We start from the raw sequence: 56789 nt of genomic DNA, 5'->3' as shown, positions 1-56789 counted from the left end.
GAATCGGACGAGGCGCTGCTGCGGCGGGCCGCGCTCACCGCGCTCCCGTGGACGGCCCGGCCCCAGGACGTGCTCGCCGCCCTGCTCGCCCGCGCGAGCGGCGACGACGCGCACGTGGCGGTGTACGCGGCGGCGCGGGCGGCCCGCTTCACCCCGCCCGCCGAGCTGGCGGCCGCCCTGGAGCCGGTGCTCGCCGGGGGCAAGGTCACCGCGCGCAAGGAAGCCGTCCGGCTCCTCGCCCGCCACCGCGCCCCCGGCGCCATCGGGACCCTGCGGGACCTCTGGCACGCCGACGGGCAGCACAAGGACGTCCGCGTGGCCATCGTCTCAGCCGCCCTCGGCCTCCTCCCCGCCCCGGAAGCCTGGCCCCTCCTACGCGAAGCCGTAGGCGCCCCGGCCGGCTCCCCGGCGAGCGACCCCTCGCCCTCCCCCGCGGACCGCGCGACGAACGGCGGCCCGGCCTCCCCGGACGGCGGTGTGGTGGGTGACGGTGCGGCGGGGGATGTGGCGGCTCCGGTGCTCGGGGTGCATCCGCTGGCGGTGCCTGAGCGGTGGCGGGTCGCGTACGGGGGGCTGGTGGTGGCCGCGACGCGGGCGCGGGACCGGCGGACGCGGCTGATCGCCGTCGAGACGCTGCCCCGCTGGGCCGCGTACGCGCCGGAGGCCGTGGAGCGGCTGGCCGGGCTTCTCTCCGGGCTGGACGAGACCGCCGGCTGGAGGGCCGCCGCGCGGGGGCTGGTCAGCGCGGCGTGCTCCGGGCACGGGACGGCCGAGCTGCGCGGGGCCGTACGGACGCTGGCCGCCGCGCCGGCCGAGCCCGACGCGGGCGCCGACCGCGACCGTCCGGCCGCCCAGCGGCTGGCCGCCGTCGTGTCGGACCTGTGCGAGGCGCACCGGGCCGACCGCGAGCCGGCGGCGGCGGTGGTCGCGGAGGTGGCCGCCGAGCTGCCCGCCCACCTCGCCGCCGAGCTCCTGGCCGCCACCGTCGACTGGGACGACCCGCACGCCGTGCTGGACCGGCTGACCCGGACGGTCCCGGGCGTCCTGGCCGCCGTCACGACGGCCCACGCCCTCGCCCGGTCGGCGGACGACGTCCCCGCCGACCGGGTCCTCCCCCACGCCCAGCGCCTCGCCGCCCTTCAGCCCCCGGACCTGGGGACGGATGAGGTGACGGCCGAGGTGGCGGCGTTGCTGGCGGTGGGTCTGGCGGCGGAGTGCGGGCCGCGGGCGGGCTGGCCGGAGCCGTGGCGGGCGCTGCTGCGCCAGGTGCGCGCCGACGGCCCCCGCGAGGCCGCCTACCAGGCGTCCCAGGTCATCACCGCAGACGAGTGACGACAGGCCGCATGACGGCGAGCCCGCGCAGGCGTCCACGCGGGCATCCACGCGGGCGTCAGGTCCAGGGGTCGTAGTCGGACTCCAGGGGCTCCTGCGGGGGCCGCCGGTCCTCCGGCACGTTCTGCAGGTTGACGCGGATCCGGTACCACACGCTGCTACGTCCGCGCATGCCGTCGACGAGCACGTCGGCGGGCTCCAGGAGGGCGGCCACGTCGGGGTGGCGGGCCTTCCAGCGCTCCAGCCCGGCCAGCGCCTCGTCCTTGTGCTGGGCCTTGGCGATCTCGATGACGGGCCGGGTCTGCACGCGGCGCCCGCTGCCCTTGGGCGGCTTGGGCGGCGGGCCCAGATCCTCGGCCAGCTCCAGCAGGCCGTCGAGGGAGCCGGGGTGGGTGTCCATGTCGGCCCACGGGTCGCCGAGCTCGGCCAGCCGCCCGGGCACGGTGGCGACCGTGTAGGCGGCCGGGTCGCAGCCGGGCACCTCGTCCCAGGTGAGCGGGGTGGAGACGCGGGCGTCGGGCACGGCGCGCACGGAGTAGGCGGAGGCGACGGTGCGGTCGTAGGCGTTCTGGTTGAAGTCGACGAACACGCCGTGGCGCTCCTCCTTCCACCACCGGCTGGTGGCCAGGCCGGGGGCGCGCCGCTCGACCTCGCGGGCGACGGTCTCGGCCGCCTTGCGCACCTGGGCGAACGGCCAGCGCCGCTCGATGCGGGCGTAGACGTGGAAGCCGCGCGAGCCGGACGTCTTGGGCCAGGCGGTCAGCCCGTGGTCGGCCAGCACCTCGCGGGCGACCTGGGCGGTGGCCAGCACGTCGGCCCAGCCGACGCCCGGCACCGGGTCGAGGTCGATGCGCAGCTCGTCCGGGCTGGCCAGGTCGTCGGCGCGGACCGGGTGCGGGTTGAGGTCGACGCAGCCCAGGTTGACCACCCACAGGAGCTGCGCCAGGTCGGTGCAGACGACCTCCTCGGCGCTGAGCCCCGAGCGGTAGCGCAGCTCGGCCACCTCGATCCAGGCGGGCCGCTTGGCCGGGGCCCGCTTCTGGAAGAACGGCTCCTCCTCGATGCCTTTGACGAACCGCTTGAGCACCATCGGCCGGCCGTGGACGCCGCGCAGCGCCGCCTCGCCGACCCGCTCGTAATAGCGGACCAGGTCGAGCTTGGTGATCCCGGCCTGCGGGAACACCACCTTGTCGGGGCTCGTCACGCGTACCTCGCGGCCGGCGACCTCGATGTCGGGCATGAGATCACGATACGCGCGCGGCCCGACATTCCCCGGGGCGGCGTGCGCGGGATCAGGGCCCTTCGGGGTCGACGGCGTCGCGGTCGGCCCAGAACGGTTCGACCAGTTCGCGCAGCCGCTCGGCGCCGACCCGTTCGAGCAGCGCGAGCGCGCCGACGTTGTCGGTGAGCTGCCGCATGCGGGTGACGCCGAACAGCACGGTGCAGATGGCCGGGTGGGTGAGCGTGAACGCGACGCAGAGCTGCGCCGGGGTGGCGTCCAGGTCGGCGGCGACCTCGGCGAGCCCCTTGGCGGCGGCCATGATCTGGTCGCGGATCCCGCCGGGGTCGCGGCCGATCTCGCGGGTCGGCGTCGCCCGGCCCGCCAGGATGCCGCCCTCCATGACGTCGGACGCCTGCAGCGAGATGCCCTCGGCGAACAGCGCGGCGAACGGCTCGCCGTCGGGGATGGAGCGGCGGCACGGGCTGTACTTGAGCTGGGCGAGCTGCGGCCCCGGCGAGCCCGCCTCCAGGGCGTGGTCGCGCAGCGTGCGGACCGAGGTGGCCGACCAGTTGTTGACGCCCCAGCAGCCGACGAGCCCGGCGGCCTCCAGGTCGGCCAGGTCGGCGGCGAGCCGCCGCAGGTCGAGGTCGGCGCGCCGGATGTCGCCCAGGACGACCAGGTCGGCCCGGTCGGCGCCGACGCGGAACAGGGCGCGTTCGAGCTGGTCGCGCAGCGGCTGCTCGGGGTAGCCCTCCAGCCAGAGCTTCTCCGACAGCAGGTAGTCGTCGCGGGCGATCCCGGCGGCGCGCACGATCGCCGAGAACAGCACGTCGGTGAAGACCGGCGGGTGCCCGGGGAAGCCGTAGACGCCGACGTCGAACAGGTTGATCCCCAGGTCGACGGCACGGCGCACGAGGGCGACCGCGTCGGCGAAATCCATCCGGTCGTAGGTGTGCCACGATCCCAGGGACAGGACGGAGGCTTCGGGGCCGCAGGTTCCGATCCTGCGGCGCGGCACGGTGGACATCTGTCTCCTCGTAGGTATGGGGGGTTCGTCAGGGCAGCCACGGGTGGATGACGGCCTTGACCTGGTCGAGCCGCGCCATCGACGCCAGGGCGGCGCTCGCCCCGCCGAGCCCGACCGGCTCGCTGAACAACTCGTCCCAGGCGAAGCGCGTACGGAAGGCGCGCAGGAACTCGACGGCCCGGTAGTAGTCGCCGACGTCGCCGTTGAGCGAGCCGAGCACGGTCAGCTCCTTGCCCATGATCGTGCCGAGCGGGATCGGGTCGGGGCGCGGGCCGGTGCTGCCGACGACGACGAACCGGCCGCCCCAGGCCGCCATGTCGACGGCCTCGGCCCCGACGCCGGGCGCGCCGGCCAGGTCGAGGACGAGGTCGGCGCCCCGGCCGCCGGTGGCGTCCAGGACGGCGGCGACCCGGCTCGCCGCGTCGCCGTCGAGCCCGACGACCACGTCGGCGCCGAACCGGCGGGCCAGCTCCAGCCGGCTGCCGGGCGCGCCGACGGTGATGACGGTGCCCGCCCCGGCGGTGCGGGCGACGGCGGTGGCGATGATCCCGAGCGCGCCGGCGCCCTGCACCAGCACGCTCGATCCGGGCCGTACGCTCCCGGCCCGCTCGAAGGCGTGCAGGACGGTCTTGACGGCGCAGCCGGCCGCGGCGGCCCAGGTGTCGGCGACGTCGTCGGGCAGCACGACCTTGAGCGCGCCGGGGGTGACGTAGGCGTGCCCGGCCAGCCCCGCCGTGGCGTACGGCCAGCGGTCGGCCCGCTGGCGGAACCCGTAGCCGCGGTCCGCGCAGGCGACGGGGGCGCGCAGCACGGTGCAGCCGTAGCAGCGGCCGCAGACGGACTCCGACCAGCCGATCCGGTCGCCCGCCTTGACGGGGCGGCCGAGGGCGTCGACGGTGCCGGGACCGGCGGCCTCGACGGTGCCGGTCATCTCGTGGCCCAGCACCATCGGCAGCATGCCGGGCCAGGACATGGCGCCGCTCCACAGGTGCACGTCGGTGGCGCACAGGGTCGCGCAGGTGATCCGGACGATCGCGGCGCCCGGCTCGACCTCGCCGGGCAGCGGCAGCTCCTCGATCACCAGCGGCTCGCCGTGCGCGCGCAGCACGGCGGCACGGGTGGAGGCGGGAACGGTCATGCTCTGCTCTCCTCTTGGGTCATCTGCTGTGGGCGGTGTCCCAGACCTCGTGCCGGCTGCGCCACCACAGCAGCACCACGATCACGAGGAACGGGACGACGCCCCGGTACTGCTGGATCGCGCTCAGCGACGCCGACAGGCCCTCCAGGCAGCCGAGGACGAGGCCGCCGGCGAGCGTGAGCGGCAGGCTGCGGAAGGCGCCGACCATGGCGACGGCGAAGGCGGTGGCGATGAGGTTGCCCAGCGTGGAGAAGTCGCCGCCGAGCCTCGGCGCCACCAGGAGGATCACCAGCGTGGTGACGGCGCCGATCGCCGCCCACACGCCGACGGCGAGCCTGGGCGCCGGGATGCCGACGACCTCGGCCGTGGCGGGCCGTTCGGACAGCGCCTGCAGCCGCAGGCCGACGAGCGTGCGGTTGAGCAGCAGCCCGACGCCCACCGTGATGAGCACCGCGAACGCCAGCGACACCAGCACCGACTGGGGCACCACGACGCCGCCGACGGTGAACGCGGGCGTGTCGAACGGCGCGGGGAACCGGCGCGCTCCCGTCGTCGTGCCGCCGAACAGCCGCAGGCCGATCGCCATGACGGCCACGTACACGGCGACGGTGACGGCGGCCTTGGTGCGCTCGTCGTGGTCGCCGAACCAGCGGACGAGCACGGCGCCCAGCAGCGCCGACAGCGCCGCCCCCGCCGCGACGCCGAGCGGCAGCGCCAGCCACACGCCCAGCCCGGCGTCCATGAGCGACACCATGACGAAGGCGCCCATCGCGCCGACGGCCGCCATCGTGAAGTTGACCACGGCGACCAGCCGGTAGGTCAGCACGACGCACAGCCCCAGCAGCGCGTACACGCCGCCGCTGGTCAGCCCGGCGACCACGGAATTCAGCATCGAGCACCTCCTGGGCGGGCCTGGCCGGTCACTTCCGGCCCGGGACGATGAAGTCCTCCGGCAGCACCTGCCACTTGCGGTCCTGCACCTTGACGAACCGGCTGCCCTCGATCGGGTTGTGCGCCTCGCCGGGGCCGAAGACGTACGGGGTGCCGACCATCGGGTAGTCGATCGGCCGCATGGTCTTGAACGCCTCCGTCACCGACGCCCGGGTGATCGGGCCCTTGACCGTCTTGAGCACCTGGACGAACACGTCCGCCGCCATCACCGCGCCCTGGCTGAACGCCGTCTTCTGGATCTTGCTCCCGTCGACGACCCTGGCCCAGCGGTCGTTGCCCGGCAGCGTCTCGTCCGTGTACGGCTGCCACTCCGTCCCGGCGTAGGCGTTCATGCCCTCCGGGATGACCTCCGCGTTGGCGTCGGTGTAGCTGTTGGCGCCCATGATGAAGTCCACGTCCTGCATGCCCTGCGTCTTGGCCTGCGCGAACCACGGGCCCACCTGCGCGTTGTAGAGCACCGCCTGGCAGCCCGCGCCCTTGGCCTTGACCAGGTAGGGCGTCGGGTCGCCCTGGCCCACCGAGGTGTCCTTGACCGTGAGCGTCTTGCCGGTGAGGTCGCTCCACTCCTTGATCGCGGCGTCGATGCCGCCGCCGCTGCCGGGCAGCGTCGTGTAGAACATGCAGACCTTGTCGTGCTTGAGCGTCTCGGAGGCGTAGTAGAGCATCGCCGTCAGCAGCTTGAACGGGCCCGGGTTCACCGGGGCGATGTTCGGGCTGGTGAAGCAGGCCGGGTCGACGCCGATCGCCGGGACGGACACGATGCCGGCGTTGCTGTAGGTCGCCCGGTTGAGACCGCAGTCGACCGCGCTCGACGAGCCGACGAGCGCCACCACCTCCTCCGACTCGATGAGCTCGATCGCCGCCTCCGTCGAACGCTGCGGGTTCATCGCGTCGTCCTTGCTGATGAGCTCCAGCTTCCGGCCCCCGATGCCGCCCGCGGCGTTGACCTCGTCGAAGACCGCCTTGACCGCCTGCGGGACCTCCGGCGTCTGGAACAGGCCGGTGATGCCGTTGATCGAACCCACCTTGATCGGGCCGTCGGCCCCGCCGCCCTCCCCCGAGCAGGCGGCGGAGGCGAGAACCAGGACGGCGGCGGCCGCCGCGGCCAGATGCGAACGCTTCATGTGAGGCACATCCTTCGTCTGGAGGGGTGGGGGGTTCAGGGCACCGGCACGTCCGCGGCGCCGAGGTAGGCGGCCATCACGGCCGCATCCTCGAGGACGTCACCGGTGGGCCCCGAGGCGATGACGTGCCCGAAGTCGAGCACCGTCACCTCCTGACAAGCGGCCCGGACGAGCTCCATGTCGTGCTCGACCAGGAGGATCGACACCCCGAAGCGTCTCGGCGCCTCCACCAGGCACGCGCCGAGCTTCAGGGACTCCGCCGCCGACTGCCCGGCGGCGGGCTCGTCGAGCAGCGCCACCCTCGGCCGCGCCGCGACCGCCGCGGCCACGTCCAGCAGGCGCCGGGTCCCGACGTCCACGATCGACACCGGCACCTCGCCCGGCGGGCAGCCGAAGAACTCCAGCAGCTCGTCCGCCTCCCGCCTGGGCAGTCTCCGGCCGGCGCCGATCGTCAGATACTCGTACTGGGTGAGCTCGGGGGCGATCACCGTCGTCTGGAACGTGCGGCGCAGCCCCCGGCGGGCCCGCGCCGCCGGGGCCAGCCGGTCGATCGGCTGCCCGGCCAGCGTCACCGTGCCCTCGTAACCGGCGACGAAGCCGGTCACGGCGGCGATGAACGTCGACTTGCCCGCCCCGTTCGGCCCGATCAGCCCCACCACGGCGCCGTCGGGCACGGTCAGGTCGACCCCGTCGAGCGCCACCACCTCCCCGAACCGCACCCGCAACCCCCGCACCGCCAACCCCGCGTGGCGGGCGCCAGGGGAACTCCCGGCCTGCGCGGCGTCCCCCGCCGCTGCGGCACCCCCCTGCGCCGTGGGCACGGCCTCGCCCCCGCCTGCGGCGATCACACGAGCCTCCGGCACGGGCTCCCGGACGTGCTCCGTACGGGCGACGTCGTCCGGGAGGCCATCGCCGGTCGCCGAGCCTGCGGCGGCTGAGGCGGACCCGCCACCGACGGCACCCGCAGCGCCGGAGGCGGCACCCCCGCCTCCCCCGGCCCCGCCAGCAGCGACGGGCGCAGGCGCCGGAGCGGGACCGTCGGTAGCGGGATCCCCGAGGCGAGGGGCCGCCTCGGATCCGCCTCCGCCCACTGCGGCGGAGACGGACCCGCCGCTGGCACCCGCAGCGCCGGAGGCGGCATCCGCGGCGCGGGGGGTCGCCTCCGCCCCGCCCGGTGCGGCGTCCGGGCGGGCCGCCGGCGCGGGCTCCTGCACGTGTTCCGTACGGGGGGTGTCCTTCACGAGGTCGCCGGAAGGGGCGCTCGCGGTGATGGGGGCGGTGTCCGGAGCGGAGGGTTCCTTGGAGGCGAGGAGTTTGCGGGCGGCGGCTTCGCGTCTGCGGCCGCGGGTCAGGTCGGTCTGGCTGACGCCGCCGCGTAACGCCAGGATGGCGAAGAGGCCGAAGAGCATCCCGCCGAGGTCCTGGGGCAGCTTGAGCTTCTCCATGACGGTCGCCATGGCCGCGCCGAAGACGCCGCCCATGACGGCCCCTTCGGCGTGGTGCGGCCCGATGAGGATCGCCACGGCGAACAGCGCCAGCGACTGGCCCATGGCGAAGTTGCTGGAGACGACGAGCCCGAGCTGTCCGGCCATCAGCCCGCCCCCGATGCCGGCGATGAAGGAGCTGATCGCGAACGCGGTGAGCTTGCTGCGGGCGACCGAGATGCCGTGGGAGGCGGCGGCGCGTTCGGAGTGGCGCAGTTCGAGCAGCGACCGGCCGAGCCGGGTCCGGTTGAACAGGGCCAGCCCGACGGCCAGCAGGGTGAAGACGAGGACGGCGAGGACGAAGTAGGCGCCGTTGGTGGCGAACAGGGAGGGCCTGGTGAGCGTCTTCAGCTCGGTGGTGCCGGGGAACTGGTTGGCGTTGAGCACGATGTCGGCCGAGACGGCGAAGCCGAAGGTGACGATGGCCAGGTTGACGCCGCGGATGCGGAGGGCGGGCAGCCCGATGGCGACGCCGACGGGGACGGCGGCGAGTCCGCCGAGCAGCAGCCAGAGCAAGAAGCCGCCGGGCGCGTCGGCGAGGTTGAGCCGGAGCACGACCCACGCGCCGATGGCGGCGAACGACATCTGGCACAGGGACATGACGCCGGCCCGTCCGACGATCACGCCGTAGCTCTGCATGATCACGGCGCTGACCACGGCGGTGATCGCGAGGTAGATCCAGTAGGGCGGCAGCAGCGCGGGCACCGCGAGGCAGGCCACCAGGGCGGCGCCGAGGCCGAGGCCGAGTGCGCGCCTGTCGACGAGGGTCATCGCGTCTCGCTCTCCGCCGCGGCGGCGACCGGCGCCGGCGGCAGGCCGAAGTAGAACTCGTGCAGCCGTTCGCTCCGGCCGCGCAGCTCGGCGCAGGGCCCGTCGTGCACCACGCGGCCCTTGCGCAGCACATAGGCGTGGGTGCCGATGTCCAGGGCGAGGTTGGCGAACTGCTCGATGAGGAGGACGGCGATGCCGAGGCCGACCAGGTCGCCGACGGCGTCCATGAGGCGGCGCACGACGACGGGGGCGAGGCCGAGGGACATCTCGTCGATGAGGACGACTTTCGGGCCGGAGACGAGGGTGCGGCCGAGCGCCAGCATCTGCTGCTCGCCCCCGGACAGGTGCCCGGCCTGCAGGCCGCGGCGGTTGCCCAGTTCGGGGAAGAGGTCGTACACCTTGCCGAGGTCGCCCCCGGCGACGAGCAGGTTCTGTTCGACGGTGAGGGTGCGGAAGACGGTGCGGGCCTGCTCGACGTAGCCGAGGCCGGCCTGGGCGCGCCGGTAGGTGGGCAGCTTGCCGATGGGCCAGCCGTCGAGTTGGACCGTTCCGGAGGTCACCGGGGCCAGCCCGGCGATGCCGTCCATGAGCGTGGTCTTGCCGGCGCCGTTGGCGCCGAGGACGACCGTGACGGCGCCGGGGGCGACGTCGAGCGAGACGTCGTGGACGACGGGGACCTCGCGGCGGTTGACGCCGACGCCGCGGAGGCTGAGGACGGGGGCGGTCATCAGAGCGCCCGCAGGGCGGCGATCACCCGGGCGTGCGCGTCGCGCGAGTCGGTCAGCTCGGTGGCGAGCAGGCCGAAGAAGCCGTGGATCAGCCCGTCGTAGCGGACGAGCTCGACGTCGACGCCGGCGTCGGCGAGGCGGCGGGCGTACTCCTCGCCCTCGTCGCGCAGCACGTCGCACTCGGCGCCCAGGACGAGGGCGCGGGGCAGCCGGGACAGGTCGGCGGCGCGCAGCGGCAGCAGGTAGGGGTCGTCGAGGTCCTTGACGTCGCGCGGGTAGGTGGTGAAGAACCACTCCATGCTGGCCCTGGACAGGAAGTAGCCGTCGGCGTAGGCGTCGTAGGAGGCGTAGCCGTCGCCGGGGTGGCCGACCACGGGCGAGACGAGGACCTGCAGGCGGATCGGGGGGCCGCCGAGGTCGCGGGCCTTGAGCGCGACGACGGCGGCCAGGTTGCCGCCGGCGCTCTCCCCGCCGACGGCCAGGCGCGCCGGGTCGGCGGCGAGGCGCTCGCCGTGCTCGTGGACCCAGCGCACGGCGGCGTAGCAGTCGTCGGCGGCGGCCGGATAGGGGTTTTCGGGGGCAAGGCGGTAGTCGACGGAGACGACGACGGCCTCCGCGCCGGCGCAGACGGCCCGGCAGGCGACCTCGTTCTCGTCGAGGCTGCCGATGGTCCAGCCGCCGCCGTGGAACCAGACGAGCGCGGGGAAGGGCCCGTCGCCCTCGGGGGTGTAGACGCGGACGGGGAGGTCGCCGGCCGGGCCCGGGATCACGGTGTCGGCGACGGCGCCCACGGGCTGCAGCCGCTCGGGCATCCGCCAGGCGCTCCGGAACCCCTCGCGCATGGCCTGAGCGTCGAACGCGACGACCGGGCCCTGGTCAGCGACGCTCATGCGGTCGATGATGGACTGCGCCTCGGGATGCAGCGGCATCGTTACCTCCGATCGCCCGGGTGCCTCGCTCAGGCACTCGAAAATCGTATCCGATTCCGTGTACGTTATTCGGAGCCGATCGGCGATGTCTAGAGCGAAGAGGAAGATGTTGCGCAACGAATCCCAGGACGAGGCCGACCTGGTGCTGACCGGGGGTCAGGTCCACACCGTCGACGCCGCCGACCGGGTCGCCGAGGCGATCGCGGTCCGGGGCGGCGCGATCGCCCGTGTCGGCACGGCCGGGGAGGTGGCCCCGCTGATCGGCCGCCGCACCCGCGTCGTCCCGCTGCGCGGCGCGTCGGTGCTGCCCGGCATCAACGACTCCCATCTGCACGGCGTGTGGCTCGGCACGATGTGGCCGTCCCTGCTCATGGACCAGCTCACCGGAGGCGGTCACGGCGACCCCCCGGCGGCGCCCGCGCGCTTGGAGACGAGCGCCGACCGGCGGGCCGCGATCCTGCGCACCGGCGCCCTGCTCGCGACGCTCGGGATCACCAGCTACACCGAGCCCGGCCTGGGCCCCGGCGAGGACGACGGGCCGAGCGGCTGCTTCGGCTCGGCGGCCCTGCGCGACTACGCGGACCTGGCCGCCGAGGGCCTGCTGACGGCGCGCGTCACCGCGTTGACGCTGTTCGGCGAGCTCGACGGCGCGAGCTCGCCCGCCGCCCTGCTGGAGGGCCTGCGCGGCTTCGCGCCGCCCGCCGCCGTGCCCGGCTGGTTCCGGGTGGCGGGGGTGAAGGTCTTCGCCGACGGCATCCCGCCGATGCGCACCGCCTGGACGGACGAGCCGTACGAGGACGGCACGTACGGGAGTCTGCTGGTCGACGGCGGCACCGACGACGAACGCGAGGCCGGGCTGGTCGCGATGATCGACGCGGCGCACGCGGCCGGGCACCAGATCGGCGTGCACGCGACGGGCAGCCGGGCGACGCGGGTCGTCACGCGCGCCCTGGCCGCCGCCCTGGCGCGCGACGGCCGGGACGCCCGCCACTATCTGATCCACGGCGACCTGCTGCACCCGGCGACGCTGAAGGCGATGGCGGCCGTCGGGATCGGGCTCAACACCCAGGCGGGCATCCCGGTCGCCACCGAGGACCTGCTGGTGGCCGCGCTGGGCCGCGAGGCGGCGGCGTACGCCTGGCCGGTGGGTGACGCGCTGGCCACCGGGGTGCCGCTCTGCCTCAGCTCGGACGCGCCCGTGCTGACGCCGGACTGGCGGGCGGGCATCGCGGCGGCGGTCACCCGGCAGGGCCCCGACGGGCGGGTGCGCGGGGCGGCGCAGCGGGTGGCGCTCGCGCGGGCGCTGCGCGCGTACACGATCACGCCGGCGTGGCAGGACGGCGCGGAGGCGTGGAAGGGGTCGCTGGAGCCCGGCAAGGTCGCCGACCTGTGCGTGCTGGACGGCGACCTGCTGCGGACCGAGCCCGGGGTGTTGCCGCAGGTCCCGGTCCGCATGACGGTGGTGGACGGCCGCGTCGTCCACGAGGTGTAGGAGCGCCGCCGCGACGCCGCCTGCCACGCCCTCGCGCCCGGCCGCCGCCCGCTCAGCGGACGTCGGCGCCCCAGGCGGCCTCCGGGTGCACGGCGTCGCGGTCGATCCAGAGCCCGGCCACGGCGGCGCGCAGCTCGTCGCCGTGCCGCTCCAGCAGGGCGAGCGCGCCGAGGTTGTCGTCGAGCTGGGCCCGCCCGCTGACCCCGACCAGCACGCTGGCCGCCGCCGGGTGGGCCAGGCAGAACGCGATGGCGAGCTGCGCGGGCGTGGCCCCGAAGGACTCGGCGACCCGGCGCAGCTCGGGGTAGGCGGCGCGAATCCGGTCGCGGATGCCGCCCGGGTCGGCGCCGATCTTGCGTTCGGGATGGAGCTTGCCGGCCAGGATGCCGCCCTCGAAGACGTCGGAGGCCTGCAGCCCGAGCCCGTCGGCGAACAGCCGCCCGTAAGGCTCGCCGTCGGGCACCGAGCGCCGGGCCACGCTGTACTTGAGCTGCGCGAACGCGGGCGGCGTCAGCCCTTCGGCCAGCGCGAAGTCTCGGGCGAGTCGCAGGTCGCGGGCCGACCAGTTGTTGACCCCCCAGCAGCCGAACCGCCCGGCCCGCACCAGCTCGGACACGTCCGTCACCACGGCGCGCAGGTCGAGCTCGCCGGCGAAGTCACCGAGGACGACGAGGTCGGCATGGTCGGTGCCGATGCGGTCGAGCGCGACCTCCGCCTGCCCGGCGAAGGAGAGCACCGGGTAGTCCCACAGCCAGAGCTTGCCGCACAGCAGGTAGTCCTCCCGGGCGACGCCCGCCTCTCTGACGGCCTGGCCGAAGATCACGTCGGTGACGGCGTTCTCGGCATGCGGGCCGAAGTCGTAATGGGCCACGTCGAACAGGTTGACGCCGCGCCCGACGGCCGTGCCGATCAGCTCGGCCACCTGCTCGCGCGGCATGCGGTCCCAGGTGTTCCACGAGCCGAGGCCGAGGACCGGGACCTCCGGGCCGCCGTCGCCGAGCCTGCGCCGGGGCACCTGACCTGAGAATTCCACGCCTGCCTCCCTTGGGGGTGGGTGCGGCCCCTGGCCGCCGTCCGCTGAATCGTATAGCATTCCCCATATCCTTCTGCCGTACAAGGAGTGCACCCCCCATGTCATCTCTCAACGGCCCCGAGCGGATCGTGCAGGTGGCCACCGGCTACATGGCCGCCAAGCAGCTCTTCGCGGCGAGCGAGGCGGGCCTGTTCCGCGCCCTGGCCGCAGGGCCCGCGTCCGTCGCCGAGCTCTCGGCCGCGACCGGCCTGCCCGAGCGCACCGCCCGCGTCCTGGCCGACGCGATGGCGGGCCTCGGCCTGCTGGAGCGCGACCACGGCCGCTACTCCAACGGCCCCGCCGCCGCCCGCTACCTCGCCGGGTCGGGCGACGACGTCGACCTGGGCCCGTGGCTGACGTTCCTCGACACGATCAGCTACGGGCACTGGCTCGGCTTCGGCGAGAGCGCCCGCACCGCCAAGCCCGCCCAGCTCGACCTGGGCGGCGACCGGATGCGCGTGTTCCTGTCGGGCGTGATGACCTACAACGCGCTGCACGCCAGGATGCTCGCCGGGCACTACGACTTCTCCCGGCACGAGCGGGTGATCGACTTCGGCGGGCTGTCCGGGTCGTTCCTGGCCGAGGCGCTGCGCGCGGCCCCGGGGCTGCGGGGCGTGTTCTTCTCCGGCGGCGACCTGGCCGTGCACGCCGGCAACACGCTGGTCGCCGCCGGGGTGGGCGACCGGGCCGAGGTCGTCGACGGCGACCCGCTCGACGGCGACGTGCCCGAGGGGTTCGACCTGGTGCTGCTGGAGCACGTCGCGCACCGCTACGACGCCGCCCAGAACCTGCGCATCGCCGAGCGGGCCCGCCGGGCCGCCACGCCGGGGGCGACGCTCCTGCTGCTCGACTTCTTCCTCGACTCCGACGACCGGCAGCGGCCGCTCGACGCGCTGCACGCCGCCGAATACCTGGTCATCGACGGCACCGTCGTCTACCCGGACGACGAGGTGCGGGGCTGGCTGCGGGCTGCCGGCTGGGAGCCGGTCGAGACGCGGACCCTGCCGGGCAGCCCGCGCGTCATCGTGGCGGAGGCCCGATGAACGGCGCAGGCCCGGGGAGTGGCGCAGGTGGGGGGCGGGTGGTCGTCGTCACCGGGGCGGCCAGTGGCATCGGCCGGGCCGTCGCCGGGGCGTTCGCCGAGGCCGGGGAGCGGGTCGTGATCGCCGACGCCGACGGGGTGGCCGCCAAGGCGGCGGCCGGCGAGCTGGGCGCGCTCGCCGTGACGATGGACGTCACCGACGCCGCGTCGGTCGCCGACGGCCTGGCCGTGGTGGCCGAGCGGCTCGGCCCGGTCGAGGTGCTCGTGAACAACGCGGGCGTGGTCGCGGGCGGCGGCCCGCTCACGGACCTGCCGCTGGAGGTGTTCGACCGGGTCGTGGCCGTCAACCTACGCGGCACGTTCACCGTCACGCAGACCGCCGCCCGCCAGATGATCGCGGCCGGCCGGGGCGGCTGCGTCGTCAACATCAGCTCGATCGGCGCCCGCCAGCCCACGGCGGGCCTGGGCCACTACGAGGCCACCAAGGCCGGCGTCGACGCGCTGACCAGGACCGGCGCGCTGGAGCTGGCCGGGCACGGCATCCGGGTCAACGGCGTGGCCCCGGGCCCGGTGCACACGCCGATGACGGCCGGGCTGATGGCCGACCCGCAGGCCCGCGCGGCCTGGGAGGCGCGCATCCCGCTGGGCCGCATCGCCGAGACGGGCGACGTGACGCCGCTCGTGGTGTTCCTCGCCTCGCCCGCCGCCCGGCACATCACGGGCGTGGTGGTGCAGGTCGACGGCGGGCAGCTCCTGGTCTGAGAACACGCGTGCGGCGCACCGGGCCACGCGGGCCGGTGCGCCGTACGAGCGGTCAAGGTCGCACGCCGGTCAGGGCCGCCCGGGCGGGTCAGAGGGACTGCGGCGACAGGTGCGCGTTGTGCAGCGCGTCGGCGGTCGCGATCTTGTGCGCGCACGCCACCCGTTCGATCTCGGCCCCGGGCGCGCCCGCGGCGATCAGGTCGAGCAGGTGCTCGTGCTCCTCGACCGAGCGGCGGGCCCGCCCCGGCACGTGGCCGAAGGACGAGCGACGCATGTGGTCGAGCCGCGCCCACTCCGCCTCCAGCAGCGCCCGCAGGTGCTCGTCGGGGCAGTGCTGGTAGATCGAGAAGTGGAACTCGCGGTTGAGCGCGGTGAACGACGGCGGGTCGAACTCCTCCAGCGCCGCCACCATCCGCGCGTTGATCTCGCGTGACTGCTTGAGATGGGACGCCTTCATGCGCGGCGCGGAGATCGCGGTGGCGTAGCCCTCCAGCCGCGCCAGGACCTGCAGCGAGTGCTCCACCTGGGCGGAGTCGAACATGGCGACCCGCGCGCCGATGTTGCGCACGATCTCGACCAGCCCGTCGGACTGCAGCCGCCGCACGGCCTCGCGCAGCGGGATGGTGCTGACCCCGGTCTCGCGGGCGAGCTGGTCCATGACGAGCCGGTAGCCCGGCCCGTACGTGCCGTCGATGATGCGCGAGCGGAGCAGCTCATAGCTCAGCTCGGCCTTGGAGGCCCTGGCCCGCGCGGACCCCTTCGCGGAACTCACCGATGTCCCCTCACTCTCGGCCGGACGCTGGGCCACCACGGACGACCGGCGGCAGGCGGCCGGACGCCGGCGCCTGCTCCGCCGGTCGTTCTCTGCTTGATCACTGTAGGAGCACCCTCAGGACGGCGTCGCGGAACCCGGCGCCGGCGAGGGCCTGGAAGTGGTCGCCGGGAACCGTGACCGGCTCCGTGGCGCCGGCCAACTCGACGATACGCCCGATCCCGTCGCTCATCACGTCGTCTTTTCCCACCACGAACACCGGCGGGCGCTCGCCGCCCCACGCGCGGGGCTCGAACGGGGTGTCGCGCAGCCCTTCGACGCAGAGCGCCAGCCCGGCGGCGCGTTCGCCGGCGGCGCGCGCCAGGCCGGCGATCGCCGAGGTGAGCGGGTCGGCGGGCTCGCCCTCACCGGCGACGGCCCGGCGCAGGGCGGCCACGTCGACGGCCGCGAACGGCTCCACGGGGCTGAGCCCGCCGAGCACGGCGCGGCGCACGCGGCCCGGGGCCACCTCGGGCAGCTCCCAGGCGAGCCGCGCCCCCAGCGAGTAGCCGACCACGTCGAACGCGTCGAACGCGCCCCCGGCCGGAGCCGGAACTCCGGCCAGGGCCTGGTCGAGGGCGGTCACCAGGGCCGCGGCGACGGCCTTGGCGCCGGCGCCGGCGGGCGAGGCGGGGGCCGGGCTGTCACCGTGGCCGGGCAGGTCGGGCGCCACCACGACGCGCCCGGCGGCGGTCAGCGCGCCGGCGATGCCCGTCTCGGCCCAGTCGCGCCCGCCGTCGGAGCCGAAGCCGTGCACGAGCAGCACGGGCGGCGCGTCCGCGGCCCGATCGGGAGTGAACACCCGCACGGCCAGGCCGGCACGGTCCCCCATCGCTTCACACCTTTCCCCGCCAACTTTCGCATACGATATCGGATCGTAGCTTAACGGTCTCAGTTCACGATTTCGGGCACCGGGAAGTCGACCACGACCTGACCGGTGCCGCTGCTGCCGAAGTACGGGCACAGCTGCTCGCCCTTGCCCGTGTAGCGGTCCCAGCCGAGCAGGCCGAAGAGCATCGCGGTGTCGGCCATCGCGCCCTCCCCCGTGCAGCGCTCGTTGTAGTCGGGCAGCATCCTGAGGAACTCGGCGATCCTGCCCTCGGTCCACATGTCGAGCACCGACAGGTCGACCTTCCGGTTGATCTCGCTGCTCACGTCGTTGAGCAGCGACTCGGCGATCTCGTTGGGCGGGAAGGCGTGCGAAAGTGAGCCGCTGGCCAGGAAGGCCACCTTGCGGTCGCTGCGCCGCACGGCACGGGCCAGGGCCTCGCCGATGCGGCGGTTCTCCTCGATCGAGGAGTAGATGTTGCAGCCGATCGGCAGCACGCGGACGGCCGGGTCGCCGTTCATGAAGTACATCGGCACCAGCGTCGCGTACTCCAGGCCGAGGTCCTTGTAGGTGTGGACGCGGGCCTTCTGGCCGCCGGCGACGATCTCCTCGCGGATCAGCTCGGCCAGCTCGGGGTCGCCGGGATAGTCGTACTCCAGGTCGTGGATGAAGTGCGGCAGCTCGTGGCTGACGTAGGAGGCGCGGTGGCGCTCCTTGCCGTTGAGGTGGAAGCCGATGCTGTTCATCCAGTGGGTGTCGGCGACGAGGAAGGTGTCGGCGCCGCGCTCGCGGGCCCGCTCGCCGACCTCGGTCAGCGCCAGCTCGGCGGGCCTGCGGATGCCGAAGTGCTCACCCGGCTGGATGGACAGCCAGATCGACGGCACATGTGTGATCTTCGCCGCCAGGACGATCTCTCCCATCACGCCCCTCCAGGTGGTACGGGTCCCGTCTCCCGGCCCAGGTGGCGGCCTCGTGGCCACTCCGGGGCCCTGCCGGGCATGGCCAATCATGTACGAATTCAAATATCTTTGTCTATAGCTCTCCCTTGATCCCTCGGATATCATTCACGATGTCCTATATGATTTGGGAGCTGATGTGGCACACCCGCTCGGCCTGACGCCATCCAAGATCATCGCGGTCCACCTCAACTACCGCAGCCGCGCGGCCGAACGTGGGCGCATCCCGGCCGTCCCCTCCTACTTTCTCAAGCCGCCGTCCTCGCTGTCCTGGTCCGGCCGGCCCGTCGTCCGGCCCGCCGGGTGCGACCTGCTCGCCTTCGAGGGCGAGATCGCGCTCGTCATCGGCGAGCGCGCCCACCGCGTCCCCCGCGAGCGGGCGCTCGGCTGCGTGGCGGGCTACACCGCGGCCAACGACTTCGGCGTCTACGACTTCAAGCACGCCGACCAGGGCTCCAACCTGCGGGCGAAGGGGCAGGACGGCTACACGCCGGTCGGCCCCGCGATCCTCACCGGCGCCGACCCCGCCGCGCTGCGGCTGCGCACGTACGTGAACGGCGAGCTCGTCCAGGACGCCGGCACGGACGAGCTGCTGTTCGGCTTCGACCTGCTGATCGCCGACCTGTCGCGGCTCATGACACTGGAGCCCGGCGACCTCGTCCTGACCGGCACCCCGGCCGGCTCCACGGTCGTGCGGCCCGGCGACGTGGTGGAGGTGGAGCTGGAGGGCGCGGGCCGGCTGCGCAACGAGATCGTCGCCGACCCGGAGCCGCTGCCCGCCTGGGGCGCGCAGCCCCGCGCCACCGGCGAGACCCGCGCCGCCGCCTTCGGATCCGCCGCGGCTGCCCGTACGGAAGCCCTCGACGAGGAGACCGCGGCGGCGCTGCGGTCGGTGTCGACCGCCACGCTGTCGTCGCAGCTGCGCAGGCGCGGCATCGACCACCACTTCGTCGAGGGCGTCCGCCCCACCCGGCCCGACCTGCGCATGGTCGGCGTGGCGCGGACGCTGCGGTACGTGCCGTTGCGCGAGGACGTGTTCGCCGAGATCGGCGGCGGCATGAACGCCCAGAAGCGCACCGTGGAGGAGATCCGCCCCGGCGAGGTCCTGGTGATCGAGGCGCGCGGCGACCACGGCGCGGGCACGCTGGGCGACATCCTCGCCCTGCGGGCGCTGCGCCGGGGGGCGGCCGGGGTGGTGACCGACGGCGGGCTGCGCGACAGCCCGTCGTTCGGGGCGCTGGACCTGCCCGCCTACTACGCCGTGCCGCACGCCGCGGTGCTGGGCCGCCGGCACGTGCCGATGGACTCGCAGGTCCCGGTGGCCTGCGGCGGCGTGCTGGTCATGCCCGGCGACGTGCTCGTGGGCGACGCCGAGGGCGTGGTCGTCATCCCGCCCGGCCTGGCGGCCGAGGTGGCGCGCGACGCCGCCCGGCAGGAGGACGAGGAGCGCTTCATCTACGAACGGGTGGCCGCGGGCGCGTCCGTCGACGGGCTCTACCCGATGAACCAAGCCTCGCGGGAGGCGTACCAGGCGTGGCGTGACGCCCGGTGACGACCGCGCGCAGGTCTGATCGTGCAGCAAGGAGTGATCACATGAAGTTCCGTTCGGATCCGGCGACCATCCGCGGGTCCATCGCCCCGGTGGTGACCCCGTTCACCGAGGACGGCGAGCTCGACGTCGACTCGCTGCAGGCGCTGGTGCGCTGGCAGTTCGACCGGGGCTCGCACGGCATCTCCACCGGCGGCTCCACCGGAGAGCCCGGGGCGCAGAGCGTCGAGGAGCGGATCGCCGCGATGACGGCGGTGGCCGAGGAGACCGCCGACCGCGTGCCGTTCCTGCCGGGCACCGGCTCGGCCAAGCTGGACGAGACGCTGCGCCTCACCGCCGAGGCCGAGCGGCTGGGCGCCGACGCGGCGCTCGTCATCACCCCCTACTACGCGCGCCCGACGCAGGAGGCGCTGTTCCGCTGGTACGCGACGGTGGCGGCGGAGTTCCCCGGGCTGCCGATCGTCATCTACAACGTGCCCTCGCGCACGGCGGTGGACATCGCGCCCGAGACCGTCGCCCGGCTGCGGCGCGCCCACGACAACATCGTGGGCATCAAGGAGACCACCAAGGACTTCGAGCACTTCTCCCAGGTGCTGCACCGGTGCGGGCGCGACTTCCTGATGTGGTCGGGCATCGAGCTGCTGTGCCTGCCGCTGCTGGCGATCGGCGGCGCCGGCTTCGTCAGCGCCGCGGCCAACCTCGCCCCGGCGGCCGTGGCCCGCATGTACACCGCCTACACCGAGGGCGACCACCGCACCGCCCTGGACCTGCACTACGCCCTGCACCCCCTGGTGGAGCTGCTGTTCGTGGAGACGAACCCGGCCCCGGCCAAGTGGGTGCTGGAGCGGCGCGGGCTGATCGCCTCCGGGCACGTCCGGCCGCCCCTGATCACGCCGACCGAGGCGGGCGCCGCCCGGATCGAGGAACTGCTGGCACAGAGCGAGGAAGTCGTCCGATGAACCTTGAGCACTACATCGACGGCGCGCACGTGCCGAGCGTGTCCGGCGCGACCTTCACCGCGCTGGAGCCGGCCACGAACCGGCCCTACCTGACGGTCGCCGCCGGCGGTCCCGAGGACGTGAGCGCCGCCGTGTCGGCCGCGCGCAAGGCGTTCACCGACGGGCCGTGGCCCCGGATGACGGGCGAGGAGCGGGCCGCCGTGCTGCGCGCGATCGCCGCCGCGATCGAGACCCGCGACGAGAGCATCGCCGCGCTGGAGTGCCGCGACACCGGCCTGCCGATCGCGCAGGCACGCGGCCAGGCCCGCCGGGCCGCGCAGAACTTCCGCTTCTTCGCCGACGTGATCACCACGCTCGGCGAGGACGTCTACCGGGTCGGCTCGGCCCAGCTCAACTACGTGGTGCGCAAGCCCGTCGGGGTGGCCGGGCTGATCACGCCGTGGAACACCCCGTTCATGCTGGAGACCTGGAAGCTCGCGCCCGCGCTCGCGGCAGGCTGCCCGGTCGTGCTCAAGCCCGCCGAGTGGTCCCCGCTGTCGGCCGGCCTGCTGCCGGAGATCATGGAGGAGGCCGGGCTGCCCACCGGGGTCTTCAACCTGGTGCACGGCATCGGCGAGGAGGCCGGCGCGGCGCTGGTCGCGCACCCCGACGTGCCGGTGATCTCCTTCACCGGCGAGACCGGGACCGGCCGCACCATCATGCGCGCGGCCGCCGACGGGCTGAAGACGCTGTCGATGGAGCTCGGCGGCAAGTCGCCGCTGGTGGTGTTCGACGACGCCGACCTGGAGCGGGCGCTCGACGCCGCGGTCTTCGGCGTGTTCTCGCTCAACGGCGAGCGCTGTACGGCCAGCTCGCGCGTCCTGGTGCAGGACACGGTGTACGAGGAGTTCGTGACGCGGCTGGCGGCGCGGGCCACCCGCGTCCGGGTCGGATCGCCGGACGACCCCGCCACGGAGCTGGGCGCGCTCATCCACCCCGAGCACCACGCCCGGGTGATGGAGTACGTGCGGACCGGCGTGGAGGAGGGCGCCCGGCTCGTGGCGGGCGGCTCGCGGCCCGAAGCGCTGCCCGACGGCAACTTCCTGGCCGCCACGGTGTTCGCCGACGTGACCCCCGGCATGCGGATCTTCCAGGAGGAGATCTTCGGGCCGGTGGTGTGCGTCACCCCGTTCGCCACCGAGACCGAGGCGCTGGAGCTGGCCAACGCCACCCGCTACGGGCTGGCCGCGTACCTGTGGACCAACGACCTGCGCCGCACGCACCGGCTCGCGCAGGGCATCGAGGCGGGGATGCTCTGGGTCAACTCGCAGAACGTGCGCGACCTGCGTACCCCGTTCGGCGGGGTGAAGGCCAGCGGGCTGGGCCGGGAGGGCGGGCGGCACAGCATCGACGTCTACACCGAGTCGCACATCGTGCACCTGGCGACCGAGGACCTGCCCATCCCCCGCTTCGGGATCGCGGAGCCGGCCTGAGCATCCTTCGGCCGGCGGGGAAGCGGTGCGGGCGGTGACGAGCGCCGTCCGGGTGAGGAGGGGGCGGGCTGGTCGCCCGCCCCCTCCCTGGCTTTCGACCGCGCTACGCCCGCACGTCCAGCCGGACCAGCGCACCGATCTCGACGAGCTGGTCCGGCAGGGCGAGGTCGGCCACCCCCAGGACCGTGCTCGTCGGACGGTGCTCGCCGACGTACTCGGCGTGCAGCCGCGCGGTCGTGTCGAAGTTCTCCCGCAGGTTCCTGACCAGCACGGTCGTCTCCACGATCTGGCCGCGGGTGGCGCCGAAATGCGCCAGCACCAGGTCGAGGTTGGCCAGCGTGGTCTTCATCTGCAGCTCGAAGTCACCGGCGCCGACGAACTCGCCGGCGGCGTCGTGCGAGAGCTGCCCCGAGACGTACAGCGTGTCGCCGGCCTGCAGCGCCTGGCTGTAGCCGTACGCGTCCTCCCACGGCACACCGAAGCGGAACGTTCTGGGCTTGACGGTCACGACGTACCCCCTGCCTACCGTGTGATCCGCACCCGGGGCGGGAGCACCGGAGACGCTGCGATGATCATCACGTGCCGCTGAACGCCGCCACCTCCCGGCGCATTCCTTCCGCCACGCCTTGGACCCTATGAATTGCCGTCACGTTACGTGTTCATCATGTAACAATGAGCTTCATGCCGTCCCCTCCACATGACGCGCTCGTCTCCATGTTCCGCGACCGGCCGCAACTGGCGGTGGAGATCCTGCGCGACCTCATCGGGAAACAGCTCCCCGAGACTCCTCTCGTGCGGGTGGAGCCCAACACGTTCAACACGCGGCCCTCCGACGACTTCGACGCCGACCTCGTCCTCTCCATGGGCCCGCCGCAGTCCCCGGCCCACGCCATCGTCGTCGAGATCCAGCAGGACACCTCCAAGGACCCCAGGAAGCTGGCCCGCTACGCGGCCTCGCTGTGGCTGATGATGCACTGCGACGCCACCGTCCTGGTCGTCTGCCCCAACCGGGCCACCGCCGCCCACTACATGCGTCCCGTCGACTCCGGGCTGACCGGCTACCGCCTGCACCCCTGCGTCCTCGGCCCCGACTCCATCCCCGCCATCACCGACGCCAAAGAAGCCACCGCCCACCTCGACCTCGCCACGATGTCCGTCATGGTCCACGGCCGCAACCGCAAGGTCATCGAAGCCTTCGCCACAGCCCTGACCGACACCGCCGACGATCACGCTCCGCAGTACTATGAATACGCCTACAGCATGTCCGCGCCGGAGATTCGCCAGCTCCTGGAGGAGATCATGACGTCCACCACCTGGCCCGTCTACAGCCCCTTCGCCCGCGAACACTTCGGCCGCGGCAAGGAGGAAGGCAAGGAGGAGGAAGCCGCCAAGCTGGTCATCCTCGTACTGACCGCCCGAGGCTTCACCCTCCCCGACCAAACGCACACCCAGATCACCACCTGCAAAGACCTCAACCAGCTGGAAACCTGGGCCACCAGAGCAGCCACCATCCAAACTCTCGACGACCTGTTCGCCTGAGGTCAGAAGTGGCCGAAGTCCCCGTGCCGCCCGGCCCCGGCCCGGAATCGGGCCGCGCCTCCGGCCACACCTGGCAGGGAGACGAGCCCGCGGCGTACCTCGTTGCGCATCGCCTCCGCCGGGGGCAGCCCGTGCTGCTCCAGCACTGACATCCGGTCCCCCCGCAGGCATTCCTGCGGGAACCGGGCGATCTCTCCCGCCAGTTCCTCGGCGTGCCGCCGTGCGGTCCCGCCCGGCACCAACCGGTTGACCAGCCCCATCTCGTACGCCTCCCGCGCCGGGACGGGGCGGCCGGTGAGGATCAGGTCCATCGCCCGGCTCTGCCCGATGAGACGCGGCAGCCGTACGGTGCCGCCGTCGATGAGCGGCACGCCCCAGCGGCGGCAGAACACGCCGAACACCGCGTCCTCCTCCGCCACCCGCAGGTCGCACCAGAGGGCCAGCTCCAGCCCGCCGGCGACGGCGTGCCCGGCGACGGCGGCGATCACCGGCTTCGTCAGCCGCAGCCGCGTCGGCCCCATCGGCCCGTCGCCGTCCTCCCCGACGTGGTTGTCCAGCGCCTTGAGATCGGCGCCCGAGCAGAACGTGCCGCCCTCCCCCCACAGCACGGCCACGGCGGCGTCGGACGCGTCGAACTCCCGGAACGCGTCGGCCAGCGCGGCGGCGGTCTTGCCGTCGACGGCGTTGCGTACGCCGGGCCTGCTGAGCACGACGGTGGTGACGGGGCCGTCGCGCTCCACTCGTACGGTCATGGGTGCCTCCCTGGATCCCTCGCCACGCCTCACGCTACGGCGGAAGCCGACGCCATACCAGGCCGATTCGTCCCTACAGAAGGGCACCCAGTTGCCGAATCACGTGGCCGTGGCCGATCAGGCGGGCTTGTCCAGCAGGATTGGCTTGAGCTGGCGGAAGAATTCGGTCGCATCCGCCAGGGAGTCGCGGCCCGGCGCACTCGTATAAATGTTGACGCTGAGTAAACGCTTATAGTCGGGTGTCCATCCGTAGACGAAGGAGATGGTTTCGTTCTGGGCGTTCTTCCGCCGCGCCGCGAATCCCGGGCCCAGCGCGTCTGGCAGGTCGTTCCCCTTGGTGGTCAGTTTGGTGTGCTCCAGGGCCTCCGCGTCGTGCGGGGAAGGGTCCAAGACTTCGATGACAAGCCCCAGCTTGCCCTCCGGAGTCAAGTCCTCGGCTACTGAACAGGACGCGAACCGTCCCTTGTCCATCTTCGTGCGCACGGCTGTGAAGTCTTTGAAACCGGTGGCGATCTCAATGGCGTTCGCAGAGATGAGTTCGCATTCTTGCGGGGCGGCGGCGATGTCACCCAGCGGCCGTGTGTCCGGTGGCACGGCTGGAGGAGGCGAGCATGCAGCTGCGAGAGTGAGGATCGCGACAACGGGAGCTGTACGCAGTTGGATTCTCATTTCCCAGGTCCGCTGTAGCTGCTTATGGCTTCCTTGAACCCGAGCGCGATGGACTCGTCCGGGCGGCCGAAGACGCGGCCTGTCTCGTTCAGTCTCAGCCATTCGTCGTAGGCGTCGCGCTGATCGGCATTCATTTCGGCCCAGGGTTTGATTTCGCCGTCCACCATGAAGTGGCCTTTGGACCCCGGGGAGAAGTCCTCGTGACGGTAGGGATGCGTCTTGGCCGGCACGGACCCGTCTCCGAACAGGCCGTGGCGCATCATGACGGACGCCGTGAGGTCGGTGAACATGTGCTCGGCCGCTCCCATGGCGCTGTCCGCGTCCTGGCGGGCCCGGTCCTCGTTGTTGGACTTGATGTTTCCGAAGATCGCACTCTTGGCCTCGTCCACCAGAAGTCCGACGAACTTCCCTTGCGGCCCCGGAGCCAGCCCCACGACCTTCTCCGTCATTTCCTTGAAGGCCGCGACGCGGGCATCGCTCTCCTTCGCTGCGCCGATCTTGGAGATGTTGGCCGCATCGGTGATCACCCAGGTGGTCATGCTGAGCCCGCGTGCCGCCCGGGCGAACTCCTCGCCCCCGCTACGGCTCATGCGCTCTTCGAGTATGTCCTGACGCGCTGCGTCGAGTTGTTGCTGTGTGGCTTCCGGGTGCTGCTGCCGCCATTTCGTGAAGTCGGCCTCGACCTCCTTCGCGGTCTTGGCAGCCAGTTCGTCCAGCATTTTGGCGGCGTACAAGCCGTGTGCGGCGGTCACGGCCTGAAAAGCGCCCTCGTCGGCGAACGCCCACGTCGTCGCCTGTTTGAGCTCCGTCGCAGTGAATTTGGCTCCGTACGGCCCGGTGCCCTGCAGGTTCTTGTCCGCATCCTGGTCCGTCACCACGCCGGGCATCTTGGTGGTGAAGGACTGTGTGTCGCGGTGTACGTCACCGATGTACTGGGCCAGGACGTTGCCGAGGTGGGTGCGGGTGTCGGGCAGGTTCGCCTGGACCTTGGGGTCCTTCCAGAAGTGGACCGCCCAGGAGGCGATGAGCGCGGACTTGTAGCCGCGCGAGCTGCCGGGAGGCAGGTCGTGATCGCGGAACTCGGTGCTGGCCGACTGGATGGCCCAGCCGAGTTCCGCGTTCGCGTCGCCGTCCCAGTGGTGTTTCCGCATCAGGTACGCCAGCGGTCTGCGCTGCGGGTCGGTGAAGAAGTCCTGGGCGACGGCGGGATGGTGTGCCAGCGCCACCAGGGCGGTGCCCATGGGGCTGAGGTCGCCGGGTGAGATGTCCTTGGGGCCCGGCATGGTCCAGACATCTCGCGGAAGGCTTGGGTCAGGCGGGTGGGCCACGTCCTTGTCGTACAGTTTCTGGACCACCGAGAGCAGGAATCCGTGGTCGAATTCGCCGTCCTGGAGCAGTCTTTTGACGGCGAACGCGTCCTGAGGGCTTTCGATGCCGTCGACCAGTTGGTCGGCGTAGTTGTCGGGGAGCTTCATCTGGCCGACCCCGCGTGAGGCCGTGCCCAGGATCTTGCTGAGCATGGTGGCGAGCCTGTCCTGGGTCGCGACGTCGCGCTGGGAGGGGCGTCCCGAGGGCGGGAGTTCTGCCCCGTACGCCCTGTTGATCAGGGCTTTGAGCTCGCGGGGCGGGATCTCCTTGGCGAAGGCCACGGCGAAGTACGGATCGTTCTTGTGCCGTTCGAGCTCCGCCACCGTCTTGGCGTCGAGGGAGTGGCTCTTGATCTGGTCACGAAGCTTCGTGGCCAGGGTCTTGGCCGAGGCCGCGCCCTCGGCGGGCGACTTGGACAGCCAGGCCGATTCGTTGGCCCAGAGGACGCCGCCCTTGCCGGACTTCCGGTCCGGCTCGGCGAGGATCAGGTCGAGGCGGCCCTGGAGCGAGGGGATCTGGTCGCTCAGCTGACGGCCGATGGCCTGCAGGGGGCCCGGTCCCCACAAGGGGATGTCCAGGGAGGTCAGGGCGCGTTCTACCTGGCGGCCGACGTCTGGCAGGGTGTCGCCGGCCCGCTTCATGCCGTTGATGAGCTGGGTCATCAACGTGGGGTTGATGCCGACCATGGGACTCATCTGGCAGGCGCTCCCCTGGTCGGATCGGACGGCTGGACGGAGTCGAGCAACGCCAGAGCCTTGGCGAAAAGGTCCTTGAACGCCCGGTCCCAGCCGCGCAGGTCGGTGATGAGCCGGTCCCCGGCTTCGCCTTTGAGCGCGCCGCCGTCGACCAGGCGAACCAGCGCGATCAGGTCATTGGCATGCTCTTCGCGTAGTCGCTCGATGTGCCGTCGAGCGGCTTCGATCTCTTCCTTCGTCGCCATTGCCGCCCGATCTCGGGAGATAACGGGGTCGAGGACATGGTAGCCGTCGGCACGGTGAGGATGAAGCGAAATACTGTGAGCCCGACGCTATTGCTATGGCCGTCCCTATAAGGGGGATGACATTCACACATTTTGCGGGCGCTTCTTTGGGAAGTCCTGAAATCAGGTTTATGCACTGAGCCGAAGCAGTCCGGGTCACCTTCCATCACCGGCGTCATCCGAGGCGGTACTTTCGCTTGATCGAGGCGGCCTCCTCCTCGGTCACCTCGGTGGGCGTCCGGCTCAGGACCTGGCGCAGTTCGTCCATGATGGCCTGCCCTGAGCTGCGGGCCCGGGAGCTGAACTGGGCGAGCTGGGCGTCGAACTGCTTGGCGGCCGGCCCGGTCCACACCTTGCCCGTGCGGAACATCCGGGTGGGACGGTCGACGTCCGCGTCGATCTGTTCGAGCATCGGGCCGATCGTGCGGACGGCCTGCTGGAGCGCCTCGTGCAGCGGGTTGCGCACCATGGCGGCCATCGGTCAGTCCTTGGCCTGCTCGGGAGTGGGGGTCGCGTCGAGGATCAGTTTCGGGGCGATGAGTTTCATCATCGCGACCACGTCGGCGGCGTTGTCCCGGCCTTTGACGCCGTGGATCAGCTCCACGATGACCCGGTCGTAGCCGTGCACCAGCATCGCGGCTGCCTGCGTGTTGCCGGCACTGCCGTTCTGACTGTAATAGCCGACCGCTCCAGAAACGATCTCCGGCAGTCGCCGGGCACCCTGGCTGATTTCCCAGTCAACTTCACGCTCCCCGCCGGCAGGCGAGAGGATGATCTGCAGCACCTTCGACTTGTTCCCGCTCGGCTGGTAGGCGCGACATGAGCCCGTGCCGTATTCCAGCCCGTCCACCATTTTCCCCACTGCCATATTGAAGCGACCCTCGATGATCGGATTCTGTATGCCTGTCATCAGACGGATGGCGTCAAGCGGAACGAATTCACACACGTAGGGTGGGGCGGCGACCGATGGGAGCGGCGCCTTGTTCACCGGCGGCGGGCTCTCTTGCTGCCGGCAGGAGACGAGTAGAGCAACCGCTCCCAGAACCACGACGAGCCCGCTGCGAAAGGCTTTCCTCATCATTTGTACTCCGGCCTGCCTTCCCCGAAGCCTGAGCGCGACTCGTCGCGAGCCACCTTCCATGCGTCCCCCGCCAGGCCGTCGTAGAGCCATCTGTGATAGGCATCGAGTCGAGGTTGGGTGTCTCCCTTGTACGGGGCCATCTCCTGCTGCGTCATCAGAGAATTGCCGTCCTCCTTCAGGAAATTGTGCGGGGACTTGCGGGGGTCCTCGCCTTTCCCGAGTTCTTGCAGGGAGCCCCATGGGTGTGTGGACGCGGCCGGGTCGCTCTTGCCGAACAATCCGTGCCTGAGCATCGCGTCGGCAATCAGCTGATCATGGAGATAGAGCGCCTCTCCATCGCCGATGTTCGCCTCGTAGGTGGCACGAGCCTTGTTCACGTCGGTCTTCGCAGCGTCCTCGATCAGGCTCGTCCATGATCCCAGAGTGGTTGCGGTAATCGCCCAAGCAGCGGTTTGCGGTATGCCGAGCCCCGTGTTGACCGCCGCCATGAATATCTTCACACTGCGCTCCTGCTCTTCGTCCAGTTTGACCCCCTGCTGGATCTTGGCAAGGCCACTGGCGTCGACTATCAGTCCGAATCCAGCTCCGGTCTCCCGGATGTTGGCCAGGAGCGGCTGAATACTGTGTCCGGCAGCTACCTGCGCGGTCCCATAGTCGATCACGCTTCTCGACCATGCGGTTTGAGCCGCGGTAATGGTCGCCAGCGCCTTCGCATCATGCGTGAACAGGCTCTCCATGATCTTGTGCAGGGCATTCCTGTCGAACTGCGCACCCCACAACTGGTCACTCGGCAGCAGATGGTCGCGAAGGCCGCCGTAAACGCCGGACTGGCCGCCGGACATCGGAACTTCAGCAATGCGATTGACGTCGTTGATGTACGCGCTGATGATGCGCGCCGTGGTTCCGGTGGTGGCGAAGGAGGGGCCTTCGGTTCCCGCGAGAATGCGCTTGGCCTCCCAGTGGATGAAGTCCGAGGCGAGCTTGGCGGAGATGTAGCCCGGCGAGGGCTGTTGTGGCGTGCCGTCGCGGTCTCGGTAGGTCATGGTGGCCGCTTCCAGGGCCTGCCCGAATGCCTTTCCGTCGTCGTACATCGGCCGTTCGGTGACGTAGCGCTTCATCACCTCCGGATCGCCCGCGAAGAAGTCCTGAGCCGCCTTGGGGTGGTTGGCGAGCGCCTTCATGACGCCGATCATCGGATCGTGCGGACTGCCGCTCGCCACGGGGTCGTTCCAGGTTTTCCGGTCGAGTCCCTCCAGCGTTCTGGCCACGGCCACCAGGAAGTCGCGGTCGAATGTGCCGTGCGGAAGGAGTTCGGCGAGTGCGTGCTGGTCCACCGGGACGCGCAGGCCGCCGAGCATTTCCTTGCGCCAGGATTCGCTCATTCTCGGGCCGGCCGTGCCGAGTGCCTTGCCCAGGGCGGACTGGAGGCGCTGTTTGCGCTCGTCCTTGTGATAGATCAGCGCCGCCATGAGGTGACGGAACTTCTCCGTGCCGAGCGCGTACAGCAGTGACGTGGCGAATCCGGCGTCGCCCGCGCGTTTCTCCAGGCCGGCGACGGTCTTCTCGTCCAGTTCGTCGTTACGGCCGAGCTTGCCGAGTTCGAGCGCGGCAGCGTACACGTCGGCCTTTCCGGAGGCGGCGGTGTACAGGCTTTCGTCGAACGGTGTCATCCCGCCGCCGACTGCCGGACCCCAGTCGGCTTTCACCGCCTGGATGGCCTCGTTGCGCTGACGCAGTTCCGGGCGTTTGGCGGCGATCCAGTGGCCGAGTTCGCGCAGCGCGGTCAGGCGGGAGGTGTCCAGGCCGAGGTCTTCGAGGGTGCGGCGGATGCGGGGTTCGTGGCGGGTGAGGGTGGTTTCGGCTTGGCCGAGGTCGCGTTCGAAGTCGTGCATCAGCGCCGGGTCGATCCCGGAGTAGCCCCAGTCGGGGGGCTGGGTGATGGCCGGTGGGGTGCGGGAGGGCTGTGCCGGGGTCGTGTCGGCGCGGGCCGGGGGACGGTCCGGCGGGCGCTCGGGTGACGGCTGGGGATTCGGCGACGGGGTCGTCATCTCGGGTCTCCGGCACGGTCGAGAACAGCCGGATTATCCCCTGGCGCAGGGCTCCTCACGGGGGACGCATAACGTAACAGCATGGACTTTCCCGGCTTCGCGACGCGCGGACGCCAGGTTGTACGCATCGGGCTGCCCCCCGGGTTCAGTCAGTCGGGCGGTGCTGCCGCGATCAGGCAGCGTTCGACCGTGTGGGCGAGTGCGCAGAGTCTGGGGTTGTCGCGGGCGCTGCGCTGGATCCAGCGCAGCACGGCCAGGTCGTCGCCGGTCATCTCGGCGAGCGGGAGGCGCAGGATCGGCTTGATCCGGGGCGAACGGGTCACCCGGGCGTAGCGCGCCAACGTACGGTCGAGGGTCAGGACGGGGGCGAGCGCGCCCAGCTCAGAGGCAGTGTGGGAGGCCAGGTGGGGAGCCAGGGTCAGCACGTCGAGGAGGGGCAGGGCGAGCAGGTAGTCGCGCAGCCGGGGCCAGTCGCGCCACGCGGCCAGGGTCTGGGCGACGAAGAGCCGGTCCTCCTCGCGCTCGTGGCCGATGATCGCCGGCAGGTCGAGGCCGCGCAGCGGGCGTAATGCCCGGCGCAGGGGTTCGCGCAGGGGTTCGTGGCGGTAGCAGGCGGCCAGCTTCTCGACGTCCAGGCGGTTGAGCCGGCCGGACAGCAGGTTGAGGAAGGCGTGACCGCGCAGGGCGGGCATGCGCTCGATCCGGGTGCGCAGCGGCCTCGGCAGCCGGGGTGAGAGCAGGGCGAACGCCAGCAGTTCGTGCGCGGCCGGGTCGACGATCGCGTCCAGCGTGTGCTCGGTGAGCGGGGTGCCTCGTGCCTGGAGGTGGTCGAGCAGGGCGTCGCCGGGGTCGGTCAGCCACAGCCGCCAGCCGTAGGCGCTCGCCTCGGGATCGAGGTCATGGGGGTTGCCGAGAAGTTCGGGCCAGGTCCGGCCGCTGGACAGCGCCTGGGCCCACAGTGCCGTGAGCTCCTCCCCGCCCGCGTTGCGGCAGCGCCGCTCGGCCAGGGCCACGGTGCCGGGGACCCGGCTGCGCAGGGCCGCCTGGACGACATCGGGCGGCACCGCGGGGAGAACCTCGTGCGGCGTGGTCCAGGAGAGGAAGCTGCACAGGTACGCGTCGTCGCGCTCGGCGAGACGGCGCAGGAACCACTCCTCAAGCTCCAGCGCCCTCAGGTGGCGGGCGACCCGGAGCACCTTTCCGTCGGTGCCGGGGTCCTGGGTGAGGTGGGTGCCGTCGGGGTCGAGGTCCAGGTAGCCGTCGCGGTCCCCCACGGCCAGCAGGACGCGGGCGCGCAGCGCGGGGTCGGCGGGGAGCAGGCCGTGATCGGTCAGCTCGCGCAGCCACTCGGCGGCCTCCTCGTCCGGACGGCTCCAGCTCTCCCGGTACACCCTGTCGATCTCCGCCGGACGCCCCCGCGCGACGACGGTCCGCAACGCGATGGCGCGCACCCCGTCGAGGCGGGCGAACACCGCCTGGACCAGTTCGTCCCCGGTGAGGGCGTCGGTGGCGCCCAGCCGGCCGGTGCGTTCCAGCAGTCCCCACAGGATCGGGTCACCGCGCCGGCGCCAGCCCCGCCACAGCGCCCGGATCGCGGTCCGGTTGCCGCGCCGGACCTGCCAGGAGATCCACCGGCGGGCCGCCCGGGCCCGGAGGCCGCTGCCGCAGGCCCGCGTGACGATGTCGTCGATCATTCAGCGGGGCGTCCCCTCGCTCGGCCGGTCGATCCCGCCTTGATGATGATCCGAAATGCCGGGCCGGGCAACGGGCGGGCGTCACCAACCGGGGTAGCGGGTCAGCCAGGTGGGATCCTTCGGCCGCCCGTACGCGCCTCCGGACGGGCTCTCGGTCAGCTGGGCCACCAGGTCCCGGGCGAGCGTGTCCATGATGGCCCCCAGCTCCAGCCTGCCGAGCAGCCCGTCCGGCCACACGCCGGCGCCGTGCAGCGCCCCGAGCAGCGCGCCGGTGACGGCGGCGACGGACTGCCCGTCGGGCGCCGTCGCCGCGAACGCCAGCGCGTCCACCGCGTCCGCCGGGTCCACCGCCTCGCCAGGACCGGGCCATGACGCCGCGACGTACAGGCCGCCGGACAGCGCCGACCGCGCGGTGGCGTCGGGCGCGATTACCGCCAGCCGCGCCCGGTCCCGGGGCGCCTGCCGGGCCGCCGCGCACACCGTACGGGCCTCGTCCAGGATCTCCGACACCTCCGGCAGCCGGGGCAGTCGGAGCCCGGACGCCACCGCGTCCGCGAGGGAGCCCGCGGTCAGGCAGCGGCCTGTCAGGATCGCCGCCGCCGCCGTCGTCCGGTACGCCAGCGGGTCGCCGTGGGTCAGCGCGGCCACGTCCTGGGCGAGCTCGGCCAGCGCGTCGGGGGCGACATTTCCGGACAGTACGGCCAGCGGGAGGGAACGGGTGAGAGCATGGCAGCCCCGGCTCTGAGTGGACGGCCGCTCGATGCCGCCCTGCTCGGGCCGGTTCAGCGCCCGTACGATGGCGGGCGCCGAGCCGCGCCGCTCCCGCAGCTCCGGCACGCCGGCGAGCCGGCCGTCCGGCCAGCGCGCCGTGCCCGCCGCCCAGCGCCGGTGCCGCTCGTGCGTCTCGATGCCCTGCAGGGCGGCCCATCGGCAGTACGCGTGCCAGATCACCGACGGCGGATGGCAGATGCCCCTGTGCTCGCCCCGGACCCAGGCGCGGATGACGCCCTCGATCGTGAAGGCGGCGAGCTGCGTGCTGACCCCGGCCAGGAGCGGCCCGGCAGGCGGAACGGCCCCGCGGCCGACGCTGTCACCCAGCGCCAGCCCCAGCACCAGCCCGCGCACCCGCCCCACTCAGGCGTCATCGCCCCCGCTCATGCCGACCGGTGCGCCCACGAGCCGAAGAGCGTCAGCACCAGGCCGCTCCGGAAATCCGGCGCGGGCACCCGAACCGACCGGACCAGCGGCCCGTCGCCGGGGACGGGCTCACAGCAGCCCTTCCCCGGCGCGTACCGCCTGACGGTCTCCTCCCAGCAGTCGAAGAACGCCCACTCCCCCGCCGTGGAGACGTAGCAGAGGACGCGCAGGCCGACGACGAGACCGGGCGGGCCGAAGGCCGCTTCGACCTCGTCACGGCGTACGTCCCGCTGCCCGGACCAGGTCCGCGCCTCGTCGATCAGCGCGGCCCACTCGCTCTCACCGAGCGTCCCGCCGACCTCCAGGTAGCCCAGGCGGTGGAACTGCTCGGCGTACACCGACGCGACCTCTTCCACGCACCTGCTGCCGGAGCCGAACACCTGGGCGAACGCCCCGGGCACGCCGCACGCGCCGTAGCGGTCGCCGAGCGTCTGGCGGATGGCGGCGAAGTCCTCGTCGCGCTCATCGAGGAAGCAGAGGTTCTCCAGGAACATCCTGGCGACGGTCTCCATCTGGGGGCCGTCCGAGGCGTACATGCCGGCCCGCTTCATCATCGACGGGACGGTCTCCAGCCAGCGCTGCCGCAGCTCGGTTGCCGGACGCATCCCGTCAACCTACCGCGCCGGGCGGCGGGCGGGTCAGGCCTGCTTGAGGCGCTGGGCTTCCTTGCGGACCTCGGCCTGGACGGAGCGCTCGTGCTCCAGCCACGCCGGGTTCTCCGCCTTCAGGGCGTCGATCTCGGCCGTGGTGAGCGGGTCGGTGATGCCGCCCCTGATCAGGCCGGAGACGGACACGCCGAGCTTGGCGGCGACGACCTGCTTGGGGTGGGGGCCGTTGCGGCGCAGGTCGGCGAGCCACGCGGGCGGGGAGGACTGCATCGCGTTGAGCTCGCTCCGGGAGACGACGCCCTCCTGGAACTCGGCGGGGGTGGCCGAGAGGAGGATGCCCAGCTTCTTGGCCGCGGTCGCGGGCTTCATCGTCTGGGGCGTCTTGGGCTTGGGCGAGGTCATGGGGTCAAGGGTAGTCAGTACGGGGCGGTTCCTTTGACATCGGTACCCTGTGGGGGTGACTCAAGAGGAGACGTTCCGGCTGGCGTACTCGCCCGGGGTGACGCCCGCGAAATGGGCCGGCGTCTGGGCCGAGCGGGTGCCCGGCGTGCCGCTCACGCTGGTCGCGACGCCCGCGGCCGAGGTGGTGCCGCTGCTGCGTGACGGCGGCGCCGACGCGGGGTTCGTGCGGCTGCCGGTCGAGCGTGACGGGCTCAGCGTGATTCCGCTGTACGTGGAGACCACGGTGGTCGTGGTGCCGAAGGACCACGCGGTGACGGCGGCCGACGAGGTGACCGTCGCCGATCTGGCCGACGAGGACGTGTTCCATCCGCTGGACGACGCGCTGGAGTGGACGGTGCGGCCGGGGGTGCCCGCGTTCGAGCGTCCGGCCACGACGGCGGACGCGGTCCAGCTCGTGGCGTCGGGGGCGGGGCTGCTGCTGGTGCCGCAGTCGCTGGCGCGGCTGCACCATCGGCGTGACCTCACCTACCGGCCCGTGACCGACGCGCCGCAGTCGCAGGTGGGGCTGGCCTGGCTCACGGAGGCGACGACGGACCTGGTGGAGGACTTCATCGGGATCGTCCGGGGGCGGACGGCCAACAGCTCGCGGGGCCGCGCCCCGGCCGAGCCGGCGGGCAAGCCGAAGAAGAAGCCGGAAGCCCGGCAGCCGGCCCGGGGCAAGGCCGCCCACAAGAAGACGACACAGCAGAAGACGACGCAGCAGAAGAAGGGCCGCCGCCCCCGGTGATCCCAGGCCCTGGCGCGGGGTCAGGCGGTGAACGTGCCGGCGACCAGATCGTCGAAGTGCTCCAGGTCGTCCGCCGCCGTCCGGTCGAGCCCGCGCAGCGGCCCGTGGTCGGCCAGGTGGGCGTCGGCGTAGAGCCGGGCCACCAGCGCCTTGCGCGTCCCGTGCCCCGCGCGTTCCTCCCATCCCGCCTGCTCGACCAGCAGCGCGGCGGCGTACACGTCGGCCATCAACTGGGCCAGGGGATACAGCCGGGCCTCCGCCACCGCGGGGTCGAGCGCGGACCAGGCGATGATCGCCTTGCGCAGGTACTCGACGCGCCCCCGTACGAGCGACCAGTCGCCTGAGGGCGGCGACTGGAGGGCGGCCTCCAGGCGGTCGAGGAACGGCTCGTGAGCGTTCTCGCGCAGCATCGCGCGGCGCACGTCGAGGCAGAGGATGTTGTCGCCGCCCTCCCAGATGGGGTTGACCTGGGCGTCGCGCAGCAGCCTGGCGACGGGCCACTGCTCGATGTAGCCGTTGCCGCCGTGCGCCTCGACGGCGTCGCTCGCGGCGGTGAGGCCGAGGCGGGCGGCGCGGAGCTTGATGAGCGCGGGGGCGAGGCGCAGGCGGGGGCCGACGTGGCCGTCGAAGACGAGCGCCTGGGCGGCCTCGGTCTCGACGATGAGCTCGGCGAGCTTGCGGCGCATGAGCGGCTGGTCGATGAGCGGGCGGCCGAAGGCCTCGCGGGCGCTGGTGTAGCAGAGCGCCTCGACGAGGGCGCGCCTGGCGAGTCCGGCGCCCATCATGGCGACGCCGAGCCGGGAGGCGTTGGTGAGCTTCATCATGGTGCCGAGCCCGGAGCCGGAGCCGGGCCCGGCCAGCAGGAACGCCTCCGCGCCGGTGAACTCGACCTCGGCGGAGGCGACGGAGCGGGTGCCGAGCTTGTCCTTGAGGCGGCGGATGCGCACGCCGTTGCGGCTGCCGTCGCGGCGCTCCCACAGGACGAGGAAGGGCGCGACGGTGTCCGCGTGGCGGGCCAGCACGACGAACGCCGAGCCGTTGGCGTTGGAGGCGAACCATTTGAGGCCGGTGAGCAGCCAGGCGTCGCCGTCGGGGACGGCGGTGGCCTCCAGGGCGGCCAGGTCGGAGCCGCCGGTCCGCTCGGTGAACATCTGGGCGGCCTCGCCCGAGTAGTGGCCGTCGGCGAAGATCCGCCGGACGCGTTCCTTGACGTCGTCGGGGGCGTGGCGTTCGGCGAGGGAGACGACCATGTCGCCGCCGGTGCCGAGCGCGCAGCCCATGCCGATGTCGGCCTGGTCGAGCAGGTAGGTCCAGGCGGCGGCGAGCGCGGCGGGGTCGGCGCCGTGGGCGCGGGCCTGCTCGGCGAAGGCCGGGGAGGTGAAGTTGTCGGCCAGGAGGGCGCGCCGGGCCGTGTGGAAGGAGGGCGGCATGACGACCTCGCTGATGTCGCGCCCCCATGCGTCGTACTTCTCCAGGCGCGGCGGGTTGCGGTCGGTCTCCTCGGCGCACTCGGCGATCAGGCCGCCCATGAGCGCGCCGAGCCGGTCGAGGTGCGGCTCGGCCCAGGCGTAGCCGTCGCCCAGGTGGCGCCGCATGAGCAGGCGCAGCGCCGGGTCGCAGCGCCACCAGTTGCGCCCGGCCGCGCCCTGGTAGCGCTCGGTGGCGTAACGGTCGCTGCCGTCGAACGGTTCGGTGAGATAGCGGCGCATACTCCGGAGTGTTACATATACTCGACACGCGATGGAAGAGCGTAATGGACTGAGTGCCCGGTCGGCGGTGCTGAGCGCGTTGCTCGGCAGCCATCCGCCGAGCCTGCCCGCGCGCCGGCTGGTGCGCATCGGCGCGCTGTTCGGCATCGCCGAGGGCACGGTGCGGGTGGCGCTGTCACGCATGGTCGGCGCGGGCGACCTGACCCAGGAGGGCGGCCTCTACACGCTGTCGGAGCGGCTGGTGGAGCGCCAGGCCCGGCAGGACGAGAGCCGCGCCCCGCACACCCGGCCGTGGGACGGCACGTGGGAGATCGCCGTGGTGACCGCCGAGCGGCGGGCGCCGGCCGACCGGGCGGCCTTCCGCCACACGATGACCGCGCTGCGCCTGGCCGAGCTGCGCGAGGGCACCTGGATGCGGCCCGCCAACCTGCTGCGCGACTGGCCCGGCAGCGTGACCGCGCAGTGCACGCTGATCGACGGCCGCCCGCACGGCGACCCGACCCCGCTGCTGTGGGACCTGGAGGGGTGGGCGGCCGAGGCCCGCAGGCTGGAGGGGGCGCTCGGCCGCGCCGAGGGGCTGGCCGAGGGGTTCCTGGTGTCGGCGGCGGTGCTGCGCCATCTGCTCGCCGACCCGCTGCTGCCGCCGGAGCTGCTGCCGCCCGGGTGGCCGGGCGGCGAGCTGCGCGAGCGTTACGACGCCTTCGACCGCCGCTACCGGCGGCTGCTCGAACGGCACCTCACAGACTGACCCCGAAGATCACCCGCTTGCCGCGGAACTCGGTGAGGCTCCACAGCTTGCCGTCGTGCACGGTCAGGTCCTCCGGGCCGACCGGGTACGGCCTGGCGGTCACCTCACCGCCGCGGTCCACGAGCAGCCTGCCGTTGCCGGAGCTGCCGCGCGACTGGCTGAGATACCAGGTGTCGCCCTGCGAGAGCGCGCCCTGGATCTTCTCGTGGCCCAGCAGGTGGGCGTCCTTGGGCGTGCCGTCCAGCGGCAGGTCCCAGCGGGCGACCCGGCCGCCCGGGCCGTTGTCGTACTCGCCGGAGATGAGCGTGCCCGAGGTCCGGTCGACGGCGGCGAAGGAGAAGACCGCGCCCTTGTCGGCCACCCGCCAGAAGTCGCTCTGCGGGATCACGTAGCGGTAGCCGAAGGCGTGCAGCCGGCCGCCGTGGCGGCCCACCCGGTTGCCGTCGCCCAGGTCGTCCTGGACGGTGCGCAGGTCGAGCACGTGGTTGAGGTCGAAGACGCGCAGCCCTCTGGTGGTGTCGGCCACGTACAGCAGGTCGCCGTGGCAGGTGACGCCGCCCGCGTGGATGTCGATCGGCGCGTAGGCGCCGTCGGGTTTGGCCTCCACGAGCAGCGCGTGCCGGTATTTCAGCGTGCGCGGGCTGAAGAACGTGGCCCTGATGCCCCGCTCCCCCCGCTCCGGCTTGTAGTACCAGGTCGCCACGAACACCGGCACGCCGATCGAGCCCGAGTCGTCGCCGCTGGTCAGGCCCTGCGGGTACCAGTCGAGGGTGTCCTGGTCGCCGGCGTCGAAGGCGTACCACTCGGCGGGGCGCGGGCTCATCGCGCCGAGCGCCGCGCGGGCGCCCCGGCGGACCGCGTCGCGGTTGGCGGCCTCCAGCACCGCCTCCACCGAGGCGGCGCCGATCTCGCCGGCCAGCCTGGCCGCCCCCTCGGCCAGCGAGCCGGTCGCCCGGCGCAACGTGAAGGGCGTCTCGTCCGTGGGAAGCATGTTCCCAGTCTGGCTGATGTGGCGGGGCTTTCAGGGGGGTATCGGCGATCCGGTCCCCCGCGGGGTCCGCCGCCGTGGGAGGTGTCAACCCGCTCCCCCAGGACAGAGGGGGGTGATGGGACGGGATCTGCACAAGGCGCGTTTTTCCGAGGAAGAGTTCCGGCTGTTCGGCGAACGGCTGGAGGAGCAGCTTGGCGTGCTGCGCGGGCTGCTGGAGCGGCCGGGGTTCGGCGAGGGCCCGGTCACGATCGGCGCCGAGCTGGAGTTGTTCCTCGTCGACGAGGCGGGCCGGCCGCTGCCGCGCAACAGCGAGGTCCGGGCGACGCTCGACGACCCGCGCGTGGTGCTGGAGCTGGGCCGGTTCAACCTGGAGGTGAACCTGACGCCGCTGCCGCTGGCCGGGCAGCCGTTCGAGCGGCTCGGCGCGGAGATCCAGGAGACGTTGCGCAAGGTGGACGCGGCCGTCGACGGGGGCGGGGCGCTGCCGATCGGCATCCTGCCCACGCTCGACGCCGACGACTTCACGCCGGACGCGATCAGTGACGAGAACCGGTACGAGGCGTTGAGCCGGGGCATCCGGCGGCTGCGGCTGGAACCGTTCCTGGTCAAGATCGACGACCTGGAGCTGTCGGTGGAGAACGTGATCCTGGAGAGCGCCAACACCTCCTGGCAGGTGCACCTGCGCACGCCGCCCGGCCGGTTCGCCCGGCTGTTCAACGCCGCGCAGCTCGCCATCGGCCCGGTGCTGGCGGTGTGCGGCAACTCGCCGCTGTTCCTGGGCCGGACGCTGTGGGAGGAGACGCGGATCGCGCTGTTCGAGGAGGCGGCCGACGACCGCGACGTGGAGCGGCTGTACCGCAAGGACGGGCGGGTCACGTTCGGCTCCGACTGGGTGAAGGAGGGCGCCTACGAGGTGTTCGAGCGGTACGTGCGCGACTACGACCCGGTGGTGCCCGATCTGACGGCGGCGGGCGATCCGGCCGAGGTGCCGCAGCTCCGGCTGCACCAGGGCACGATCTGGCAGTGGAACCGGCCCGTCTACGACCCGGCCGACGGCGGCCACCTGCGCATCGAGATGCGGGCCCTGCCGGCCGGGCCGTCGTGCGCGGACATGGCGGCCAACACGGCGTTCCTGCTCGGGCTGACGCTGGCGCAGGCCGAGCGCGACCTGACCGGTTACCGGTTCGCGCAGGCGTACCAGAACTTCTACCGGGCGGCCATGCACGGGCTGGACGCCAAGCTGTCGTGGCCCGGCAGGGACGGCGAGTTCGAGGCCGCCGACCTGGTGCTCAGCCTGCTGCCGGAGGCGCGGGCGGCACTGCTGGGCGCCGGAGTCGCGGCCAGGGACGTGGAGGACGCGTTCGAGATCATCGAGCAGCGGACGCGGCTGCGCCGCACCGGCGCGGCCTGGCAGCGGGAGACGCTGAAGGCGTTCGGCGGCGACCGGGAGCGGCTGGTGCGCCGCTACCGCGAGCTGGCACTGTCGGGCCTGCCCGTCCACCTGTGGCCGTAAGGGGGCCGGGCACCGCTCCCACCTGCCCTTGCGCGAGCCGCGGCAGTTGACCCTAAGCTCATGAGATGCGAGCGGTTGCCTTTGACGTCTTCGGTGGAGAGCTCGACGTGCGCGAGCTGCCCGACCCCGCCCCCGCCCCGCACGGGGCGGTGATCAGGGTCGAGGCGACCGGTCTGTGCCGCAGCGACTGGCACGGCTGGCAGGGGCACGACCCGGACATCCGGGTCCTGCCCCACGTCCCCGGCCACGAGCTGGCGGGTGTGGTGGAGGCCGTCGGCGCCGAGGTGCGCGGCTGGCGTCCCGGCGCCCGGGTGACGGTCCCGTTCGTGTGCGCCTGCGGATCCTGTACGGCCTGCGCCACCGGCGACCAGCAGGTGTGCGAACGGCAGACGCAGCCGGGCTTCACCCACTGGGGCTCCTACGCCGAGCTCGTGGCCGTCGACCATGCCGACGTCAACCTGATCGCGATCCCGGAGGAGATGGCCGCGGTCACCGCCGCCGGGCTCGGCTGCCGGTTCGCCACGTCGTTCCGGGCCGTGGCCCAGGTGGGGCGGGTGCGGCCGGGCGAGTGGGTGGCGGTGCACGGCTGCGGCGGCGTGGGGCTGTCCGCCATCATGATCGCCACGGCGGCGGGAGCGCGGGTGGTGGCCGTCGACATCAGCACCGACGCGCTCCACCTGGCCGAGCAGGCGGGCGCCACCCACTTCGTCGACGGCTCGGCGGGCGACGCCGCCGCCCAGGTCAGGGAGCTGACCAGGGGCGGCGCGCACGTGTCGCTGGACGCGCTCGGCAGCCCGCAGACGTGCGCCGCCTCGGTCGAGAGCCTGCGCCGGCGCGGCCGTCACGTACAGGTCGGGCTGCTGCCCGGCGGGCCCACCCCGGTGCCGATGGACCGGGTCATCTCCCAGGAGCTGAGCCTGCTGGGCAGCCACGGGATGGCCGCGCACGCCTACCCGCCGATGCTGGAGATGATCAGGGCCGGGCTGCTGCAGCCCGACCAGCTCGTCACCCGGACGATCGGCCTGGCCGACGCCGGCAAGGCGCTGGCCTCGATCGGCTCCGTCCCCGGCGTCACCATGATCACACCCGGATTCCCTATCTGACATGGCCGCTTTTCAGCGGGGCGCGTTTGGGTAAGGATGAGACGCCCTGTGTGACTGCCCGCCTGACCACGAGGAACGCGATGATCCGAACCTTGCTGGCCGAGGACATGCATCTCGTCAGGGGGGCGCTCGTCGCCCTGCTCGCCTACGAGGAGGACATCGAGATCGTCGCGGAGGTGGACCGGGGTGACCGGATCCTCTCCACGGCGCTCTCCTGCAAGCCCGACGTCGCGGTGCTCGACATCGCGCTGCCCGGCCAGGACGGGCTGTCGGCCGCGGCCGAGCTGCACCGCGAGTTACCGGAGGTCGGGGTGCTGATCCTGACCGGGGTGGGCACGCCCGGCCTGCTGAAGCGCGGGCTGGACGTGCACGTGCGCGGCTTCATGGCCAAGGACGCGCCGCCCGGCCGGCTCGGCGACGCGATCCGGCGGGTGGCCGCCGGCGAGCGGGTGATCGACTCCGAGCTGGCGATCGCCGCGATGAGCCCATCCGACGCGCCGCTCACCCAGCGGGAGCTGGACGTGATCGGCGCAGCGGCCGAGGGCGCCTCGGTGCCGGAGATCGCCGCGTCACTGTTCCTGGCCGAGGGCACCGTCCGCAACTACCTGCACCGGAGCACGTCCAAGCTGGGCGCGCGCAGCCGCATCGACGCCATCCGCATCGCCCGCGAAGCCGGGTGGATCTGAGCGGGTGTGCTCCGCCAGGAAGGCCAGCGCGTCGGCCGCGAGCGCGATGGACCTGCTGACGGCCCGCGCGCCGTGGCCCACGTCCGGCTCGTGGCGCAGCAGGATCGGCCGGTCGCCGCCGGTGGCGCGCTGCATCGCCGCGCACATCTTGCGCGCGTGCATCGGGTCCACCCGTGTGTCGGCCGCCGAGACCGTGAAGAGCGTCGCCGGGTAGTCCACCCCGTCGCGGACCCGGTGGTAGGGCGAGTAGGCCAGCAGCCACGCGAGCTGCTCGGGGTCGTCGGGGTCGCCGTACTCGCCGACCCACGACGGGCCGAGGCCGCTGCGGTAATAGCGGACCATGTCGAGCAGCCCGGCCGAGCACACCGCCGCCGCGAACAGGTCCGGCCGCTGGGTGACGGCCGCGCCGACGAGCAGGCCGCCGTTCGACTCGCCCCAGACGGCCAGCCGGTCCGGGGTGGTCCAGCCGTCGGCGACGAGCTTCTCGGCCGCCGCCGTGAAGTCGTCGAACACGTTCTGCTTGCGCTCCAGCATGCCGTCGCGGTGCCACGCCTCGCCCTCCTCGCCGCCGCCGCGCAGCCCGGCGACGGCCAGCACGCCGCCGGCCTCCACCCAGGCGAGCGAGTCGCTGGCGTAGCCGGGCAGCAGGGGGATGCCGAAGCCGCCGTAGCCGGTCAGGATCGCCGGCCGGGGGCCGCCGCCGGACGGGCGGGCCACGACGAGCATCCGCACCCGGGTGCCGTCGGCCGAGGTGTACTCCAGGCGCCGGCTCTCCACGTCCGGCGCCGGCACGTGCCCCGGCGGGGTGGCCCACAGCGTGGCCTCGTCCCGGCGCGCGTCGTAGCGCCACACCTGCGGCGGCGTGACCGCGTCGGTGTAGCTGAACCACGCCTCGTGCCCCCCGCCGGGCCGTGACGTCAGCGGGCCGATCGAGCCGAGCCCCGGTAGCGGCACCTCGCCCAGCCGCTCCCCCGTCTCCGCGTCGTGCACGCCGATCTCGCCCACGGCGTGCCGGGTCGCCGACAGCAGCAGCCTGCCGCCCTGAAGGACGGTGAACGAGCCGAGCACCGCCTCGGGATCCTCCGCGACCAGCTCGCGCCACCGCTCAGGAGCCTCCGGATCGGCCACGCACAGCCTGCGGCGCGGCGCGTCCCGGTCCGTCAGCAGGTACAGCCGCCCGTCGGGGCCCACCCCCGCGGCCGTGCGCGCCCGCACGCCCTCCTGCACCGCGCGCGGCTCCCCGCCGCGCGCCAGGTCGGCCAGCCAGACGTCGTGGTACGAGGCGCCCGCCGAGATCAGCAGCCAGCGGCCGTCCGGGCTGATCGTCAGCCCGTAGGAGACCGGGCCGCGCTCGAACACCGGCACGTCCTCAGCCTCGCCGATCCGGTGCAGGTAGACGCCCTGGTGGAAGCGTACGTAGTAGAAGGCGTCGCCGCCGGGCAGCCAGGCCACCGGCGAGTAGCGGCAGCCGCCGATCGGGCCGTCGACCCGCTCGCCCGTGGCGACGTCGCCCACGTACAGGTCCGCGCGCTCGTCCCCGCTGCGCGAGAGCTGGTACGCCAGCAGGCGCCCCGCCGGGCCCGGCTGCCAGTCGTCGAGCGTCGTCAGGCCGCTCGGGTCGAGCTCCATCGGGTCGAGCACCGGCCGGTCGTCGCAGTACAGCACCGGGTGCTCCTGCCCGGCGTCCTGCCGCAGGTGGAAGCGCCGCTCGCCGCGCCACACCGGGGCGGTGACCAGGCCGACGCCGCTCAGCTCGGTCAGCCGGGCCAGGAAGCGCTCGCGCAGCGGCGGCCGGGCCTCACGCCACAGCGCGTCCTGCCCGGCCAGCCAGGCGCGGGTGTCGGGGCTGGCGGGGTCCTCCAGCCAGCGGTACGGGTCGCGCACCTCGTGGCCGTGCAGGTTCTCGACGAGGGGCAAGTAGGACGCTTCTGGATATTTCACGATTTTTGTCATGACACGGTCTCCGGTTCCCAATGTCCGGCCAGATCGGCATACAACGGTGAGGCGGCCACCAGCTCGTCGTGCCCGCCCACGATCGCCCGCCCGCCGTCCAGCAGCAGGATCCGCCGGGCCCGCAACGCCGACGTGAGCCGGTGCGCGACCACCACCAGCGTCCCGCCCCGCCGCACGAACGCCCGCTCCACCCGCGCCTCGGCCGCCGGGTCCAGATGGCACGTCGCCTCGTCCAGGATCACCAGCCGCGCCGGCGCCACGTACGCCCGGACCAGCGCCACGAGCTGCCGCTGCCCCGCCGGCAGCGCCCCCGGATCCACCACCGCCCCGTAGCCGCCCACCGCCTCCACCAGCTCCCTGGCCCCCAGCTCCGCCACCGCCCGGTCCAGCACCGCGTCCACCTCGTGGCCCCCGCCGGAACCGGCCCCCCGCACTTCCCCAGCAGCGCCCACCGGGGTCTCCGCCTCTTCGGTGGGGTGTTCGCGGAGGTAGGTGAGGTTGTCGCGGAGGGTGCCGCGGAAGACGTACGCCTCCTGCGGGATGAGGACGCGGGCCGCCGGGTGGACGTCCGGGGCGGGGATGCCGCCGACGAGGACCTCGCCGGCGCCGGGCCGTAGGGTTCCGGCGACGAGCGCCGCCAGCGTGGACTTGCCCGCGCCGCTCGGCCCGACGACGGCCAGGTGGTCGCCCTCCGGGATGCGCAGGTCCAGACGGTCGACGACGGGCTCGGAGTGGGGCCCGTACGCGAACGAGACCCCGCGCAGCCGCACCTCGGCGCCCGGCGGCGTGAGGCGGGCCGAGACGGGCGGGCGGGCCGGGGCCGCCGCGGTGATGCGCGCCAGCGTCGCCGCGAGCCGTACGCCGCTGACGCCCAGCCCCTGGATGAGGCCGTTCAGGGCCGGGGCGAGGGACTGGGTGACGTACGCGAGCGTGCCGACGATGACGCCCGCGCCCGCGCCGCCCGCCAGCAGCCGGGGCGTCCCGGCGAGCACGAGCACCACCGGCAGCCAGCCGCCGACGGCGAGCGCGGCGGTGCGCACCGCCGTCATCCTGGCCAGCGACCGGGCCGCGGCGGCCTGCCGGGCGACGCGCGCGGACAGACGGGCGTCGGCGCGGTCCTCGTCCCCGCAGGCCACGATGTCGCGCAGGCCGCCCGCCAGGCCGGTCATCGCGTCGGACAGCTCCTCGTCGGCCACCAGGAACGCGCGCTGCCGCCGGGCGAGCGCCGGCAGCGACGCCAGGAACAGCACCAGCCCCGCCACGAACGCGGGCAGCACGAGCACGAGCGCGCCCGGCACCAGCGTCGACAGGCCGATCACCACCCCCGCCACCGTGAACGCGAACCCGCGCACGGTGGTGACGACGGCGGCGAACGCGTCCCTGGCCAGCTCCACCTGCAGCCCGGCCCGCGCGACGGCCGCGCTGTCGCGGGGCTCGCGGGCGTGCACGGCGTCCTCGACGACCCGGGTGAGCAGGTCGTCGCGGAACGGCTCGGCGATCCCGGCGACGGCGAGCACCACCTGGCGCGCGGCCACGGCCGCCAGCGCCCACGCGGCGCCCAGCGCGGCCAGCCACACCAGGCCCGTCCCGGGGCTTCCGGCGGCGAACCCGTCCTCGATGGCGCGCGCGACGGCATGCCCGATGAGCACCGCCGGGGCCGCCTCCAGCAGCGACCACACGCCGATCCTCACCAGCAGCCGCGGCTCCCGCCGCAGCGCCCCCCACACCACCCCCCTCACCGCCCACCACCGAACCCGAACCCCCCGCTTTGCCGAGGCGCCAGCCCACCCTGCCCCTGATGGGGAACAGCCGCCCCCCGGCCCTCCCCCGAGGTGAGGGCATCGCCCGCAAGGCGGCCGTCCCGGCGGGGAGCGGGGGCCGAAGGGGCGCCCGCGAAGCCCTCACCCTGGCGGGGAGCGGGCGCCGCCCGGTCCTCCCCCGTGACGGGCGCGCCACCCGGAAGGTGGCCGTCCCGGCGGGGAGCGGGGGCCGAAGGGGTCCCCGCGCGGGGAAGGGTTGGGGGGTGGTCCTTGCCCGAGGCGGCGGGGGTGTCCGTGGGGTGGGGGGTGGACTGGAAGATGGCCCGGTAGGCGGGGTCCTGCCAGAGGTCGTGGTGGGGGCCGGTGGCGCGGACGGCGCCGTTGTCGAGCCAGATGACCTGGTCGGCGCGGGCGGCCGTGGCGAGGCGGTGGGCGACGATGAGGCGGGTGCGGCCGCGCGGGTCCTCGGTGAGGGCGCGGGCGACCTGGCGTTCGGTGACGGTGTCGAGGCTGGAGGTGGCGTCGTCCAGCACGAGGAGCCGCTCGCCGCGGGCGAACGCGCGGGCGAGGCCGAGGCGCTGGCGTTCGCCGCCGGACATGGGGGCGTCGGCGAGCGGGGTGTCGTAGCCGTCCGGCAGCCGCCGTACGAAGGAGTCCGCGCAGGCGGCGCGTGCCGCCTCGGTGACGTGCTCGGGCAGTCCGTCGCCGGAGGGGCCGGGGTACGGGGTGAGGGCGTCGGCGATGGTGTCGCCGGTCAGGACCGGGCGTTCGACGGCGTACCCGATGGCCCGGCGCAGGGTGCGGCGGGGCAGCTCGGTGAGAGGGACGCCGTCGAGGAGAACGGCGCCGCCGGACGGGTCGGCGAGGCGGGCGGCGAGGGCGGCGAGCAGGGACTTGCCTGATCCGGAGCGGCCGACGACGGCGGTGACGGTGCCGCCGGGGATGACCAGCTCGGGGACGGCGAGCCCGGCGGCGGTGACGGACCGGAACTCAAGGGTGCCGGGGGTGCGGCCGGAGGCGGCCCCGCCGGCCGTCCCGGAAGGCTTGGGAGGGTACGGCGGTAAGGGGTGGGTGCCGTAGTGGGGGGTGGGGAGGGTGAAGAGCTCGGCGACGCGGGCGGCGGCGGAGCGGGCGCGGGCGAGGCCGCCGAGGTAGCCGAGGGCGCCGCTGAGGGCGGCGCCGAGGACGGCGTAGCGGGCGGCGGCGTAGAGTTCGCCGATCGTGAGGTCGCCGGCGGCGAGCAGGAGCCCGCCGGCGGCGAGGACGGCGATCTCGACGACGGGCACGACCAGGCCCGCCTGGACGCCGGCGGTGGCGTTGGCGCGCCACAGTCCGAGGCCGCGGGCGCGCAGGCGGGGCAGGGGGCCGAGGACGCGGCGGGCCTCGCGGTCGGCGGTGCCGGCGGCGGTGATGGTGCGGGCGCCGCCGAGCGCGTCGACGAGGCGGGCGGCGATCTCGCCCTGGACCTCCTGGTAGCCGCCGGCGACGGCGGTGGTGGTGCGCAGGAAGGCGCGCAGGACGAGCAGGATGGCGATCACGCCGGCGGCGAGGGCGGCGGCGAGCCGCGGGTCGATGAGGACGAGGGCGACGAGTGCGCCCACGGTGGGGACGAGCGGGGCGAGGGCGCCGGTGACGGCTTCGGGGGCGCGGCCGACTTCCTCGGTGTTGAGCCCGGTGCGGGTGACGAGCTCGCCGCCGGGGTAGCGGCGGGTCACGGGCAGGCCGGCGGCGAGGACGTGGCGCAGGAGGCGCAGGCGGAGTCCGGCGGCGGCGTGGGCGGCGCTGGCGCCGCGGGCCCAGACGCCGAGGCTCTCGCAGAGCATGACGGCGGCGACGACGGCGGCGCTGAGCGCGAGCCAGAACGTCTGCTGGGGGGCGGCGGCGGTGAAGGCGTCGACGGTGCGGCCCACGAGGTAGGGCAGGGCGAGTTCGGCGGCGGCGCCGCTGATCGCGGTGACGGCGAGGATCGCGGGCCAGGGCCCGCCGCGCCGTACCGTGTCGAGCACGAGCCGGTCTGCGGCCTGCATCCGTCGTCTCCTCGGGGGGCATGAAGGTGAGCGGGTCCCCGCGCCGGCACCTGCGGTGCGGGGACCCGTGCCACAGGATCTAGTGGCAGATGGCGACACTCAGGTTGCTGGGCTTGCCGGAGTGACACGTGAGAACCGTGAGCGTGCTGCCGCCGCTGGCCACGTCGCTGGCCGCGGGAGCCTCAAGACCCTGCAGGTCGAGAAGAACCATGTGAAGACACCTCCTTCCGAGGCTCGTCGGGGACAGGCCGCTCGGGTGCGGCCTCAAGGAACGGCAGTCGGACGGTCCGCTCCGCGTGCCCCGTGCCGTGCACGGTGCCGAGGGCGAACAGGACGCCGGCCGTTCCGGTCGCGAAATCCATGGACAGGCGCAGGAGCTGGTCGCCGGGGAAGGCGAGCCCGCCCGCGTGGGGCAGGGCGTGCCAGCTCAGGGCCTTGACGTGCGCGTCGGCCAGGGGGTCTCCGGCGAGCGCGGCAACGATGCCGGCGCGGCCGGTGAACAGCCCGGACTGGACGAAGAAGCCGGAGCGTGCGACGAGGCGCAGCGCGTCCAGCTCGCCGGCGAGCTCGTCGCCGGGGCGGTGGGTGAGGTAGCGGGCGAGGACGAGGGCGATGCCGACGGATCCCTCGTCGAGGTAGGGCAGCAGCCGCCAGCCCTGGTTCACCTGGAGGGAGCCGTCCTCGGCGCGGCGGCAGCGGCGCAGGTCCTGGCGGAGCGCGGTGGCGGCCAGGTCGAGCAGCGCGGTGTCGCCGGTGCGCTCGTAGGCGTGGAGGAAGAGCAGGGCGGGCCCGGACGAGCCGTACATGAGGCCGGCGCGCGGGTTGTCGCCGCCGCTGAGCTCGGGCACGTCGTCGGGGCCGCCGAGCCGGTCGGCGCACAGTTCGACGGCGCGGCGGGCCTCGTCGGGAAAGCCGAGGTGGAAGAAGGTGAGGCCGAGGCCGGACAGTCCGGAGTGCAGCGCCGGTTCGAGGCCTTCCCAGTGCTCGCGCAGGCTGATGCCGATGGTGTCGAGCGCGGTCTGGCGGTGGCCGAGCCGGTCCAGGACGTACGCGATGCCGTGCAGGCCGTCGTAGAGGCCGAGGCCGGAGCCTGGGGCGGGCCGCAGGGCGCGGGCGAGCAGCCACTCCTCGTATTCGGGGAAGCGGCCGGCGCCGGTGGCCTCCAGCGCGTACAGGACTCCGGCGGCGCCGGTGGCGAGGTTGAGGCCGCCGCCGGGCTTGAACTGGGCCACGTCGCCGGGGAAGAGCCGGTCGTCGCGTCCGGGGGTGGCGCTGGCGCGGATGGCCTTGACCATGGCGTCGCGCAGGTGCGGCCAGGGGGTGACGCCGGGCAGCGGCGGGGGCGGGGTCTCGGTTTCGCCGCCGAGGATCGTGGCGACGGCGCGGGTCACGCTCTCGCGGGGCACGGGGAAGGTCTCGGTGACGAGCTCGCCGAGGTGGGCGACCTTGGGCCGGTGCAGCGGCAGCATGATCGTGCACTGGGGGGCGAACAGGCCGAGCCGCAGGCAGGCGAGCGCGTACCTGTCGACGTCGGCGCCCTGCCGGTCGGGGGGCGCGGCGAAGGCAGGGTGGGCGAGCGCGGCGCGGGCGCCGTCGCCGGTGAGGGTGGCCACCTCGTAGTCGATGAGCACGACCCGGCCGTCGTCGGTGAGCAGGATGTTGTCCGGGTGCAGGTCGCCGAAGACCACGCCGCGCCCGTGCAGCTCGTCCACGGCCGCCTCGACCTGGTCGAGGGTGTCGAGCGCCCAGCGCGTGTAGTCGGCGAGGTCGGCGTCGGTGCAGGTGGCGCGGGTGAGCGGGTAGCGGTGGACGAGCCGGCGTTGCAGCGGCGTCCCGTCGACGAACTCCTGCACGAGGAAGTGGTGCTCGCCGAGCGTGAAGTAGCCGCGCAGGCCGGGCGCGGCGCTGAGCCCGTCGAGGCGTTCCAGGATGTCGCGTTCGTGCTCCAGGCGGGCGACGGCGTCGCGGCCGGCGGCGTCCAGCCCGGCGTGCGGCCTGGCCTCCTTGAGGACGACCCGCTCCCCGGTGCCCGTGTCGCGGGCCAGGTAGACGCCGCCGCCGTTGGAGAAGTGCAGGACGCTCTCGATCGTGTACGGGAGCCCGCTCGTGGTGACGGCGTTGCGCGCGGCCAGGTGGGGTTCGAGGAAGCCGGGCAGCGTCGTCCAGGGGGGCACCGTGAAGGTGGCGCCGCGCACGTCGGGCACGAGCTTGCCGCCGCCGTCCTCGACGGCGAGCACGCGCTCGCCGGAGCCGGACAGGCAGTGCCGCTCGGCGAACCCGCCGTAGCGCACGTACAGCGGGCCGTCGCCGTAGCGCAGGTCGCTGAGGATGTACGGGCCCCGCACCCCGCGCAGCAGCTCGTCGAGCTCTTTCAGGACGAGTTCGAGCTGGCCCTCGTCGCGCGGGTAGATCGTGACGAGTTTGCCGCTGGAGGCGCGGGAGGCGGCCTTGGAGTTCAGCATGATCAGGACGGGCGCACCGCGCAGGAACTTGAACGCGATGCCGCGCGGGACGCAGTAGTCCCAGACGGCGGCTATGGCGCGCTCGGCGTCGTCGGCGCGGGCGGACACGTGGATCTTCCAGCCCTGGGCGGGCAGGGGCGGCTCACCGGTGGGGGCGTAATAGCACCAGGTGTCGGTCGTGTCATGAAACCAGCCCTCCGGCACGGGCCGGCGGGGGAATTCCGCGCCATCGGCTGCGCTGTGGTCGAGATTGTCGTAGAACAATCTGTCGGCCAGGCAGTACAGCTCATACTGATCCATGCGTTAGAGATTGCCCGCCAAGCCCGGATTGCGTCTAGTAACACATAACATGACTGATGTGTGGCAATTTAATTCGCATTTGTGAATTTTTCACTATAAGGCGCGTGGGAGAAATACGGTGAATGTGAATTCGCCGCTGCGCAGGGCCGTGGCCTCCAGCCAGCCGCCGAGCACCGACACGCGTTCGGCCAGGTTGAGCAGCCCCTGGCCGGCGTCTCCCGGCTTGCGCGGCGGGCCGACGCCGTCGTTGCGGATCGACAGGCGCACCAGGCCGTCACGTTCCAGCAGGTGCACGACGCACTCGCGGGCGGTGGCGTGGCGCAGCACGTTCGTCACGCCCTCGCGCAGCGCGTGGGTGAGCGCCTCGGCGACCTCCCACGGCAGCTCACGGCACGACACCTTGACCTGGCAGCGCACCCCGACCGACTCCAGCAGCGCGCGGGCCGAGCTCAGCTCCCGCTCCAGCGACGAGCGCCGCACGCCGTGGGCGACCGCGCGGACGTCGGCGGCCAGCCCGCGCGCCAGCGCGAGCGTCTCGTGCACCTCGTTCTCGCACTTGTCCAGGTCGTCGCGCAGCAGCCGCTGGATGAGCTGCACCTTCAGCACCAGGACGGTGAGCCGGTGGCCGACCAGGTCGTGCAGGTCGCGGGTGAAGCGGCGGCGCTCGAACGACACGGCCTTGCCGATCATCTCGGTGCGCGCCTCCGACAGGCGGTGCGCCCGCACGGCCAGGCTCACGACCGCGAACTCGGCCAGCCCGACCACCGGCGCGGAGACCGCCCACCCGAGGTCCACCGACGCCTGGTCGGGCGCGGCCAGCAGCAGCGGGCCGGTGACCAGCGCCAGCGCGACCAGCACGAACGAGCGGATCCGGTCGGCGGCCAGCAGCAGCGCCCCGGCGAGCAGCCCGCACACGGGCGTCCACGCCGCCCCGAACAGCGGCAGCGGCAGGTAGGTCAGCCACGACTGCAGCCCGGCCGCCCACCACCCCGGGCTGCCGCCGGTCAGCAGCCCGAGCACGAACCTGGCGTGCACGGCCAGCAGCACCAGCAAGGTCACCGACCCGGCCAGTTCCCGCCCGCTCCCCGCCAGGCTCGACTGCACCGCCACGGAGACGCCGAGCAGCCCGGCCGTCAGCCCGATGCCGCCCGTCCACAACGGCGACGAGGGACCGGCCGTCCAGGAGCGCGACCGGCGAACGCCACGTGTCTCTTCCACCCGTCCCCCGCCATGCGGCTGACCCGACAGGACCGTACCGTCGCGAGAGCGCCCACCACCCCCGCCTCTTACCCATCGGACCCGACCGGGCCGGTGTTGCACACCTCAGGTCGTGCTCAGCCCTTCAGTTCGGGGAACTGGTCGTCACGCCACTCCGTGGCGGCGCCGCCGGGCAGCTCGGCCTCGCGGGTCCGCAGCTCGACGCGGCGGATCTTCCCGGAGACCGTCTTGGGCAGCTCGGCGAACTCCAGGCGCCGGACGCGCTGGAACGGGTTCAGGTGGTCGCGGGCGTGCTTGAGGATCGAGTACGCGGTCTCCCTGGTCGGCTCGTAGCCCGGGGCGAGCGTGACGTACGCCTTGGGCACGGCCGTGCGGACCGGGTCGGGGGCCGGGACGACGGCGCTCTCGGCCACCGCGGGATGCTCGATGAGCACCGACTCCAGCTCGAACGGGCTGATCTTGTAGTCGCTGGCCTTGAACACGTCGTCGGTGCGGCCCACGTAGAAGATGTAGCCGTCCTCGTCCACGGTCGCCACGTCACCGGTGTGGTAGTGGCCGCCGGCCATCGCCTCGGCGGTGCGGCCGGGGTCGCCCTGGTAGCCGCGCATGAGCGGGACGGGCCCGCGCGCCAGGTCGAGGCAGATCTCGCCCTCGCCCGGCCCGTTCAGCGGCCGGCCGGTGACGGGGTCGACCAGCACCACGGGGACGCCGGGCAGCGGGCGGCCCATCGAGCCGGGCTTCACCGGCGAGCCGGGGGTGTTGCCGACCTGGGCGGTGGTCTCGGTCTGGCCGAAGCCGTCGCGGATGGTCAGCCCCCAGGCCCGGCGCACCTGCTCGATGACCTCCGGGTTGAGCGGCTCGCCCGCGCCGATGACCTCGCGCAGGCCGGGGGGCCGCTCCCCCAGGTCGGCGTTGATGAGCATGCGCCACACGGTCGGCGGGGCGCAGAAGGTGTTGACGCCGCGCTCGCGCAGCTGGGCGAGAAGCGCCGCCGCGTCGAAGCGGCCGTAGTTGTAGACGAAGATCGTCGCCTCGGCGATCCACGGCGCGAAGAAGCACGACCAGGCGTGTTTCGCCCATCCCGGGGCCGAGATGTTGAGGTGCACGTCGCCGGGCCGCACGCCGATGAAGTACAGGGTGGACAGGTGCCCGACCGGGTACGACACCTGCGTGTGCTCGACCAGCTTCGGCCGCGACGTCGTGCCGGAGGTGAAGTAGAGCAGCACCGGGTCGCCGGTCGCGGTGCCGGGGTGCGGGATCGGCTCCCACGTGAGCGCGGCGGCCTGCCTGAGGTCGGCCCAGCCGTCGGCCGGTCCGACGCTGATGCGCGTGTAGCCGCCGGGCACGCCGGCGAAGCGGCCGGTGTCGGCGGCGTTGCAGACGACGTGCCGGGCGCCGCTGCGCTCGATCCGGTCGGCCAGGTCGGCGGTGGTGAGCGCGGTGGTGGCGGGCAGGATGACCGCGCCCAGCTTCATCACCGCCAGCATCGACTCCCACAGCTCGACCTGGTTGCCCAGCATGAGCATGACCGGGTCGCCCTTGGACACCCCGCGGGCCGCCAGCCACGACGCCAGCCGGTCGGAGGCGCGGGACATCTCCTCATAGCCGCGCTCGGTGACGGTGCCGTCCTCCTCCACGATGACCAGGGCCGGCCGGTCGTTGCCCCGGGCGACGGCGTCGAACCAGTCGACCGCCCAGTTGAAGCGGTCGCCCAGCTCCGGCCAGCGGAACTCGGCCACCGCCCGCTCGTGCTCACCGCGCAGCGACAGCAACAGGTCCCGGCTCGCCCTGTAAGCCTCGGTCACGTCCATGTCGGGCACTCCTTCGTCGATCAGCGCTGCGTCTCATCTCATACCGCCGATCGCGATCTGTCACCCGTGGCCCGCCCGTACGCCGGACGGGCGGCCCGGGACGCTCCGGACCGCCCGCGTCGCACCGGCCGCGTCAGGTGAGGATCGTCGTGCACTCGCCCGGAGTCACCCACTTGTGCGAGGTGATCCTGTCGTTCACGATGACGCCGTTGCTGAACCGGTTGTCGGTCAGGTTGTCGGCGTACAGCTCGCCCGCCAGCAGGCAGGTGTGGCCGCCGCCGTGGTTGATGTCCTGGTAGAACTTGACCGCGTCACGCCCGCCGGTGAAGCCCCGGTTCATCACGGACGAGGCCTTGTCGGTGGCCCCGGCGCCCCAGTACGAGCTGTTGCCCGCGGTGGCGATCAGCCGGGTGCCCTCGCAGTTGAGGTCCTGCCAGGCGTACATGTAGCCGTTGCGCGGCCCCCAGTCGTCGTCGCAGCCGCCCGCCGCCTGCGCGGCGGTGGCGGGCACGGTGACGCCGAGGCAGGCGAGGCCGAGGAGCATCGCCGAGATGGTGATCTTGCGCATGGTGCTTTCCTCTCGTTGGGTGGGTGGTGCGTGGACGGTGAAGGTCAGCGGCGTTCCGGGACGATGCGCACCGCCCGCTCGTAGGCCCGCAGGCCGAGCCTGCGGTAGGCGTCGAGGTCGGCGCCGAACCGGTCGCGCAGGCGGTCGCGGTAGTGCTCCTCCCGGGCCGTGGCCACGGCGCGCAGGGAGGTCGCGCGGGCGCAGGTCGCGTCCGCGACGGCGGTCTCGCGCTCGGCCGCGAAGCCGCTGGGACCACGGCCCAGGACGGCGTCCCGGGCCTGCTGGGGGTCGGCGTACGGGTGTCCCGCGGCCTTCATGCACCGGGACCAGGCCCGTATCGCCGCGGTGAGCCGGGCGTCCCGCATGAGGTCGTCGCCGTAGAGCGCGCCCAGGCTCATGGCGACCTTGCTGACGCGGAACCACTCGGCGGGGTCGCCGTACAGCTCGCGGCCGGCCTCCTCCCCGCAGCCGCCGAGGCGTTTGCGGATCTCGCCGCCGCCCGGCAGCCGCGCGGTGAGCAGGCGGGCGCCGCGGCCCCCGTCGAGCGCGGCGTCGAACGCGGCGCGCCGGGCCTCCGGCAGGCCGCGCCGGTAGGCGGCGTTGGGGTCGTCCCCGTCCTTGCCGCCGATCCGGCTGCCGTACCCGTAGGCACGCGCCCAGGCCACGTCGTCCTGGACGTAGCGCACCGGGCGGCTCTCCTGGAGCGTCAGCTCCCGGTCCTCCCAGTAGCCGAAGCCGTGCCGGTTCATGCACTGCCGGATCAGCCGCTGCTGGGCGTCGGCGATCCGCAGCTCCTGCCGCCAGGTCAGCGCCGGCGCGGGCGGTTGCGCCGCCGCCCCGCCCGAGCATCCGGTCGCGGCGGCCGCCATGACCGCGCAACAGGCGATGAGCACGCCTCTCATGGCCCCGAACCCCCGTTTCCCCGTGTCGCCGTGGCCGTTCGCTCCGGTCCTATCGCGGCGGGGCCTGTTCGGTGTCGGTGGCGGGCGCCGAACAAACACATGACGAACAAAGGGCCCTGATGCAGAATGGTTTGACCGGCTCTACGGGGGTGGGCGTGCCACGAGGTGAGCTCCCGCTGCCGCCCGGCGACGACGCGCTGGTGAGGTTCGCGGCGGACCTGCGTGAGCTGCGCCGGCGCGCGGGCGGGCCGACCTACCGGGAGCTGGCCAAGCGGGCCCATTACTCGCTGGCGACGCTGTCGGGGGCGGCGAGCGGGCAGCGGCTGCCGAGCCTGGCGGTGACCCTGGCCTACGTGACGGCGTGCGGCGGCGACGCCGCAGAGTGGGAGAAGCGCTGGCACGCCACGGCGGCCGAGCTGGCCTCCGCCGAGGATCCCGAGCCGGACCTGCGGGCGCCCTATGCGGGGCTGTCGGCGTTCCGGGAGGAGGACGCCGATCTGTTCTTCGGCCGGGAGCGGTTCGCCGACGAGCTGACCAGGCGGCTGGAGGCCGATCGGCTCGTCGCGGTGTTCGGCGCCTCGGGCGCGGGCAAGTCGTCGCTGCTGCGCGCCGGGCTGCTCGCGCGCTGGCCGCACCGGTCGATGATCATCACGCCCGGCGCGCACCCGCTGGAGGAGTGCGCCGTCCAGCTCGCCCGCCTGACGGGCGCGTCCCCGGCGCGCATCCGCGCCGACCTGGCCGCCGGGCCGCGCGCCCTGCACCTGTTCGCGTGCCAGGCGGCCGGGGACCCGCCGGGCGACCTGCTGGTCGTCGTCGACCAGTTCGAGGAGGTCTTCACCCTGTGCCGCGACGAGACCGAGCGGGCCCGGTTCGCCGAGGCGCTGGTCACGGCGGCGCGGGCGGGCAACTCGCGGTGCCGGGTGGTGCTGGGCGTCCGCTCGGACTTCCACGCCCACTGTGCCGGGCATCCGGCCCTGCGCGGCGAGCTGGACCGCCCGCTCGTGCTCGGCCCGATGACGCCCGGCGAGCTGCGGCGGGCCATCACCACGCCCGCCACGCGCGCCGGCTGCGTGGTCGAGCAGGCGCTGCTGGTCGAGCTCGTGGCGCAGGCCGGGGGCCGGGTCGGCGTGCTGCCGCTGCTGTCGCACGCGCTGCTGGAGACGTGGCGGCGACGGCGCGGCAACACGCTCACGCTGACCGGCTTCCAGGCGGCGGGCGGGATCGACGGCGCGCTCGCCCACACCGCCGAACGCGTCTACGGCCGGCTCGGACCGGCCGGGCAGGAGCTGGCCAGGGACCTGTTCCTGCGGCTCACCGCGCTCGGCGAGGGCACCGAGGACACCCGGCGGCGCGTCACCCTGGCCGAGCTCGACGCGGGCGACCCCGGCACCGAGGTGGTGCTCGGCCGCCTGGCGGCGCAGCGGCTGATCACCGTGGACGACGGCGCCGTCGAGCTCACCCATGAGGCGCTGATCCGCTCCTGGCCGCGCCTGCACGGCTGGCTGACCGAGGACCGCGACGCGCTGCGCGCCCACCGGCGGCTCACCGAGGCCGCGCAGACCTGGCGGGAGCTGGACCGCGACCCGAGCGCCCTCTACCGGGGCGTCCGGCTGGAGGCGGCGGCCGAGGCCGGCGGCAGGCTGAGCGCGCTCGAACGCGAGTTCCTGGCCGCGAGCCGGGCGGCCGAGGCGGCGCAGGAGGAGGCGGCCCGGCGCGGCGTCCGGCGGCTGCGCCGGCTGGTGGTGCTGCTCAGCGCGCTGCTGGTGCTGGCCGTGGCCGCGAGCGCCGTCGCCGTCGCGGCCCAGCGGCAGGCGGCCCGCGAGCGCAACACCGCCACCTCCCAGCGGGTCGCCGAGCGGGCGGCGGCGCTGCGCGCCACCGATCCGGCGCTGGCCGCGCAGCTCAGCCTGGCCGCCTACCGGCTGTCGGCGAACGAGGTGACCCGCGGCAGCCTGCTCAGCGCGTTCGGCACCCCGTACGCGACCCGGCTGACCGGGCACGGCGACGCGGTGACGGCGGTGACGCTCAGCGGCGACGGGCGGCTGGCCGCCACGGCGGGCGCCGACGGCACGATCAGGCTCACCGACACCCGCGACCCGCGCCACCCGCGCCCGCTGGCCGCCCTCACCGCCGACGCGGTCTCGGCGGCGCTGAGCCCCGACGGACGCACGCTGGCGGCGGGCGCCGGCGACGCGGTGCTGCTGTGGGACACGACCGATCCCGCCAGGCCCGCGCCGCTGCCGGGTCTGGCGTGCGAGGCCGGG

48 protein-coding genes and 1 pseudogene (1 of these 49 running past the window's edge) are annotated in these 56789 nt (G+C 73.3%); 14 read left to right on the top strand and 35 right to left on the bottom strand.

What is annotated here, in order from left to right:
• Positions 1 to 1332: the end of a hypothetical protein gene (locus AB0G11_RS45320; protein WP_357593201.1), read on the top strand. 2085 nt of this gene lie to the left of the window's left edge; only the last 1332 of its 3417 coding nucleotides appear in the window; its start codon lies off the left edge, out of view; its stop codon occupies positions 1330 to 1332.
• 58 nt (positions 1333 to 1390) lie between these two features.
• On the opposite strand, the gene ligD is transcribed toward AB0G11_RS45320, so the two are convergent.
• From ligD to AB0G11_RS45280, 8 genes are read right to left on the bottom strand one after another with little or no spacing between them, the layout of a single operon-like run.
• Complete coding sequence (gene ligD, locus AB0G11_RS45315) at positions 1391 to 2572, bottom strand: non-homologous end-joining DNA ligase (RefSeq protein ID WP_357593200.1); 1182 nt, start codon at positions 2570 to 2572, stop codon at positions 1391 to 1393.
• A 52-nt stretch (positions 2573 to 2624) separates the two neighbouring features.
• The gene (locus AB0G11_RS45310; protein WP_357593198.1) at positions 2625 to 3581 is read right to left on the bottom strand and encodes an aldo/keto reductase; all 957 of its coding nucleotides are present in this window, start codon (positions 3579 to 3581) and stop codon (positions 2625 to 2627) included.
• Positions 3582 to 3609: 28 nt separating this feature from the next.
• Positions 3610 to 4719 (bottom strand): zinc-binding dehydrogenase, encoded by a 1110-nt coding sequence (locus tag AB0G11_RS45305; protein WP_357593196.1) that lies wholly within the window; start codon positions 4717 to 4719, stop codon positions 3610 to 3612.
• A 19-nt stretch (positions 4720 to 4738) separates the two neighbouring features.
• Entirely contained in the window at positions 4739 to 5611 is an 873-nt protein-coding gene (locus AB0G11_RS45300; protein ID WP_219511087.1) for a branched-chain amino acid ABC transporter permease, read from the bottom strand.
• 28 nt (positions 5612 to 5639) lie between these two features.
• A complete protein-coding gene (locus AB0G11_RS45295; protein ID WP_357593194.1) occupies positions 5640 to 6794 on the bottom strand; it encodes an ABC transporter substrate-binding protein in 1155 nt (384 codons plus the stop codon).
• Positions 6795 to 6829: 35 nt separating this feature from the next.
• Entirely contained in the window at positions 6830 to 9049 is a 2220-nt protein-coding gene (locus tag AB0G11_RS45290) for an ATP-binding cassette domain-containing protein (RefSeq protein WP_357593192.1), read from the bottom strand.
• Positions 9046 to 9777: an ABC transporter ATP-binding protein gene (locus AB0G11_RS45285; protein ID WP_357593190.1), complete on the bottom strand. Its 732-nt coding sequence runs from the start codon at positions 9775 to 9777 to the stop codon at positions 9046 to 9048. Before AB0G11_RS45285 ends, AB0G11_RS45290 begins: the two co-directional genes overlap by 4 nt.
• On the bottom strand, positions 9777 to 10667 hold the full coding sequence (locus AB0G11_RS45280; RefSeq protein WP_246646272.1) for an alpha/beta hydrolase: 891 nt from the start codon (positions 10665 to 10667) through the stop codon (positions 9777 to 9779). The genes AB0G11_RS45285 and AB0G11_RS45280 overlap by 1 nt, the downstream gene beginning before the upstream one ends.
• Before the next feature lie 145 nt (positions 10668 to 10812).
• Between AB0G11_RS45280 and AB0G11_RS45275 the strand changes: the two genes are divergently transcribed.
• Positions 10813 to 12198 carry an amidohydrolase family protein gene (locus AB0G11_RS45275; protein ID WP_219511079.1) on the top strand — a complete coding sequence of 462 codons (1386 nt, stop codon included), beginning with the start codon at positions 10813 to 10815 and terminating at the stop codon, positions 12196 to 12198.
• 52 nt (positions 12199 to 12250) lie between these two features.
• On the opposite strand, the gene AB0G11_RS45270 is transcribed toward AB0G11_RS45275, so the two are convergent.
• Positions 12251 to 13231 carry an aldo/keto reductase gene (locus tag AB0G11_RS45270; RefSeq protein ID WP_357593188.1) on the bottom strand — a complete coding sequence of 327 codons (981 nt, stop codon included), beginning with the start codon at positions 13229 to 13231 and terminating at the stop codon, positions 12251 to 12253.
• A 98-nt stretch (positions 13232 to 13329) separates the two neighbouring features.
• Here AB0G11_RS45270 and AB0G11_RS45265 point away from each other — a divergent pair, with 98 nt between their 5' ends.
• Together AB0G11_RS45265 and AB0G11_RS45260 are read left to right on the top strand one after the other, a co-directional pair.
• Positions 13330 to 14313 (top strand): methyltransferase dimerization domain-containing protein, encoded by a 984-nt coding sequence (locus tag AB0G11_RS45265; RefSeq protein WP_219511077.1) that lies wholly within the window; start codon positions 13330 to 13332, stop codon positions 14311 to 14313.
• Positions 14314 to 14351: 38 nt separating this feature from the next.
• Complete coding sequence (locus AB0G11_RS45260) at positions 14352 to 15074, top strand: SDR family NAD(P)-dependent oxidoreductase (protein ID WP_357593186.1); 723 nt, start codon at positions 14352 to 14354, stop codon at positions 15072 to 15074.
• Positions 15075 to 15162: 88 nt separating this feature from the next.
• On the opposite strand, the gene AB0G11_RS45255 is transcribed toward AB0G11_RS45260, so the two are convergent.
• From AB0G11_RS45255 to hpaD, 3 genes are all read right to left on the bottom strand, one after another.
• The gene (locus AB0G11_RS45255; protein WP_219511072.1) at positions 15163 to 15846 is read right to left on the bottom strand and encodes a GntR family transcriptional regulator; all 684 of its coding nucleotides are present in this window, start codon (positions 15844 to 15846) and stop codon (positions 15163 to 15165) included.
• Positions 15847 to 15946: 100 nt separating this feature from the next.
• Positions 15947 to 16717: an alpha/beta fold hydrolase gene (locus tag AB0G11_RS45250; RefSeq protein WP_357593184.1), complete on the bottom strand. Its 771-nt coding sequence runs from the start codon at positions 16715 to 16717 to the stop codon at positions 15947 to 15949.
• 59 nt (positions 16718 to 16776) lie between these two features.
• Positions 16777 to 17634: a 3,4-dihydroxyphenylacetate 2,3-dioxygenase gene (hpaD, locus tag AB0G11_RS45245; RefSeq protein ID WP_219511068.1), complete on the bottom strand. Its 858-nt coding sequence runs from the start codon at positions 17632 to 17634 to the stop codon at positions 16777 to 16779.
• A gap of 175 nt (positions 17635 to 17809) precedes the next feature.
• On the opposite strand from hpaD, the gene AB0G11_RS45240 reads away from it, so the two are divergent.
• The 3 genes from AB0G11_RS45240 to hpaE are packed head-to-tail and all read left to right on the top strand — an operon-like array spanning position 17810 to position 21650.
• Positions 17810 to 19222 (top strand): fumarylacetoacetate hydrolase family protein, encoded by a 1413-nt coding sequence (locus tag AB0G11_RS45240; protein WP_357593182.1) that lies wholly within the window; start codon positions 17810 to 17812, stop codon positions 19220 to 19222.
• Between the two features lie 41 nt (positions 19223 to 19263).
• Positions 19264 to 20178: a 4-hydroxy-tetrahydrodipicolinate synthase gene (gene dapA / locus AB0G11_RS45235; RefSeq protein WP_357593180.1), complete on the top strand. Its 915-nt coding sequence runs from the start codon at positions 19264 to 19266 to the stop codon at positions 20176 to 20178.
• Complete coding sequence (hpaE, locus tag AB0G11_RS45230; protein ID WP_357593178.1) at positions 20175 to 21650, top strand: 5-carboxymethyl-2-hydroxymuconate semialdehyde dehydrogenase; 1476 nt, start codon at positions 20175 to 20177, stop codon at positions 21648 to 21650. Before dapA ends, hpaE begins: the two co-directional genes overlap by 4 nt.
• Positions 21651 to 21753: 103 nt before the next feature.
• Here hpaE and AB0G11_RS45225 read toward each other — a convergent pair whose 3' ends face one another.
• A complete protein-coding gene (locus AB0G11_RS45225) occupies positions 21754 to 22158 on the bottom strand; it encodes a RidA family protein (RefSeq protein ID WP_357593176.1) in 405 nt (134 codons plus the stop codon).
• 173 nt (positions 22159 to 22331) lie between these two features.
• Between AB0G11_RS45225 and AB0G11_RS45220 the strand changes: the two genes are divergently transcribed.
• Positions 22332 to 23189, top strand: a complete 858-nt coding sequence (locus AB0G11_RS45220) for a hypothetical protein (RefSeq protein WP_357593174.1) — start codon at positions 22332 to 22334, stop codon at positions 23187 to 23189.
• 2 nt (positions 23190 to 23191) lie between these two features.
• On the opposite strand, the gene AB0G11_RS45215 is transcribed toward AB0G11_RS45220, so the two are convergent.
• The 11 genes from AB0G11_RS45215 to AB0G11_RS45165 all read right to left on the bottom strand — a co-directional run bounded on the left by AB0G11_RS45215 (position 23192) and on the right by AB0G11_RS45165 (position 33987).
• On the bottom strand, positions 23192 to 23941 hold the full coding sequence (locus tag AB0G11_RS45215) for a crotonase/enoyl-CoA hydratase family protein (protein WP_357593173.1): 750 nt from the start codon (positions 23939 to 23941) through the stop codon (positions 23192 to 23194).
• Positions 23942 to 24058: 117 nt separating this feature from the next.
• The gene (locus tag AB0G11_RS45210) at positions 24059 to 24535 is read right to left on the bottom strand and encodes a hypothetical protein (RefSeq protein WP_357593171.1); all 477 of its coding nucleotides are present in this window, start codon (positions 24533 to 24535) and stop codon (positions 24059 to 24061) included.
• Positions 24536 to 24606: 71 nt separating this feature from the next.
• Positions 24607 to 26664, bottom strand: coding sequence for a hypothetical protein (locus tag AB0G11_RS45205; protein WP_357593169.1), 2058 nt, complete (start codon positions 26662 to 26664; stop codon positions 24607 to 24609).
• Between the two features lie 5 nt (positions 26665 to 26669).
• Positions 26670 to 26918, bottom strand: a complete 249-nt coding sequence (locus tag AB0G11_RS45200; protein WP_357593167.1) for a hypothetical protein — start codon at positions 26916 to 26918, stop codon at positions 26670 to 26672.
• Positions 26919 to 27132: 214 nt separating this feature from the next.
• Complete coding sequence (locus tag AB0G11_RS45195; protein WP_357593165.1) at positions 27133 to 27435, bottom strand: hypothetical protein; 303 nt, start codon at positions 27433 to 27435, stop codon at positions 27133 to 27135.
• Between the two features lie 3 nt (positions 27436 to 27438).
• Positions 27439 to 28038 carry a hypothetical protein gene (locus AB0G11_RS45190; RefSeq protein ID WP_357593163.1) on the bottom strand — a complete coding sequence of 200 codons (600 nt, stop codon included), beginning with the start codon at positions 28036 to 28038 and terminating at the stop codon, positions 27439 to 27441.
• Positions 28035 to 30086, bottom strand: a complete 2052-nt coding sequence (locus AB0G11_RS45185; RefSeq protein WP_357593161.1) for a DUF6571 family protein — start codon at positions 30084 to 30086, stop codon at positions 28035 to 28037. The genes AB0G11_RS45190 and AB0G11_RS45185 overlap by 4 nt, the downstream gene beginning before the upstream one ends.
• 149 nt (positions 30087 to 30235) lie before the next feature.
• Positions 30236 to 31780: a hypothetical protein gene (locus AB0G11_RS45180; RefSeq protein ID WP_357593159.1), complete on the bottom strand. Its 1545-nt coding sequence runs from the start codon at positions 31778 to 31780 to the stop codon at positions 30236 to 30238.
• 81 nt (positions 31781 to 31861) lie between these two features.
• On the bottom strand, positions 31862 to 32914 hold the full coding sequence (locus tag AB0G11_RS45175; RefSeq protein WP_357593158.1) for an ADP-ribosylglycohydrolase family protein: 1053 nt from the start codon (positions 32912 to 32914) through the stop codon (positions 31862 to 31864).
• A 20-nt stretch (positions 32915 to 32934) separates the two neighbouring features.
• Entirely contained in the window at positions 32935 to 33582 is a 648-nt protein-coding gene (locus AB0G11_RS45170) for a hypothetical protein (protein ID WP_357593156.1), read from the bottom strand.
• Between the two features lie 33 nt (positions 33583 to 33615).
• Positions 33616 to 33987: a DUF5997 family protein gene (locus tag AB0G11_RS45165; protein ID WP_219517953.1), complete on the bottom strand. Its 372-nt coding sequence runs from the start codon at positions 33985 to 33987 to the stop codon at positions 33616 to 33618.
• Positions 33988 to 34042: 55 nt separating this feature from the next.
• Here AB0G11_RS45165 and AB0G11_RS45160 point away from each other — a divergent pair, with 55 nt between their 5' ends.
• Positions 34043 to 34774 (top strand): LysR family substrate-binding domain-containing protein, encoded by a 732-nt coding sequence (locus tag AB0G11_RS45160; protein WP_357593154.1) that lies wholly within the window; start codon positions 34043 to 34045, stop codon positions 34772 to 34774.
• Between the two features lie 20 nt (positions 34775 to 34794).
• Here the strand turns inward: AB0G11_RS45160 and AB0G11_RS45155 are convergent, their stop codons facing one another.
• Complete coding sequence (locus tag AB0G11_RS45155; protein WP_357593152.1) at positions 34795 to 36483, bottom strand: acyl-CoA dehydrogenase family protein; 1689 nt, start codon at positions 36481 to 36483, stop codon at positions 34795 to 34797.
• A 31-nt stretch (positions 36484 to 36514) separates the two neighbouring features.
• On the opposite strand from AB0G11_RS45155, the gene AB0G11_RS45150 reads away from it, so the two are divergent.
• Positions 36515 to 37231, top strand: coding sequence for a PaaX family transcriptional regulator C-terminal domain-containing protein (locus AB0G11_RS45150; RefSeq protein WP_357593150.1), 717 nt, complete (start codon positions 36515 to 36517; stop codon positions 37229 to 37231).
• Here AB0G11_RS45150 and AB0G11_RS45145 read toward each other — a convergent pair.
• Positions 37221 to 38222 (bottom strand): hypothetical protein, encoded by a 1002-nt coding sequence (locus AB0G11_RS45145; protein WP_357593148.1) that lies wholly within the window; start codon positions 38220 to 38222, stop codon positions 37221 to 37223. The genes AB0G11_RS45150 and AB0G11_RS45145 overlap by 11 nt on opposite strands.
• Positions 38223 to 38337: 115 nt before the next feature.
• Between AB0G11_RS45145 and AB0G11_RS45140 the strand changes: the two genes are divergently transcribed.
• The 3 genes from AB0G11_RS45140 to AB0G11_RS45130 all read left to right on the top strand — a co-directional run bounded on the left by AB0G11_RS45140 (position 38338) and on the right by AB0G11_RS45130 (position 41524).
• Complete coding sequence (locus AB0G11_RS45140) at positions 38338 to 39735, top strand: glutamate--cysteine ligase (protein ID WP_357593146.1); 1398 nt, start codon at positions 38338 to 38340, stop codon at positions 39733 to 39735.
• A 65-nt stretch (positions 39736 to 39800) separates the two neighbouring features.
• Positions 39801 to 40838, top strand: coding sequence for a zinc-dependent alcohol dehydrogenase family protein (locus AB0G11_RS45135; protein ID WP_219517948.1), 1038 nt, complete (start codon positions 39801 to 39803; stop codon positions 40836 to 40838).
• Positions 40839 to 40918: 80 nt separating this feature from the next.
• A complete protein-coding gene (locus AB0G11_RS45130; RefSeq protein ID WP_219517947.1) occupies positions 40919 to 41524 on the top strand; it encodes a response regulator transcription factor in 606 nt (201 codons plus the stop codon).
• Here AB0G11_RS45130 and AB0G11_RS45125 read toward each other — a convergent pair.
• From AB0G11_RS45125 to AB0G11_RS45085, 9 genes are all read right to left on the bottom strand, one after another.
• Entirely contained in the window at positions 41408 to 43477 is a 2070-nt protein-coding gene (locus tag AB0G11_RS45125; protein ID WP_357593144.1) for a prolyl oligopeptidase family serine peptidase, read from the bottom strand. The two genes, AB0G11_RS45130 and AB0G11_RS45125, sit on opposite strands and share 117 nt — an antisense overlap.
• The gene (locus tag AB0G11_RS45120) at positions 43474 to 45216 is read right to left on the bottom strand and encodes an ABC transporter ATP-binding protein (RefSeq protein ID WP_357593142.1); all 1743 of its coding nucleotides are present in this window, start codon (positions 45214 to 45216) and stop codon (positions 43474 to 43476) included. Before AB0G11_RS45120 ends, AB0G11_RS45125 begins: the two co-directional genes overlap by 4 nt.
• Positions 45213 to 47264, bottom strand: a complete 2052-nt coding sequence (locus AB0G11_RS45115) for an ABC transporter transmembrane domain-containing protein (RefSeq protein ID WP_357593140.1) — start codon at positions 47262 to 47264, stop codon at positions 45213 to 45215. Before AB0G11_RS45115 ends, AB0G11_RS45120 begins: the two co-directional genes overlap by 4 nt.
• Positions 47265 to 47343: 79 nt before the next feature.
• Complete coding sequence (locus AB0G11_RS45110) at positions 47344 to 47475, bottom strand: SapB/AmfS family lanthipeptide (RefSeq protein ID WP_156325919.1); 132 nt, start codon at positions 47473 to 47475, stop codon at positions 47344 to 47346.
• Positions 47447 to 50026 carry a class III lanthionine synthetase LanKC gene (gene lanKC, locus AB0G11_RS45105; protein WP_357593138.1) on the bottom strand — a complete coding sequence of 860 codons (2580 nt, stop codon included), beginning with the start codon at positions 50024 to 50026 and terminating at the stop codon, positions 47447 to 47449. Before lanKC ends, AB0G11_RS45110 begins: the two co-directional genes overlap by 29 nt.
• A gap of 93 nt (positions 50027 to 50119) precedes the next feature.
• Positions 50120 to 51244: a histidine kinase gene (locus AB0G11_RS45100; protein ID WP_357593136.1), complete on the bottom strand. Its 1125-nt coding sequence runs from the start codon at positions 51242 to 51244 to the stop codon at positions 50120 to 50122.
• A gap of 116 nt (positions 51245 to 51360) precedes the next feature.
• Entirely contained in the window at positions 51361 to 53055 is a 1695-nt protein-coding gene (locus tag AB0G11_RS45095) for an AMP-binding protein (RefSeq protein WP_357593134.1), read from the bottom strand.
• 133 nt (positions 53056 to 53188) lie between these two features.
• Positions 53189 to 53623 carry a peptidase inhibitor family I36 protein gene (locus tag AB0G11_RS45090; protein WP_219507399.1) on the bottom strand — a complete coding sequence of 145 codons (435 nt, stop codon included), beginning with the start codon at positions 53621 to 53623 and terminating at the stop codon, positions 53189 to 53191.
• A gap of 44 nt (positions 53624 to 53667) precedes the next feature.
• On the bottom strand, positions 53668 to 54525 hold the full coding sequence (locus tag AB0G11_RS45085) for a hypothetical protein (protein WP_357593132.1): 858 nt from the start codon (positions 54523 to 54525) through the stop codon (positions 53668 to 53670).
• Between the two features lie 155 nt (positions 54526 to 54680).
• Between AB0G11_RS45085 and AB0G11_RS45080 the strand changes: the two are divergent.
• Positions 54681 to 56789: pseudogene (locus tag AB0G11_RS45080) on the top strand (hypothetical protein); the annotation flags it as partial.

Source organism: Nonomuraea sp. NPDC023979, assembly GCF_040639085.1.
Taxonomy (GTDB): Bacteria; Actinomycetota; Actinomycetes; order Streptosporangiales; family Streptosporangiaceae; genus Nonomuraea; species Nonomuraea ceibae.
The sequence above is the reverse complement of the archived record's forward strand: the minus strand, read 5'-3'. Positions and strand labels throughout refer to the sequence as shown.

Bases quoted from the DNA above. Each gene is read 5' to 3' on its own strand.
- AB0G11_RS45125 (WP_357593144.1), bottom strand. From the start codon at position 43,477: ATGACAAAAATCGTGAAATATCCAGAAGCGTCCTACTTGCCCCTCGTC.
- AB0G11_RS45110 (WP_156325919.1), bottom strand. From the start codon at position 47,475: ATGGTTCTTCTCGACCTGCAGGGTCTTGAGGCTCCCGCGGCCAGCGAC.
- AB0G11_RS45265 (WP_219511077.1), top strand. From the start codon at position 13,330: ATGTCATCTCTCAACGGCCCCGAGCGGATCGTGCAGGTGGCCACCGGC.
- AB0G11_RS45190 (WP_357593163.1), bottom strand. From the start codon at position 28,038: ATGATGAGGAAAGCCTTTCGCAGCGGGCTCGTCGTGGTTCTGGGAGCG.
- AB0G11_RS45300 (WP_219511087.1), bottom strand. From the start codon at position 5,611: ATGCTGAATTCCGTGGTCGCCGGGCTGACCAGCGGCGGCGTGTACGCG.
- AB0G11_RS45220 (WP_357593174.1), top strand. From the start codon at position 22,332: ATGCCGTCCCCTCCACATGACGCGCTCGTCTCCATGTTCCGCGACCGG.
- dapA (WP_357593180.1), top strand. From the start codon at position 19,264: ATGAAGTTCCGTTCGGATCCGGCGACCATCCGCGGGTCCATCGCCCCG.
- AB0G11_RS45140 (WP_357593146.1), top strand. From the start codon at position 38,338: ATGGGACGGGATCTGCACAAGGCGCGTTTTTCCGAGGAAGAGTTCCGG.
- AB0G11_RS45310 (WP_357593198.1), bottom strand. From the start codon at position 3,581: ATGTCCACCGTGCCGCGCCGCAGGATCGGAACCTGCGGCCCCGAAGCC.
- AB0G11_RS45295 (WP_357593194.1), bottom strand. From the start codon at position 6,794: ATGAAGCGTTCGCATCTGGCCGCGGCGGCCGCCGCCGTCCTGGTTCTC.
- AB0G11_RS45150 (WP_357593150.1), top strand. From the start codon at position 36,515: ATGGAAGAGCGTAATGGACTGAGTGCCCGGTCGGCGGTGCTGAGCGCG.
- ligD (WP_357593200.1), bottom strand. From the start codon at position 2,572: ATGCCCGACATCGAGGTCGCCGGCCGCGAGGTACGCGTGACGAGCCCC.
- AB0G11_RS45165 (WP_219517953.1), bottom strand. From the start codon at position 33,987: ATGACCTCGCCCAAGCCCAAGACGCCCCAGACGATGAAGCCCGCGACC.
- AB0G11_RS45200 (WP_357593167.1), bottom strand. From the start codon at position 26,918: ATGGCGACGAAGGAAGAGATCGAAGCCGCTCGACGGCACATCGAGCGA.
- AB0G11_RS45095 (WP_357593134.1), bottom strand. From the start codon at position 53,055: ATGGACGTGACCGAGGCTTACAGGGCGAGCCGGGACCTGTTGCTGTCG.
- AB0G11_RS45180 (WP_357593159.1), bottom strand. From the start codon at position 31,780: ATGATCGACGACATCGTCACGCGGGCCTGCGGCAGCGGCCTCCGGGCC.
- AB0G11_RS45130 (WP_219517947.1), top strand. From the start codon at position 40,919: ATGATCCGAACCTTGCTGGCCGAGGACATGCATCTCGTCAGGGGGGCG.
- AB0G11_RS45275 (WP_219511079.1), top strand. From the start codon at position 10,813: ATGTTGCGCAACGAATCCCAGGACGAGGCCGACCTGGTGCTGACCGGG.
- hpaD (WP_219511068.1), bottom strand. From the start codon at position 17,634: ATGGGAGAGATCGTCCTGGCGGCGAAGATCACACATGTGCCGTCGATC.
- AB0G11_RS45280 (WP_246646272.1), bottom strand. From the start codon at position 10,667: ATGAGCGTCGCTGACCAGGGCCCGGTCGTCGCGTTCGACGCTCAGGCC.
- AB0G11_RS45145 (WP_357593148.1), bottom strand. From the start codon at position 38,222: ATGCTTCCCACGGACGAGACGCCCTTCACGTTGCGCCGGGCGACCGGC.
- AB0G11_RS45305 (WP_357593196.1), bottom strand. From the start codon at position 4,719: ATGACCGTTCCCGCCTCCACCCGTGCCGCCGTGCTGCGCGCGCACGGC.
- AB0G11_RS45115 (WP_357593140.1), bottom strand. From the start codon at position 47,264: ATGCAGGCCGCAGACCGGCTCGTGCTCGACACGGTACGGCGCGGCGGG.
- AB0G11_RS45090 (WP_219507399.1), bottom strand. From the start codon at position 53,623: ATGCGCAAGATCACCATCTCGGCGATGCTCCTCGGCCTCGCCTGCCTC.
- hpaE (WP_357593178.1), top strand. From the start codon at position 20,175: ATGAACCTTGAGCACTACATCGACGGCGCGCACGTGCCGAGCGTGTCC.
- AB0G11_RS45195 (WP_357593165.1), bottom strand. From the start codon at position 27,435: ATGGCCGCCATGGTGCGCAACCCGCTGCACGAGGCGCTCCAGCAGGCC.
- AB0G11_RS45135 (WP_219517948.1), top strand. From the start codon at position 39,801: ATGCGAGCGGTTGCCTTTGACGTCTTCGGTGGAGAGCTCGACGTGCGC.
- AB0G11_RS45215 (WP_357593173.1), bottom strand. From the start codon at position 23,941: ATGACCGTACGAGTGGAGCGCGACGGCCCCGTCACCACCGTCGTGCTC.
- AB0G11_RS45185 (WP_357593161.1), bottom strand. From the start codon at position 30,086: ATGACGACCCCGTCGCCGAATCCCCAGCCGTCACCCGAGCGCCCGCCG.
- AB0G11_RS45085 (WP_357593132.1), bottom strand. From the start codon at position 54,525: ATGAGAGGCGTGCTCATCGCCTGTTGCGCGGTCATGGCGGCCGCCGCG.
- AB0G11_RS45290 (WP_357593192.1), bottom strand. From the start codon at position 9,049: ATGACCCTCGTCGACAGGCGCGCACTCGGCCTCGGCCTCGGCGCCGCC.
- AB0G11_RS45285 (WP_357593190.1), bottom strand. From the start codon at position 9,777: ATGACCGCCCCCGTCCTCAGCCTCCGCGGCGTCGGCGTCAACCGCCGC.
- AB0G11_RS45155 (WP_357593152.1), bottom strand. From the start codon at position 36,483: ATGCGCCGCTATCTCACCGAACCGTTCGACGGCAGCGACCGTTACGCC.
- AB0G11_RS45250 (WP_357593184.1), bottom strand. From the start codon at position 16,717: ATGGGGGACCGTGCCGGCCTGGCCGTGCGGGTGTTCACTCCCGATCGG.
- lanKC (WP_357593138.1), bottom strand. From the start codon at position 50,026: ATGGATCAGTATGAGCTGTACTGCCTGGCCGACAGATTGTTCTACGAC.
- AB0G11_RS45170 (WP_357593156.1), bottom strand. From the start codon at position 33,582: ATGCGTCCGGCAACCGAGCTGCGGCAGCGCTGGCTGGAGACCGTCCCG.
- AB0G11_RS45205 (WP_357593169.1), bottom strand. From the start codon at position 26,664: ATGGTCGGCATCAACCCCACGTTGATGACCCAGCTCATCAACGGCATG.